The sequence below is a fragment of the Methylovulum miyakonense HT12 genome, assembly GCF_000384075.1.
GTDB lineage: Bacteria > Pseudomonadota > Gammaproteobacteria > Methylococcales > Methylomonadaceae > Methylovulum > Methylovulum miyakonense.
In genome coordinates this window covers 66,542-122,876 of record NZ_KB913025.1, presented here as the reverse complement: position 1 = coordinate 122,876, position 56,335 = coordinate 66,542, and the positions used below count along the sequence as shown (strand labels likewise).

General features: G+C 49.6%; 62 protein-coding genes and 1 pseudogene (2 of these 63 cut by a window edge). 40 read left to right on the top strand and 23 right to left on the bottom strand.

Annotated features, from left to right (window positions below; translation table 11 throughout):
• From METMI_RS0100645 to METMI_RS0100605, 7 genes are all read right to left on the bottom strand, one after another.
• Positions 1-170: the 5' portion of a type II toxin-antitoxin system RelB/DinJ family antitoxin gene (locus METMI_RS0100645; protein ID WP_019864224.1), read on the bottom strand. It extends 88 nt beyond the left edge of the window; the window shows 170 of its 258 coding nt (coding positions 1-170); it begins with the start codon at positions 168-170; its stop codon lies beyond the left edge, outside the window.
• A gap of 47 nt (positions 171-217) precedes the next feature.
• Positions 218-586 (bottom strand): hypothetical protein, encoded by a 369-nt coding sequence (locus METMI_RS0100640; protein WP_040572752.1) that lies wholly within the window; start codon positions 584-586, stop codon positions 218-220.
• Positions 587-791: 205 nt separating this feature from the next.
• Positions 792-1,922: a glutamine-hydrolyzing carbamoyl-phosphate synthase small subunit gene (gene carA, locus METMI_RS0100630; RefSeq protein ID WP_019864221.1), complete on the bottom strand. Its 1,131-nt coding sequence runs from the start codon at positions 1,920-1,922 to the stop codon at positions 792-794.
• A 147-nt stretch (positions 1,923-2,069) separates the two neighbouring features.
• The gene (locus METMI_RS0100625; protein ID WP_019864220.1) at positions 2,070-5,507 is read right to left on the bottom strand and encodes an AAA family ATPase; all 3,438 of its coding nucleotides are present in this window, start codon (positions 5,505-5,507) and stop codon (positions 2,070-2,072) included.
• 131 nt (positions 5,508-5,638) lie between these two features.
• Complete coding sequence (locus METMI_RS0100620; protein WP_019864219.1) at positions 5,639-5,941, bottom strand: HigA family addiction module antitoxin; 303 nt, start codon at positions 5,939-5,941, stop codon at positions 5,639-5,641.
• A gap of 12 nt (positions 5,942-5,953) precedes the next feature.
• Complete coding sequence (locus METMI_RS0100615; protein WP_019864218.1) at positions 5,954-6,232, bottom strand: type II toxin-antitoxin system RelE/ParE family toxin; 279 nt, start codon at positions 6,230-6,232, stop codon at positions 5,954-5,956.
• A 190-nt stretch (positions 6,233-6,422) separates the two neighbouring features.
• A complete protein-coding gene (locus METMI_RS0100605; protein WP_019864216.1) occupies positions 6,423-7,049 on the bottom strand; it encodes a glutathione S-transferase family protein in 627 nt (208 codons plus the stop codon).
• A 120-nt stretch (positions 7,050-7,169) separates the two neighbouring features.
• On the opposite strand from METMI_RS0100605, the gene METMI_RS0100600 reads away from it, so the two are divergent.
• Positions 7,170-7,577: a winged helix-turn-helix transcriptional regulator gene (locus METMI_RS0100600; protein ID WP_019864215.1), complete on the top strand. Its 408-nt coding sequence runs from the start codon at positions 7,170-7,172 to the stop codon at positions 7,575-7,577.
• Between the two features lie 207 nt (positions 7,578-7,784).
• Here METMI_RS0100600 and METMI_RS0100590 read toward each other — a convergent pair whose 3' ends face one another.
• Positions 7,785-9,992, bottom strand: coding sequence for a bifunctional SulP family inorganic anion transporter/carbonic anhydrase (locus METMI_RS0100590; protein ID WP_019864212.1), 2,208 nt, complete (start codon positions 9,990-9,992; stop codon positions 7,785-7,787).
• A 27-nt stretch (positions 9,993-10,019) separates the two neighbouring features.
• On the bottom strand, positions 10,020-11,606 hold the full coding sequence (locus tag METMI_RS22860) for a SulP family inorganic anion transporter (RefSeq protein ID WP_019864211.1): 1,587 nt from the start codon (positions 11,604-11,606) through the stop codon (positions 10,020-10,022).
• A gap of 127 nt (positions 11,607-11,733) precedes the next feature.
• On the opposite strand from METMI_RS22860, the gene METMI_RS0100580 reads away from it, so the two are divergent.
• Both METMI_RS0100580 and METMI_RS0100575 read left to right on the top strand, forming a co-directional pair.
• A complete protein-coding gene (locus tag METMI_RS0100580) occupies positions 11,734-12,405 on the top strand; it encodes a response regulator (RefSeq protein WP_019864210.1) in 672 nt (223 codons plus the stop codon).
• Positions 12,398-13,750: a sensor histidine kinase gene (locus tag METMI_RS0100575; RefSeq protein ID WP_019864209.1), complete on the top strand. Its 1,353-nt coding sequence runs from the start codon at positions 12,398-12,400 to the stop codon at positions 13,748-13,750. The genes METMI_RS0100580 and METMI_RS0100575 overlap by 8 nt, the downstream gene beginning before the upstream one ends.
• A gap of 189 nt (positions 13,751-13,939) precedes the next feature.
• Here METMI_RS0100575 and METMI_RS22855 read toward each other — a convergent pair whose 3' ends face one another.
• Positions 13,940-15,253, bottom strand: coding sequence for a L,D-transpeptidase family protein (locus METMI_RS22855; RefSeq protein ID WP_019864208.1), 1,314 nt, complete (start codon positions 15,251-15,253; stop codon positions 13,940-13,942).
• Positions 15,254-15,493: 240 nt separating this feature from the next.
• Between METMI_RS22855 and METMI_RS0100560 the strand changes: the two genes are divergently transcribed.
• From METMI_RS0100560 to METMI_RS0100550, 3 genes are all read left to right on the top strand, one after another.
• Positions 15,494-16,900 (top strand): APC family permease, encoded by a 1,407-nt coding sequence (locus METMI_RS0100560; protein ID WP_019864206.1) that lies wholly within the window; start codon positions 15,494-15,496, stop codon positions 16,898-16,900.
• 96 nt (positions 16,901-16,996) lie between these two features.
• On the top strand, positions 16,997-17,491 hold the full coding sequence (locus METMI_RS0100555; RefSeq protein WP_019864205.1) for a hypothetical protein: 495 nt from the start codon (positions 16,997-16,999) through the stop codon (positions 17,489-17,491).
• Entirely contained in the window at positions 17,484-18,683 is a 1,200-nt protein-coding gene (locus METMI_RS0100550; RefSeq protein ID WP_019864204.1) for a (Fe-S)-binding protein, read from the top strand. The genes METMI_RS0100555 and METMI_RS0100550 overlap by 8 nt, the downstream gene beginning before the upstream one ends.
• 299 nt (positions 18,684-18,982) lie before the next feature.
• Here the strand turns inward: METMI_RS0100550 and speD are convergent, their stop codons facing one another.
• The gene (speD, locus tag METMI_RS0100545; RefSeq protein WP_019864203.1) at positions 18,983-19,789 is read right to left on the bottom strand and encodes an adenosylmethionine decarboxylase; all 807 of its coding nucleotides are present in this window, start codon (positions 19,787-19,789) and stop codon (positions 18,983-18,985) included.
• Positions 19,790-19,794: 5 nt separating this feature from the next.
• Complete coding sequence (locus METMI_RS0100540) at positions 19,795-20,211, bottom strand: OsmC family protein (protein ID WP_029151403.1); 417 nt, start codon at positions 20,209-20,211, stop codon at positions 19,795-19,797.
• A 137-nt stretch (positions 20,212-20,348) separates the two neighbouring features.
• Here METMI_RS0100540 and crp point away from each other — a divergent pair, with 137 nt between their 5' ends.
• The 20 genes from crp to METMI_RS0100435 all read left to right on the top strand — a co-directional run bounded on the left by crp (position 20,349) and on the right by METMI_RS0100435 (position 33,630).
• On the top strand, positions 20,349-21,008 hold the full coding sequence (crp, locus tag METMI_RS0100535; RefSeq protein WP_019864200.1) for a cAMP-activated global transcriptional regulator CRP: 660 nt from the start codon (positions 20,349-20,351) through the stop codon (positions 21,006-21,008).
• Positions 21,009-21,170: 162 nt separating this feature from the next.
• The gene (lepA, locus tag METMI_RS0100530; protein WP_029151402.1) at positions 21,171-22,970 is read left to right on the top strand and encodes a translation elongation factor 4; all 1,800 of its coding nucleotides are present in this window, start codon (positions 21,171-21,173) and stop codon (positions 22,968-22,970) included.
• Positions 22,971-23,032: 62 nt separating this feature from the next.
• Complete coding sequence (lepB, locus tag METMI_RS0100525; RefSeq protein ID WP_019864198.1) at positions 23,033-23,812, top strand: signal peptidase I; 780 nt, start codon at positions 23,033-23,035, stop codon at positions 23,810-23,812.
• Between the two features lie 45 nt (positions 23,813-23,857).
• Positions 23,858-24,232: a DUF4845 domain-containing protein gene (locus tag METMI_RS0100520; protein ID WP_019864197.1), complete on the top strand. Its 375-nt coding sequence runs from the start codon at positions 23,858-23,860 to the stop codon at positions 24,230-24,232.
• Positions 24,232-24,915 (top strand): ribonuclease III, encoded by a 684-nt coding sequence (gene rnc / locus METMI_RS0100515; protein ID WP_019864196.1) that lies wholly within the window; start codon positions 24,232-24,234, stop codon positions 24,913-24,915. Before METMI_RS0100520 ends, rnc begins: the two co-directional genes overlap by 1 nt.
• On the top strand, positions 24,912-25,796 hold the full coding sequence (era, locus tag METMI_RS0100510; RefSeq protein ID WP_019864195.1) for a GTPase Era: 885 nt from the start codon (positions 24,912-24,914) through the stop codon (positions 25,794-25,796). The genes rnc and era overlap by 4 nt, the downstream gene beginning before the upstream one ends.
• On the top strand, positions 25,786-26,502 hold the full coding sequence (recO, locus tag METMI_RS0100505) for a DNA repair protein RecO (RefSeq protein WP_019864194.1): 717 nt from the start codon (positions 25,786-25,788) through the stop codon (positions 26,500-26,502). The genes era and recO overlap by 11 nt, the downstream gene beginning before the upstream one ends.
• Before the next feature lie 74 nt (positions 26,503-26,576).
• Complete coding sequence (locus tag METMI_RS0100500) at positions 26,577-27,026, top strand: SUF system Fe-S cluster assembly regulator (protein ID WP_019864193.1); 450 nt, start codon at positions 26,577-26,579, stop codon at positions 27,024-27,026.
• Between the two features lie 59 nt (positions 27,027-27,085).
• Entirely contained in the window at positions 27,086-28,534 is a 1,449-nt protein-coding gene (gene sufB, locus METMI_RS0100495; RefSeq protein ID WP_019864192.1) for a Fe-S cluster assembly protein SufB, read from the top strand.
• A complete protein-coding gene (locus METMI_RS0100490; RefSeq protein ID WP_019864191.1) occupies positions 28,534-28,791 on the top strand; it encodes a hypothetical protein in 258 nt (85 codons plus the stop codon). Before sufB ends, METMI_RS0100490 begins: the two co-directional genes overlap by 1 nt.
• Positions 28,781-28,993, top strand: a complete 213-nt coding sequence (locus METMI_RS0100485) for a type II toxin-antitoxin system HicB family antitoxin (protein ID WP_029151401.1) — start codon at positions 28,781-28,783, stop codon at positions 28,991-28,993. Before METMI_RS0100490 ends, METMI_RS0100485 begins: the two co-directional genes overlap by 11 nt.
• On the top strand, positions 28,986-29,183 hold the full coding sequence (locus METMI_RS0100480; RefSeq protein WP_019864188.1) for a type II toxin-antitoxin system HicB family antitoxin: 198 nt from the start codon (positions 28,986-28,988) through the stop codon (positions 29,181-29,183). Before METMI_RS0100485 ends, METMI_RS0100480 begins: the two co-directional genes overlap by 8 nt.
• Positions 29,184-29,193: 10 nt before the next feature.
• On the top strand, positions 29,194-29,343 hold the full coding sequence (locus tag METMI_RS26635) for a hypothetical protein (RefSeq protein ID WP_019864187.1): 150 nt from the start codon (positions 29,194-29,196) through the stop codon (positions 29,341-29,343).
• A 145-nt stretch (positions 29,344-29,488) separates the two neighbouring features.
• A complete protein-coding gene (locus METMI_RS25925) occupies positions 29,489-29,773 on the top strand; it encodes a type II toxin-antitoxin system death-on-curing family toxin (protein ID WP_083930124.1) in 285 nt (94 codons plus the stop codon).
• 44 nt (positions 29,774-29,817) lie between these two features.
• Positions 29,818-30,441, top strand: a complete 624-nt coding sequence (locus tag METMI_RS0100460; protein WP_019864185.1) for a hypothetical protein — start codon at positions 29,818-29,820, stop codon at positions 30,439-30,441.
• 223 nt (positions 30,442-30,664) lie between these two features.
• Positions 30,665-30,862, top strand: coding sequence for a hypothetical protein (locus METMI_RS0100455; protein WP_019864184.1), 198 nt, complete (start codon positions 30,665-30,667; stop codon positions 30,860-30,862).
• Positions 30,859-31,068, top strand: coding sequence for a DUF2281 domain-containing protein (locus tag METMI_RS0100450; RefSeq protein ID WP_156829729.1), 210 nt, complete (start codon positions 30,859-30,861; stop codon positions 31,066-31,068). Before METMI_RS0100455 ends, METMI_RS0100450 begins: the two co-directional genes overlap by 4 nt.
• A 48-nt stretch (positions 31,069-31,116) precedes the next feature.
• Positions 31,117-31,866 carry a Fe-S cluster assembly ATPase SufC gene (gene sufC, locus METMI_RS0100445; RefSeq protein WP_019864182.1) on the top strand — a complete coding sequence of 250 codons (750 nt, stop codon included), beginning with the start codon at positions 31,117-31,119 and terminating at the stop codon, positions 31,864-31,866.
• Complete coding sequence (gene sufD / locus METMI_RS0100440; RefSeq protein WP_019864181.1) at positions 31,863-33,164, top strand: Fe-S cluster assembly protein SufD; 1,302 nt, start codon at positions 31,863-31,865, stop codon at positions 33,162-33,164. The genes sufC and sufD overlap by 4 nt, the downstream gene beginning before the upstream one ends.
• Entirely contained in the window at positions 33,154-33,630 is a 477-nt protein-coding gene (locus tag METMI_RS0100435; RefSeq protein ID WP_019864180.1) for a DUF2721 domain-containing protein, read from the top strand. Before sufD ends, METMI_RS0100435 begins: the two co-directional genes overlap by 11 nt.
• A 49-nt stretch (positions 33,631-33,679) precedes the next feature.
• On the opposite strand, the gene METMI_RS0100430 is transcribed toward METMI_RS0100435, so the two are convergent.
• Complete coding sequence (locus tag METMI_RS0100430; protein ID WP_019864179.1) at positions 33,680-34,315, bottom strand: Uma2 family endonuclease; 636 nt, start codon at positions 34,313-34,315, stop codon at positions 33,680-33,682.
• 79 nt (positions 34,316-34,394) lie between these two features.
• Here METMI_RS0100430 and METMI_RS0100425 point away from each other — a divergent pair, with 79 nt between their 5' ends.
• The 9 genes and pseudogenes from METMI_RS0100425 (at position 34,395) to METMI_RS0100370 (ending at position 41,382) form a co-directional block, all read left to right on the top strand.
• Positions 34,395-35,618 carry a cysteine desulfurase gene (locus METMI_RS0100425; RefSeq protein ID WP_019864178.1) on the top strand — a complete coding sequence of 408 codons (1,224 nt, stop codon included), beginning with the start codon at positions 34,395-34,397 and terminating at the stop codon, positions 35,616-35,618.
• 7 nt (positions 35,619-35,625) lie between these two features.
• Positions 35,626-36,174 carry a DUF6155 family protein gene (locus METMI_RS0100420; RefSeq protein WP_019864177.1) on the top strand — a complete coding sequence of 183 codons (549 nt, stop codon included), beginning with the start codon at positions 35,626-35,628 and terminating at the stop codon, positions 36,172-36,174.
• Between the two features lie 94 nt (positions 36,175-36,268).
• Positions 36,269-37,393, top strand: coding sequence for a KAP family P-loop NTPase fold protein (locus tag METMI_RS22850; protein ID WP_019864176.1), 1,125 nt, complete (start codon positions 36,269-36,271; stop codon positions 37,391-37,393).
• Between the two features lie 42 nt (positions 37,394-37,435).
• Positions 37,436-37,813: pseudogene (locus METMI_RS27630) on the top strand (helix-turn-helix domain-containing protein); the annotation flags it as partial.
• Positions 37,729-38,463, top strand: coding sequence for an IS630 family transposase (locus METMI_RS26630; protein WP_232215279.1), 735 nt, complete (start codon positions 37,729-37,731; stop codon positions 38,461-38,463). The pseudogene METMI_RS27630 and the gene METMI_RS26630, both read left to right, overlap by 85 nt.
• A 254-nt stretch (positions 38,464-38,717) precedes the next feature.
• The gene (locus METMI_RS0100395; RefSeq protein ID WP_019864173.1) at positions 38,718-38,900 is read left to right on the top strand and encodes a hypothetical protein; all 183 of its coding nucleotides are present in this window, start codon (positions 38,718-38,720) and stop codon (positions 38,898-38,900) included.
• A 532-nt stretch (positions 38,901-39,432) separates the two neighbouring features.
• Entirely contained in the window at positions 39,433-40,044 is a 612-nt protein-coding gene (locus METMI_RS0100380) for a LemA family protein (protein WP_019864170.1), read from the top strand.
• Between the two features lie 13 nt (positions 40,045-40,057).
• Entirely contained in the window at positions 40,058-40,882 is an 825-nt protein-coding gene (locus tag METMI_RS0100375; protein ID WP_019864169.1) for a TPM domain-containing protein, read from the top strand.
• Positions 40,876-41,382 carry a TPM domain-containing protein gene (locus tag METMI_RS0100370; RefSeq protein WP_019864168.1) on the top strand — a complete coding sequence of 169 codons (507 nt, stop codon included), beginning with the start codon at positions 40,876-40,878 and terminating at the stop codon, positions 41,380-41,382. Before METMI_RS0100375 ends, METMI_RS0100370 begins: the two co-directional genes overlap by 7 nt.
• 18 nt (positions 41,383-41,400) lie before the next feature.
• Here METMI_RS0100370 and METMI_RS0100365 read toward each other — a convergent pair whose 3' ends face one another.
• The 7 genes from METMI_RS0100365 to METMI_RS22840 form a co-directional block, all read right to left on the bottom strand.
• A complete protein-coding gene (locus tag METMI_RS0100365; protein ID WP_019864167.1) occupies positions 41,401-42,819 on the bottom strand; it encodes a 3'-5' exonuclease family protein in 1,419 nt (472 codons plus the stop codon).
• A gap of 39 nt (positions 42,820-42,858) precedes the next feature.
• The gene (gene trxC, locus METMI_RS0100360; protein ID WP_019864166.1) at positions 42,859-43,290 is read right to left on the bottom strand and encodes a thioredoxin TrxC; all 432 of its coding nucleotides are present in this window, start codon (positions 43,288-43,290) and stop codon (positions 42,859-42,861) included.
• A 77-nt stretch (positions 43,291-43,367) separates the two neighbouring features.
• On the bottom strand, positions 43,368-43,871 hold the full coding sequence (locus METMI_RS0100355; protein ID WP_019864165.1) for a HugZ family pyridoxamine 5'-phosphate oxidase: 504 nt from the start codon (positions 43,869-43,871) through the stop codon (positions 43,368-43,370).
• A gap of 238 nt (positions 43,872-44,109) precedes the next feature.
• Positions 44,110-45,036 carry an energy transducer TonB gene (locus tag METMI_RS0100345; protein ID WP_019864163.1) on the bottom strand — a complete coding sequence of 309 codons (927 nt, stop codon included), beginning with the start codon at positions 45,034-45,036 and terminating at the stop codon, positions 44,110-44,112.
• Between the two features lie 12 nt (positions 45,037-45,048).
• Positions 45,049-47,097 (bottom strand): TonB-dependent receptor plug domain-containing protein, encoded by a 2,049-nt coding sequence (locus METMI_RS0100340; RefSeq protein WP_019864162.1) that lies wholly within the window; start codon positions 47,095-47,097, stop codon positions 45,049-45,051.
• Positions 47,098-47,183: 86 nt separating this feature from the next.
• A complete protein-coding gene (locus METMI_RS0100335) occupies positions 47,184-49,952 on the bottom strand; it encodes a bifunctional YncE family protein/alkaline phosphatase family protein (protein ID WP_019864161.1) in 2,769 nt (922 codons plus the stop codon).
• Positions 49,953-50,079: 127 nt separating this feature from the next.
• Complete coding sequence (locus METMI_RS22840; RefSeq protein WP_083930123.1) at positions 50,080-51,024, bottom strand: IS1595 family transposase; 945 nt, start codon at positions 51,022-51,024, stop codon at positions 50,080-50,082.
• A 382-nt stretch (positions 51,025-51,406) separates the two neighbouring features.
• Between METMI_RS22840 and METMI_RS0100325 the strand changes: the two genes are divergently transcribed.
• Positions 51,407-52,162, top strand: coding sequence for an IS5 family transposase (locus METMI_RS0100325; protein ID WP_019864159.1), 756 nt, complete (start codon positions 51,407-51,409; stop codon positions 52,160-52,162).
• A 55-nt stretch (positions 52,163-52,217) separates the two neighbouring features.
• On the opposite strand, the gene METMI_RS0100320 is transcribed toward METMI_RS0100325, so the two are convergent.
• From METMI_RS0100320 to METMI_RS0100310, 3 genes are all read right to left on the bottom strand, one after another.
• On the bottom strand, positions 52,218-52,433 hold the full coding sequence (locus METMI_RS0100320; RefSeq protein ID WP_019864158.1) for a DUF2905 domain-containing protein: 216 nt from the start codon (positions 52,431-52,433) through the stop codon (positions 52,218-52,220).
• Between the two features lie 89 nt (positions 52,434-52,522).
• Positions 52,523-53,185 carry a TlpA disulfide reductase family protein gene (locus METMI_RS0100315; protein ID WP_019864157.1) on the bottom strand — a complete coding sequence of 221 codons (663 nt, stop codon included), beginning with the start codon at positions 53,183-53,185 and terminating at the stop codon, positions 52,523-52,525.
• Positions 53,186-53,224: 39 nt separating this feature from the next.
• A complete protein-coding gene (locus METMI_RS0100310) occupies positions 53,225-53,509 on the bottom strand; it encodes a hypothetical protein (protein ID WP_019864156.1) in 285 nt (94 codons plus the stop codon).
• A 31-nt stretch (positions 53,510-53,540) separates the two neighbouring features.
• On the opposite strand from METMI_RS0100310, the gene METMI_RS0100305 reads away from it, so the two are divergent.
• The 4 genes from METMI_RS0100305 to METMI_RS0100290 all read left to right on the top strand — a co-directional run.
• Positions 53,541-53,720, top strand: a complete 180-nt coding sequence (locus METMI_RS0100305) for a hypothetical protein (RefSeq protein WP_019864155.1) — start codon at positions 53,541-53,543, stop codon at positions 53,718-53,720.
• A gap of 64 nt (positions 53,721-53,784) precedes the next feature.
• Positions 53,785-54,486 (top strand): carbonic anhydrase, encoded by a 702-nt coding sequence (locus METMI_RS0100300; protein WP_019864154.1) that lies wholly within the window; start codon positions 53,785-53,787, stop codon positions 54,484-54,486.
• Positions 54,487-54,504: 18 nt separating this feature from the next.
• Entirely contained in the window at positions 54,505-56,226 is a 1,722-nt protein-coding gene (locus tag METMI_RS0100295) for a uracil-xanthine permease family protein (RefSeq protein WP_019864152.1), read from the top strand.
• Between the two features lie 33 nt (positions 56,227-56,259).
• Positions 56,260-56,335: the start of an STAS domain-containing protein gene (locus tag METMI_RS0100290; RefSeq protein ID WP_019864151.1), read on the top strand. Its footprint extends 251 nt past the window's final position; the window shows 76 of its 327 coding nt (coding positions 1-76); it begins with the start codon at positions 56,260-56,262; its stop codon lies off the right edge, out of view.

The following is a 56,335-nucleotide window of genomic DNA, read 5'->3' as shown; positions in this document are numbered from 1 at the left end:
GTTTCTTTATTGGGTAAGTCAATGGAAAAAGGAATATTTTTGTTTTCAGCAACCTTAGTTAAAAACAACGTGATGGCATCATCCATTGATAAGCCCAAATTTGACAATACTAATCTAGCTTTAGCATCAATTTCAGTGTCAATTGATGTATGTAAAACAGTATGGGACATGGTGTTTTCCTGTTTTATTTCAAAAACCTAATTTAATTTCCACTTTGTCAGGCAGACTTAATTTGTGCCAGCAAGCCGTTAACAACCCTTTTGTTTGCATGCGATAAAAATATTTGTTTGAGTGCATTTTCAAAATTGTCGGATTTTTCTACTTCATATTCTCTGCTACGTAACTCAGTGCCATAATATACCTGCTCTAGAGGATTAACTATTGTCAAAGGGTAAAGACCTAAATCATGAAAGACATCAAAAACCAAAATACTGTTGTTTAAAGCTGGTGCCTTTACATAAAAATCAAGCTGAAAATTAGATCCACTTGAGACAGTTTGCTTTATTTTGCCAATTAACATCCCTTTTGTTTTATTGGTTAATTCCTCTGCGATTTTTTTAATACCGAAACAGGTGTTTCTACGCAATTATCTTCAATAACATCATCGAAAAAAGAGTTTGGGATTGCCATTTAGTCATCACTGGCAGAAGTGTTGCATCGCTCATAGTGTTTTCTGCCAATATTGAAATATCAACATCGTAACAATCACATAACCATTTAAGCTCACTAGAGAGCGGTTGTTTATTGATGTTCCAAAATAACAGATTCATCAGCTAGAGATTGATGTGAATCTAGGCTTTTACGCCATCCATCAACTCTATAAATTCATCAAACAACCCCTCAACATCATGTGGCCCCGGACTCGCTTCAGGATGTCCTTGGAAACTAAACGCCGGAACATCGGTACGCTTGATGCCTTGCAAGCTGCCGTCGAACAACGAACGGTGCGTGGCGATCAGGTTTTCCGGCAAGCTGGCTTCGTTGACCGCGAAACCGTGGTTTTGGCTGCTGATCATGACATGGCCGGTGGCGAGGTCTTGCACCGGGTGGTTTGCGCCGTGATGGCCGAATTTCATTTTTTCGGTTTTTGCACCGCTGGCCAAGGCCAGCAGTTGATGGCCCAAGCAAATGCCAAATACAGGGATTTTTTTCTCCAAAAGCTCAGCAATCGCTTCAATCGCGTAAGTGCAGGGTTCCGGGTCGCCCGGGCCATTGGATAAAAATACGCCATCTGGGTTCATTGCCAAAACAGTTGAAGCAGGCGTTTTGGCGGGGACGACCGTGACACGGCATCCACGGTTGACCAGCAAGCGCAGGATATTGCGTTTGATGCCAAAATCATAGGCGACAACATGCTTGCTGAGGTTTTCACCTGCCTGATGCCCGCCCTGCAAAGACCAGATGCTTTCTGTCCACGCGTAAGGATTTGCTGTCGTGACTTCTTTCGCCAAATCCAAGCCTTTCAGGCCTGAGAAACCAGCGATTGCGGTCGTGGCCGTCGCTATGTCAACTTCGTTACCTGCAACTATCGCCCCGCGTTGCGCGCCTTTGTCACGCAAGATGCGGGTCAGTTTGCGGGTGTCGATTTCGGCTATCGCCACCACGTTATGATCCAGCAAGTATTGCTGCAAAGACTTCCCGCTGCGCCAGTTGCTTGCCAGCAAGGGCAAATCCCGTATCACCAGGCCGCTGGCGAATACGCCGATAGATTCATCGTCTTCGCTGTTGGTGCCGACATTGCCGATATGCGGGTAGGTCAGCGTGACAATTTGCTGGGCATAGGACGGGTCGCTGAGGATTTCCTGATAACCGGTCATTGCGGTGTTGAACACCACTTCGCCGACCGAACAGCCATCCGCACCTATGGAGGCGCCACTGAAAACCGTACCATCTTCTAACACTAATAAAGCAGGCTTAACCAATTATGTTACCTCAAATATGCAAAACGGGACGGGCCCAGAAGGCCGCATCCCGTTATCAATAAATTAACCGACATACTATACAAAATTATGCCGTTTTGGTCATTAACAATTTTAGGCTTTGCTTAAGCCAGGGGCTTTTAAAGGAAATTAGGAGGCTTTTTTGAGCATCCCCAAACCGTTTGGCCTTTTCACCATTTGCACTTGGGCCTTGATGCGTTTTTTGACGGCGTCGACATGGGAAATCACGCCTACGGTTTTGCCATAAGCGCGTAAGTTTTCCAAAGTGCTTAAGACTAGCGTGAGCGAGTCGCCATCGAGGTTACCGAAACCTTCGTCAATAAACAGCGAATCCACCGATTTATTGTTATTGGCCAGTTCTGACAAACTTAAGGCCAAGGCCAAGCTGACGACAAAGCTTTCGCCACCGGATAAGGTTTTGGGTTGGCGGCGGGCGTTGCCTTGGAAAGTGTCTTCAATTTCCAAGGCCAATCCGGCGTGTTCTGGGTTGTAGCGCAAATAATAGCGTCCGCTGATTTTTTCCAAGATGCGGTTGGTATGCGCGAGCAATTTGTCCGCCACGCGGATTTGCACGCGGCGGCGGAAAGCCATGCCATGTTCGTTGTCCAGTAGGCTACGTTCGGCGAGGGCGGGTTGGGCTGCCTGTTCACGTTGCCTTAATGCCGCCGTCAGTTCGTCATAACGTTCTTGTTGCTGGTTTTGCTGTGCCAAACGTTTTTGTAGCCGCTGGATTTCCAGTTGCGCCATGTCCATTTTCCCTACCAGCCCGGTCAATTGGCGATAAATGTCATCTGGGTTGGGGGCGGTTTCGGCAATCATGAAGTCATTGTCCAGTTCGGCGGACAATTGCTCCAATTGTTGTGTTTTTGCGGCGATTTGTGCCTGCAATTCAGCCTGGTGCCGGGTGAATTCAGGTTCCCTGGCTAAAAATTGTAAGGCGTTGCGCAATTCGCCCAAACTGGCGAAAGGCGAGGTTTTCAGCTTGGCTTGCAAACCTTGCTGCAAGGCGGCCAATTGGTTTTCTTGTCCGGCCAGGAGCTGTTCCTTGTCGGCAATCAGCCGTTGTTTTTCTATCAGGGCCAAATGCACGCCGATTTGCTCCTCACCCTGTAATTGGCCGATCAGGCGGGTGATTTTTGCTTCACAACGGCTGGCTTCGGTTTGGCAGGTGGCGTATTGGCTTTCTTGTGCGGCGATGTCGTCAAGCAAACTTTTGTGGCGGACCGCGTAGCTTTGGTAATCTTGACGGCGGGCGTTGAGGCGGTCGAAAAACGCGTCTTCCTTGCCTTTGCCGGGCATGGTCTCACCTAAGGCGGCCAATTGTGCCTGCACTTTTTCTGCCAAGGCCTGTTCGTCTTGGTGGCATTGCGACAATGCCGCGTCAATTTCCAGGTATTCCTGGGATAAGCCTTGGCCATTGTTGTCCAGTTGTGCGGCGTTTTCTTGCAGTTGCACAACCGCCGCTTCATTTTTGGCAATCAAACCGTTGATTTTGGCAATGTTGGCGGTTTTTTTCTGGTATTGGTCGGCTAAGGCGATGATGTTTTTCAATTCTTCCTGTTCATTCTTCAACCAGTGCCCCATTGCCGGCAAGTCGTCGATGTCCAGATCTGCGCTGGCTTTGTTCAGACGGTTGCACAGCGAAAGCCAGGAGGCTTTGATGTTTTCCAGTTGCGCTTGCAGCGCGCGGTTTTTCTCGGCATTTTTTTGGGCGATGGCGATGCGTTTGTTGAGCTGGTCGGTTTGTGCCGACAAGCTGCGCAGTTTCATTTGCTGGTCGGTCAGGGCTTGCACCGAGTTGCCGATAACGGGAGGGTGTTTCAGGTACGGGTGCTCTTTGGCTCCGCATAAGGGGCAGGGCTTGCCGTCCACCAAATGGGCGCGTTCGGGCAGCAGTTTTTTCAGTAGGGCTTCACGGTTAAGCGCGGCATCCAAGGCCAGCTTGATGTTTTCTTCGCGTTTGATGGTGTCGCGCAGTTGCTCCAGCTGCAACGCCAACTCATCGGCATCCTCAACAACAACTGGTTTGCGTCCGAAAATCCCAAGAATGCCGCCACTTGGCTGGCTGAGTTTTTGGTAATTCAGCGCGAGGTCCAGCAATTGTTGGAATTGCCCGACACGCCCTTGCTGCTCGTTTTTCAGGCTTTCAATCGCGTCCGCCTGATGGCCTTGCAACAAGGCTTCCCGTGCTTGCCCTTCGTCGATAAGCTCTTGTTTGAGCTCGGCGATTTCGGTAATTGTCTTGCTTAGCGCCGTACCTGTGTTTTTTAATGAGGAGGCGGATTTTTTGGTTTCGTTGCTGAATTGTTTGTGTTTGTCGCCCAGTTCTTTGAGTTCGGCCCGCAACTTTTTTAGGCGCGCGGTTTCAGGGAAGCTTTCCAGCAAAGACGCATCGTTAGCGTGATCGTCCAGCCATGCCGCCGCCGTTGTTAAGGCGGCTTTTTTTTCGGCCAGCTGGGTTTCCAGGGTTTGCGACAATGCCCTGGTTTCTTGCTGTTCCAAGCGGGTCTGGTTGATTTCAAACTTGATCCGGTCAATTTCCTTAAGTTGCTCGGGAAACGGGCGTTTGGACGCTTGGGCGGGCATTTCGGGCTTGTCGCCCAATTGTTCCCGCAGGAATTGCAATTCGTTCTGTAACGTGTTCCAGGCTGCTTGATGCTGTTGCAGGGATTGTTGTTTGTCGTCCAGCGCGGCAAGGTCGTCCTGGTACGCCAGCGCTTGTTTGGCGGTGGCAATATTTTCAAGCGATTGCCCGTTGGTGTGCAATTGCGCCTGCAAGTCCTTCAGGCGTTTTTTCTGGTCGACCACTTGGGCTTGAAGGTGGGCGGTGTTTTTTAGCGCGGCTTGTTGCTGTTCGAGATGTTTTTGGGCGGCTTTGAGCTCTTGGATTTGCTCTAGGTAATCTTGCAAGTCCTGTTCCGAAGCTTCCACGGCTTCGGCTGGCAATAGTTTAAGACCCGCCAATTCTTGCTTGATGGCGTCAATGGACTGTTGCGCTTTTTCGGCGTTGCCCAGAATTTCGTTACGGTAATCCGTGTAAATGTCCGTGCCGATTAAGGTTTCCAAAATGCCCATGCGCTCGTTGTCCAGCGCGTTTAAAAAAGCCGCAAAATCGCCTTGGGCCAGCAGCATCGAGCGGGTGAAATTGCGGAAATTCATGCCCGTCAATTCGGTGATGGCCCGGCATACCTCGGCAGGCGTGCCCGCCAACACTTGCCCGTCGGACAAACGGGTCAATTTCATATCAATGGCCTGCACATCTTCCGCATCCGTGCCGCGTTGGGCTTGCCAAATGGATTGGTATTTTTCGTCGCCTAATTTGAATTCCACCTCGGCATACGCTTCGCTGGTGTGTTGGCTAATGACCGAAGCCGCCGGTTGGTCGAAGCGTGACGTTTCGCCGTAAAGCGCCAAAGTGATGGCGTCAAGGATGCTGGATTTGCCCGAACCGTTCGCGCCTGTGATCGCAAAAACCCCCGCATTGGCAAACGCGCCCTGCGTGAAACTGATCCGGCTATCACCGACTAAGGAATTGATATTTCTAAAATAAAGGGAAAGTATTTTCATGGTTTGATACTTTTGCCGGGCGGCCGCTTTGGAATTCTCGTAATTTTTCCATTATAACGCCGCGTCGGGGCTTTTTATCAAACTATCGCATGGGGAAAGGGGATTTGGGTTTTTGCCAGCGATAACAAAGATCAATGTCGGATGACCGCTCTTGGGATACGGGGAATTCCGGTTTGCCTGGCTTGCCAAAGGTCATAGGCGGCTTGTTGCTGCAACCATAAATCAGCCCGGCCGCCATTTTCTATCCCCAGCCAGCTCTCAATCCTTAAGGCCATTTCAGGTGAAAGTGAAGATTTGCCGTTTAGTACCCGTGATAGGTAGGTTCGGGTAATACCAAGCTGTTTTGCGGCTTCGGTAATGGTCAGTTGCAAGGCGGGCAAAACGTCTTCACGTAAAGTTTCACCCGGATGTGGTGGATTATACATTTGGCTCATGTTGGCTTGTCCTTAGTGGTAATCAAGATAATCGACGAGAACAACGTCTTCATCCTCAAATTTGAATGTTATTCGCCAATTGCCGTTAATGACAATTGAAAAATGCCCCGCAAGACTTCCGGTCAATGGATGTAAACGCCAGCCAGGCAAATTGACGTCATTGGCGGTTTTTGCGATGTCCAGACGCAACAAGATTCGAGTGAGTTTGGGCGCGTGTTCTGGTCTTATTCCGGCTTTGCTACCCGATTCGAAAAAGGCTTTTAAGCCTTTGTGCTGGAAAGATTTAATCATGGTGTGAGTGTATAGCCTGGCATCTGGCAATTCAATGCTATTTTTGATGGCTTATTTCGGAAAACAAACCTGTGCCGATGAAAAAGCAATTAAAGACGGTTGAAATATTTGGCAAGAATGTTCCAGTCGGAATTTGGCTTACCTCAAAAGGGGTGCAAACAAAGTTGCACCCCTATTTTTGCTGACTCGCTTAAGAAACTTTCGCAGGCGCAGAGCTTTGCCAAGCCGGGATTTGCTCAATGGCGTTATACCAACGGGCGGTTTCCACATAACCTTCCATCGGGTATTGCGCCATCACCGCCAAGTCCAGAAATGAACCGACAGAGAAATCCGCGAGCGTGAAGTGGTTACCGACCAGCCATTCACGGCCTGTCAAATGTTCTTCCAGGACTTTTGCAAAACGGTGGAAATTTTCCGTCCCTTTCACCAATTCTTGGGCATCCGGTTCACCCAGGTTCAACGCGCCTTTAATGATGTTCTCAAAAATAAACGTGCCGCACGCCCTGCCAAAATGGGAGGCTTGCCAGAATTGCCAGCGGTTGATATCGGCCATTACCTTAGCATCGGTTGACAGTAACGAATTATCTGGCACTTTTGAACACAGGTACTGCATAATGGCATTCGATTCCCAGAGGACAAAATCACCATCAACCAGCGTAGGGATCATGTGGTTTGGGTTTAATTTCAAAAATTCCGGGGTCATTTGCTGGCCTTTGCTTAAATCTACAACTTGCAGGTCACAATCCAAACCTAAGTGGTGCAAAACGGCGATGACACGGCGGGAGTTTGGGGAAATTGGGAAATAATACAGTTTCATGCGGTGTGCCTCCTGGGAAGAAAAGGATTTTTATCACTTGCTTATTGCAAGTTAGTGGATTTTTACATATAAACTTGTTTTTTACAAGTGCCTATTTATGCCTGATGTTTTAAGTGATTCATGAAAACAGAACCCCAAAGTTACCGCTCAAAATGCCCGCTTTCAATCGCCCTTGAATTCATCGGCGACAAATGGAGCCTCATCATTATCCGCGACATGTGTTTGGGCAAAAGCAAGTATTGCGATTTCCAGTCTTCACCCGAAGGCATCCCCACCAACATCCTCGCCAGCCGCTTGCGCGAACTGGAAGAAAACGGTTTGTTGGTGAAGCGGCCTTATCAGGATAAGCCCGTGCGTTATGAATATTTTTTAACGCCTAAAGGTGCGGATTTATTGCCGGTGCTCCAGCATCTGGTGATGTGGACACAAAAGCATGTTGATGGATGTGGCGAGCCGCCGGAAGGTTTTTTTACCGCTAAACCCGAGGATTTGTTGAAGCGTCAGGAACGGGGTAAAGAGTTGGCTTAGTTTTTGGTGTCCGCAAGATAGATGTCCACGAAACACACGAAAGGCACGAAAAGATCATCTAAACCTTATCCGCTTAGAAAACCATAGCTTCCGGTTTGGACCATGAAAAACACGGATGTTTGCCATTTCAAGCCTTTATACAGTTCGTGGTTAAAAAACTTCATAACTTTCGTGCTTTTTGTGTATTTCGTGGACAACAAATAACGCCTACCCCATCGCAGAATAAAATTGCACTTTCCCCGTTTCAATAAAGTACATCCCGCCGACGATGCCGATTTCGCCGCTTGCCAGCATGGCGTTTAATAAGGGGCTACGGTTCTTGATTTCTTCCACCGTCAGCAAGACGTTTTTGTCGGCCACTTGTTGCACCAGCCCGTAGTTCTCCGCGTTGGCCGTATTGCCCGTTTCCGCCTCAACGGCCTGGACGGCAGGTTGGATTTTGTCCAGCAGCACGGTGAGGTGGTCGAGCTGCACATGGTTGCATGCCCCCTTGATCGCGCCGCAATGCGAATGCCCCAGCACCACAATCAGCTTCGAGCCTGCGATTTTGCAGGCAAATTCCATACTGCCCAAAATGTCGTCATTGATGACATTGCCCGCCACCCGGGTGCTGAATATGTCCCCTAAACCTTGGTCGAAAATCAGCTCGACAGAAGTGCGCGAATCCATGCAGCTTAAAATGATGGCGATGGGGAATTGCCCTTGGCGGGTGTCGTTGACTTGTTCCAGCAAGTTACGGTTGGATTCCAGGTTATTGACGAAATGCTCATTGCCTTCCTTGAGGATTTCCAGCACCTTGGCCGGGGTCAAGGATTGTTGCGAATCATAGGTTTGGGGCCTGGCGTTGGTCACCGGTGGCAGGGAACCGTAGCCGCGCAGGTTTTGTAGGGTCAACCCAATGTGCTTGAGCGGGGCTTCTTGCCGGAAATTTTCAAGCATTTCATAGACATCATAATCAATGTATTTTGAACGGGTGGCATCAATGACGACTTGCGAGTGTGCGGGCAAGGTTTCCAAGGTTTGCCGGATATTCGCTTTGTTCAGAAACGAAACGTGTTCTGACAGGCGCAGGATGGTTTTGTTGCCGATATGCATTTTTTGGAAATAGAACGAACTTTTATGGTTTTCCAATAAGATGGACACCAAGGCGATGGTCAGGCCGATGGCCAGGCCCTGCAAAATATCGGTCAGCACCATGCCGAGAATGGTCGCGCAAAATGGGATGAAGTGGTAGGCCCCCGCTTGGTACATGGTTTTGAAAATGCGGGGTCGCGCCATTTTGTAAGAAACCACCAGCAAAATCGCCGCGAGGCAAGCGAGGGGGATTTTGTGCAAGGCTTCGGGAATCAGCACAACGGTCAGCAGCAATAACACGCCATGGATGAAACCTGAGGCGTTGGTTTTGGCCCCCGATTGCACGTTGAACGAACTGCGCACGATGACTTGGGTCATCGGCAAGCCACCCAGCAACGCGGCACCGATATTGCCTAAGCCTTGGACGATCAGTTCACGGTTGGCAGGGGTTGTCCTTTTGTAAGGGTCGAGCTTATCCACCGCTTCCACGGCAACCAAGGTCTCCAGACTGGCGACGATCGCCAGCGTGGCGGCAACCAAATAAACGTCAGGACGGGTAACCGCGCCAAAATCAGGGGCGTTGAGCTGGCTGATGAAATCCCCTAGGTTGTCCATAATGGGTAGGGTCACCAGATGGCCGTTGCTTAAAGCCAGGTCTGGCGCGTATTCCAGCAATAATTGGTTGATGGTGATGGCGGCGATAATGGTGCTTAAGACGCCTGGGAACCATTGGAAAAACCGATAGCGTTTAATAAAAGGTTGCTCCCAGATAACCAAGATGGCCAGCGATATAAACGCAATGAACATGGCGGTTGGCGAGGCGAATGCCAGCATGTGCTGCAATTCACTGAACGAAGAATAACTGTCGGTCTGCACAAAGCGGAAATCACCTTCAAAATCACGGTCATAACCGATGGCATGGGGGATTTGTTTAAGGAACAGGATGACGCCGATACCCGCCACCATGCCGTTAATGACCGAAGACGGGAAGTAATAGGAAATGGTGCCGGCTTTGACCAAACCCATGAAGATTTGCAAACAACCGGCGATGACGGCCGCCAATAAAAAGGCATGGAAGCCCAATTCCTGTATGGACGACAGCACGATCACGGCCAGCCCCGCCGCCGCGCCGCTAATGCCTAATGACGAGCCGCTTAAAGGGGCGACCAACAAACCGCTGACAATGCCCGTGATCAGGCCAGAAAATAGCGGGGCGCCCGAAGCTAAGGCTATGCCCAACGAAAGGGGCAGGGCGACCAAGAAAACGGCGATGCCCGCGGGGACATCATCTTTTAAATTGGCAAAAACATTGCTCTGGTTGGCCAAGTGTTTGTCAAGCATGGTGCAAAATCCTCTGGTTCTTTCGGGTCAATTTTTGATGACGATGGTTTGGTAATCACGCATTTTTTCTTTTCCATATAAATCGATTGCTTCCACGCTGATATTGTCGTCCGGTGCGGTGGTGAGGAATTCTTCCAATGTTTCCATAATATCATGGTCGATAAACCGTGCTTTGCTGGCATCTATGGTGACATTGCTGTTCTCCGGGATACGCAAGATCAGTTTCCTGAGCAGGGCCTTGTTGATAAAGGAGACGTCTTTGTTCAATACCAACGTGATTTTGTTACCTTCTTGTATCAACGTAATGGCGCTGTGGTAATCGGTTTTTATGACAAAGAACACGCCAATGACCAAGCCGATGGCCATGCCCATCAACAAGTCCGTACATAAGATTGCCGCGACAGTTATGATAAAAGGCAGGAATTGGTTCATGCCTTTTTGATAAAAATGTTTAAAAATCTCCGGGTTGGCGAGTTTATAACCGGTATGCAGCAAAATCGCCGCCAAACAGGCCAACGGGATGAAGTTCAGGTAGCGGGCCAGGAACAAGATGCTCAATAACAAAAACACGCCATGGCTGAACGAGGCGATGCGGGTTTTTCCGCCTGAATTGATGTTGGTGGCACTACGGACGATCACCGCCGTGATGGGCAGGCCGCCCAGAAAACCGCTGAGCAGGTTGCCCACGCCTTGCGCTTTGAGTTCGCGGTTGGTCGGTGCCAACCGTTTCAGCGGGTCGAGCTTATCGGTCGCTTCCAGGCTCAACAAGGTTTCCAGGCTAGCGATGATGGCGATGGTCACGGCGGTGACATACACCTTGGGGTTGGCCAAATGCGCCCAATAACCGGCATCCGGGAGCGTGAAATGGCTCAGGAAATCACTGGGTTTTGCCGAAACGGGCAAATTCACCAGCTGTTCGGTGGGGACGGCCCATTCGGGGGCAAAATGCAGGCCCAGCAGTTGGTAACCGACTCCCCAAGCCACTGCGACCAAGGCTCCAGGGATGTTTTTCAATACCGGCAGGCGTTTGATGGTCGGCATATTCCAAAGGATTAACAGCAACAACGCCACCGAGCTAATGACGGCCGCCCCTGGCGTGACCCCGTCAAATGCGGAAACAAACTCCTGCATGCTGGATTGGGCGGTTTCGTTCATATAACTTTCATCGCCCTCGTAGCTGTTGTGGTAACCCATGGCATGGGGCAATTGTTTGATAATCAAGATGAGGCCTATGGCCGCCAACATGCCTTCAATCACGGCGACCGGGAAAAACGCCCCGATAATGCCCGCCCTTAAATAGCCCAGCGCCAGCTGGATGATGCCCGCCAGCATACCGGCCACCAGCAAGGCCTGGAAGCTGCCCAGGGTTTCGATGGCGGTCAGGACGATAACGGTGAGGCCGGCCGCCGGCCCGGAGACGCAGAGCTGCGAACCGCTTAACCATGACACCACCAAGCCGCCCACCAAGCCTGCAATCAGTCCAGAAAATAATGGCGCACCGGAGGCCATGGCAATACCTAAGCACAACGGTAAGGCGACCAGGAACACCACGATGCCAGCCGGAATGTCGTCTTTTAAATGTTGTAAATAATACCGGGCGTGTTTGTGTATCATGTGTCCACTCCTCAAATGTATGGGAAATTCAGGCGCCTTTGTCCCTGCGGGGCTGTCCAGATGCCTTTTAGTGGATACCATCTTAATGCCGTAACCTTTCAAGTACCTTTCAAGTACCTTTCAAGCGATGAAAATTTTATTGATAGAAGATGATGCCGTGTTAGCCGATGGTTTGTTGCACACGCTGGGTGGTGGCGGTTATACGGTCAGTTGCGCGACCACGGCACTGGCGGCCGGACAACTGGTGGAAAGCCAGGATTTCGACCTGATTGTCATGGATTTGGGCTTGCCTGATTTGGATGGGTTGCAGTTATTGCGCCGCTTCCGGCACCGCAAGGTGACGTTGCCTATCATCATTTTGACGGCCCGGGACGGTGTCAATGACCGGATCGACGGTATTGAGCAGGGGGCGGATGATTACCTGACCAAGCCTTTCGAACTACGGGAATTGGAGGCGCGCATCCAAGCGTTGATCCGGCGTTGTTACGGTGGGTTTGATAGCCATATCCGCGTCGGGCGCTTGGTCTTGGATACGCACCAGCAAGCGATATTGGCGGACAAGCAGCCTTTTATCTTACCGGCGCGGGAATTTGGCGTGTTGGAAATCCTGATGATGCAGGCCGGAAAAGTCGTCACCAAAGACCGGATTGCCCAGCGTTTGTCTTATGATGGTGAAGGCATCAGCGACAACGCCATTGAGATCAGTATCCACCGCTTGCGTAAACATCTTGAGCCATACGGCGTGGTGATCCGTACGGTGCGTGGCTTGGGGTATTTGTTGGAGAGCGTCAATGCATAGGGCCAAGAGCCTGAAAAGCGAGATATTGCTCCGTTTGGTCATCCCGCTGCTTTTTTTTGTCATCGTCGATGCGGTGTTGTCGTATTTTGTCACCGTGCATTATGTCGACCAGGCTTATGACCGTTGGTTGCTGGATTCCGCCCGTTCATTGATCCAGGAAATCAAAGTCCGGCAGGGTAAAGTGGTGGTCGAATTGCCGCCGGAAGCCCTGGAAATTTTCAAATGGGATGAACAGGACAAAACCTATTTTAAGATCATCTCCACGGAACAGGAGATGCTGGCGGGCGACCGGCAAGTGCCGGAACCCTTGTCAACGGAAACCGATTGGTCGCTGCCGGTTTATGTTGAAGACACTTTGTATGGTGAGCCGGTGCGCATTGTGTCGATGCGGGTGGCTTTGAAAGGCACGTCCGAAAAAGTGTTTATCCATGTCGCTGAAACCTTGAACAAACGCCGCGCCATGATGACCGATATTTTGTTGGCGGATTTGATCCCGCAAATTATGTTTGTGGTGTTGACGGGGATTTACCTGTTGTCCGGCCTGAAACGCGGCTTGGCGCCTTTGCATACCTTGGCCAAACATATCGCCGGACGCTCTTCACGGGATTTGAGCCCTATCCCTGAAAGCCATGTGTTTTTGGAAGTGCGCACTTTGACTGACACCATCAACGATGTCCTGGAACGCTTGACGCAGGCGATCGCCACCCAGCAACGTTTCATCGCCAATGCCGCCCACCAGTTGCGGACACCGCTGGCGGGCCTGAAATTACAGGCGGAACGTGCTTTGCGCGAGCAAGACATCGCCGCCATGCAACCGGCCTTGATGCAAGTGCAAAGCAGTGCCGACCGTATGTCGCACTTGACCGCCCAACTTTTGGTGCTGGCCCGTTCAGAACCTATCGGTGGCGAATATGAATTATATCCGGTTGATTTGTGCGCATTGGCAAAAAAGACCTGTATGGAATGGGTTCCCAAGGCCTTGCAGCGTGATATGGACATCAGTTTTGAAAGCACGGAAGAGGCGATGTTTGTGCAAGGCGATGAAGTGCTGTTGCGCGAATTGCTGGTCAATTTATTGGAGAACGCGCTGGCTTACGGGAAAGGCCAGGTCACGGTCAGGTTGGCGCGGGAACCCGCCCCAAGCTTGGCGGTGATGGATGACGGGCCGGGCATACCGGAAGCGGAAACCGCCAAAGTGTTCGAGCGTTTTTACCGCATCCCCGGCAGCCCTGGTGATGGCTGTGGTTTGGGTTTGGCAATCGTCAAGGAAATCGCCGAACTGCATAACGCCCAGCTTAAGCTGGGCGGGGTAGGGGGGACGTGTGTCCGGTTGTTATTCCCATGATCCCCGTTAACCAACGGATGCCGGACACGCCATATTAAACCGGCCGGTTAACTTAAGGCCATTTTCTATTCAACACCATTCCGGCAGGGATGGTGCTGGCGTCCGAAACCAGTGGCGGCATTCCTGTCCGCCACTCCCTGGTGGTGGTGTGGCGGCAACCCTGGGATATTTTTGGGGAGCAGCCAAGGCTTAGGAACCGTGATAATAACCACCGGGCGAACCTTTGCGGTTTTGCGCCTGCTTGACATTGGCCGGTTTAACCGCGGTTTTGGTTTTAGCCTGTTTTACCGCCGGGGTTTTAGCGGCGGTTGTTTTGGTTTTGGCCTGTTTGGCGATAACGGCTTTTGTTGCAGTGGCCTTGCCTTTTGCCAGTTTGGCGGTGACAGGTTTGGTTTTTGCAATTTTGGCCGTTTTCCCAAGCTTGGCCACTGCCGGTTTAGCGGCGGCTGTGGGTTTGCCCTTGGCGGGCAAAAATTTGGCGGCTGCGGGCTTGGTCGCAGGCAATTGCACAGGCAAGGGGGCAACAATGCTATCTGGCGCGGATGGCGTGACCTCTTCCAGTGGCGGCAGGCGTTCATACAGCGCGACCGGATCACCGTCGAGCTTTTTCAGGGCTTCATTGAGGATGGTTTGGTCAAAGTCGGGTATTTCATTGTTATTGGCTTTTTGGATCAAGTCCAATGCCACGGCATAACGCTGGTCCAAGGTCATTTCTTCACCTTCCAGATCGGGATGGGCTTCGATATAGAGGACATTGTCCAGCCAGCCGACTTTGATCGGTTGCTTGACCAGGTATACCGGTGTCCCCACCGATACGGTCTTGTACAGTTCTTCAATGTCTTCCGGATACATGCGCACGCATCCGTGGGTGATCTGCATGCCGATGCCGTAGATTTTGTCGATGTCCGTGCCGTGGATCCGGTATTCGCCAGGAAGGTTCAGGTACAACGCGTAAGCACCGAGCGGGTTGTGCGGGCCGGGCGGCACTATTTCCGGCAACGGGTCGCCATTGGCGGCGTGTTCGCGCCTGATGGATTCAGGAGGGTGCCAAGACGGGTCTTTGACTTTGCGGGCGACGCTGGTTTTGCCTAACGGTGTTTTCCAATCCTGCCGGCCGACACCGTGGGCAAATGACATCACCACCCCGGGTTGGCCCGCGGGGTAATAATACATGCGGTATTCGGAAATGTTCAGGGTGATACCCTCATGCGGGGTATTCGGTAAAATACGCTTGTTGGACAAGCGGACAATTTCACCTTTTTTGACATGCCAGCGGTCCACATCCTGATTCAGCCTGACGATTTCGGTTTGGCCTAACAAAAAGCGTCTGGCGAAATCCAGCAGGGTTTCATCTTGTTCGGCGCGGGCTAACGCCACATCGTCATGATATTGCGTGATGACAGTGTCCCCTGGAGTGGGCGGCAAAGTGTAGGTGGTTGCATAAGTATTGCCGACGGCGACGCAAAATAATAGCGTAGAGGCAAAAAGTTTGCATGTTTTCATCAAGATAGTTTCTCAAGTGGGATGGTGAAGATAACATCAGCCGGGTAGCGGCTGGTGTTGCTGAAGGGTATTGAAAAAGAGTTAGCTGATTGAATCGGCTGCATTTTATCATGATATGCGGCTTTAAACCATGGCCGGCCTGGTTGGTATGGCGGGTTTTCGCCCGCTAGGCCGTTGCTAAACCAATATTCATTAGGGTATGCGTTATAATCGCTTATCTTCAATCTACAGGGATTTATTATGTCACTGCAAATTTTCCGTACTAAACACATTTCACACGAACAGGCTGAACATGGGCTGAAGCGTTGCCTGTCGGCGTGGGATCTGGCTTTTCTGGGAATTGGTGCGATTATCGGTACCGGCATTTTTGTGCTGACGGGCATCGCCGCCGCCACACAAGCCGGCCCTGCGGTGATCCTTTCATTTGTCATTGCGGGCTTTGCCTGTGCTTTTGCCGCCTTATCCTATGCGGAATTGGCGGCGGCCATCGGCGGCTGTGGCAGTGCCTACGGCTACAGTTATGCTGCGTTTGGTGAAATTGCCGCGTTTATCATCGGTTGGGATTTGTTGCTGGAATATGCGATTTCTGTCGCCGCGGTGGCTAATGGCTGGTCGGGTTATCTGAATAATGCCTTGACCAACATGGGCTTTGCTTTGCCGGACGCCTTGACCAAGGCGCCGCAATTGGGCGGGTTTATCAACTTGCCCGCCGCAGGGATTATTTTGCTGTTGATGGGCTTGTTGATTATGGGCGTAAAACACAGTGCCAAAGCCAATAATGCGATGGTGATCGTTAAGCTGGCCACTATTTTTATCTTTATTTGTGTCGCGGCCTTTAATGTCAATCCCGATAATTGGCAGCCGTTCATGCCGTTTGGCTGGTTCCAGACCTTGCCGGACGGCAAGACGACCGGGGTTCTGGCCGGCGCGTCCTTGGTCTTTTTCGCTTATGTCGGCTTTGATGCCGTGTCAACCGCCACGGAAGAGGCGCAAAACCCGCAACGGGATTTGCCATTTGGTTTGATTGGCTCGCTGGCTTTTTGCACCGTGGTGTACATCTTGGTTTCTGGCTTATTGACCGGTGTGGTCCCTTATAAGGAATTGAATGTCTCATCGCCAGTCGCCCACGCCCTGACCTTGCTGGGTTTTAATTGGGCTTCAGCGTTAATTTCTACGGGAGTCATCGCCGGGTTGACCACGGTGATGTTGGTGTTGTACTACGGCTTGACGCGGATCATTTATGCGATGTCACGGGATGGTTTGCTGTCGCCATTTTTTAGCCAGGTCAATGCAAAAACGCAAACCCCGGTGCGGGTGATTGTGCTCTGTGGCGTCGTTATCTCATTGATAGCGGGTTTTATCCCTTTGGGCGAATTGGCCGAATTGGTCAATATCGGCACCTTGGCGGCATTTGTGCTGGTTTGTTTAGGGGCCATTGTCTTGCGGGTCACCCAGCCCGATTTGCCGCGCCCATTCCGGACGCCTTTTAGCCCGTTGTTCCCGCTGATGGGCATGTTGTCTTGCGGCGCGTTAATGGCGTTTTTGCCGATGATAACGTGGTTACGTTTTGTGGTCTGGCTGGTGATAGGGCTGATCGTTTACTTTGTGTACTCAATACACCACAGCAAATTGGCAAAAGGGGCTTAAGGCAATCGCTGCCGGGTTTGTTATCATAGCCGGCTTTGCATTCCTTAAGCTGGCAAAAAATTACCCCGCCTCATCTTTATTGTTACAGGACTCATTATGCCGCATCGTATTGACCGCCAAGGTTTGCAAGCTGACCTTGGGTTGCCTTGGCTTATCGTGGTGATGGCCGCCGTTGTGTTGGCCGCCATAGTGCTGGTATGCCAGATATTGGGCGCAGATTTACAGCAGCAACCATTCCCGGAAGCCACCCGGGAATGGATCAGGACGGTGCTTTACGGCATCGGTATTGTGGCCTTCCCGTTCACCAATCTGTTGCGGCATGTCCAGTTAAGGCTCAACCAAACCATGCCCATCGGGAACGTGGCTTATGGGAAAGTGGCCAAAAAACGCTATTTGCAAACTGTGGTTGTTTCCGTGTCGTTGATACAAAGCCCAGGCCTTTATGGCCTCATCATGTTCTTGCTCGGCGACCCATTTAACACTTTAATTATTTTCACCCTGATGTCAGCCCTAGGATTGTATTTATACCGCCCGAAACTGGATGAATACGAACGGCTTATGGTTGCACTGGCAAACCAAGACCATGAATGACTTATTGACTGACGCGGATCTCTGCGTGAAATGTGGTTTATGTTTGCCATATTGCCCTACTTATACACATACCCAAAACGAAAACGAATCGCCACGCGGGCGCATTGCCTTGATCCAGGCTTGGGCCGGGCAGAAGCTGGAAGCTTCGGACAAGCTGGTGGGACACATTGACAATTGCCTGCTATGCCGTTCGTGTGAGCGTGCCTGTCCGGCAGCCGTGCCTTATGGCCGTTTGGTTGATAATTTCCGCAGCCAGGTTTCCCATCAACGGAAAAGCTCGTTACGGGTGTCGCTCATAAAAAAAGTGGCCCACAACCAAAGCGCCCGGCGTTTTGCGCAAAAAACCATGCGCCTTTATCAAACCAGCCCTTTGCAACAAACGGCCAGGTTGCTGGGGTTACCAAGGCTGCTGCGCCTTCAAGCGCTTGACCGCTTGTTGCCCGCTTGGCATGGGCCAATGGGCTTGGAAAACCTTTATACGGCAACTACGGATAAACAAGGTGATGTTGGCCTGTTCGTGGGCTGCATGGGGGAATGGCTGGATCAGGAAACAGTCCGGGCGGCTATTGCTGTTTTGAACGCCGTAGGTTTTGATGTGCATGTGCCCAAACAGCAGGTTTGTTGCGGTGCCTTGGCTTTGCATGACGGCGACCAAACTACCGCCGCACACCTGGCGGAAGCCAATGCCAGCGCTTTCGGCGGGCAAAAATTGGACGCGGTTATCAGCATCGCCAGCGGTTGCGGTGGCCAATTGCGGGAATGCCAGCAGCGTGGTTTCGCGGATAAGGTGATGGACATAAGCCATTTTTTAAGCCAATTTTCCAGCATGTTGTCTGGAAAATTAAAGCCATTGCCCGAAAAAGTCTGCATCCATACGCCCTGCTCCTTAAAAAATGTCCTGCGCACGGAACAAGGCGTTTCCAAGTTGCTGGGGCAAATCCCTGAAATAGCCCTCATACCCTTGCCGGACACGGTGCAATGTTGCGGTTCGGCCGGCAGCTATATGCTAGACCATCCCCAGATGGCGGAGGCATTGTTAAGTGATGTGTTGGAAAGCGCTTTGCAAAAGCGGCCGGAAACGCTAGTGAGCTCAAATATTGGTTGCGCCTTGCATATTGCGGCCGGATTGCGGGAGCGGGGGCTTAGGCTGGAGGTGCTGCATCCGGTGGTGTTGATTGCCCGGCAGTTGTAGCTCAAGTCGGCCGCTTCCCTTTTGGGGGGGTGAAAAACCTAAACCGGATTCGCTTTGTGCTTTACAAGCTGTTTTGTAGCCTAACGGCTTCCTGCAATCCTTGCCGGAATGACGGGTTATGGCTGGAAAGTGATTTCAACCGTGACGGGTATGGCAATAAATGGATGAGGGTTTTGTGTCAGGGGAGGGGGCTGGTTTGCAACAGCCCCGCTACCCTAAGCGGATATGGGTTGGTTCGGGTACGGGGCGTTTAAAATCTACCCCAGGAGAATGGCCGGCACTGGGTGGGGCTATTGGCCTTAGTCGGCGACTTTTATCTTCTTTTTACGGTAATTGTGCCCGTAGAAAATTTCAGTCACTTCTTTTTGCAATTTCTTTTGGATTTCCGCTTTTTCAGTTTTGCTCAAGTTGCTTTCTTTCTCAAACAGATAGTTTTCAAGTTCAGTTTCTTTGAGCATCATTTTGGTGTGGAAAATATTCTCTTGATAGACGTTGACGTCGATCATTTGATAACTTTCTTGGGTATCTTTAGCGATGTAATTTTGTATTGATGTGATATTGTGGTCTATGTAGTGTTTTTTACCGGAGATGTCGCGGGTGAAGCCCCGTACGCGGTAATCCATGGTCACGACGTCAGATTCAAAGCTGTGGATCAAATAATTTAGGGCTTTTAGGGGCGAGATGCGTCCGCAAGTTGACACGTCAATATCGGCTCGGAAAGTGCTGATGCCGTTGTCAGGATGGCTTTCCGGATAGGTGTGGACGGTGATATGGCTTTTGTCCAGATGCGCCAGCACGGTGTCGGGCAAGGGGCCTGGGGATTGGCTGTTCATGCTCATTGGAGGGGCCACATCGCCTTCGGAAATCAACATGGTCACGCTGGCCCCTTGCGGGTCGTAATCTTGATGGGCGATGTTAAGGATTTGGGCGCCGATGATTTCCGCAACATCCTTAAGGATTTGCGTCAAACGGGTCGCGTTATAGGCTTCGTCAATATATTCGATGTACGCCTGTTGTTGTTCGGCTGGTGCATAACAAATGTCATAGATATTAAAGCTAAGCGACTTCGTCAGGTTGTTAAAGCCGTGTAATTGCAATTTGTTCAAAATAATTAAACCTCGATAATCTCAAAATCATGGGTGATCTCAACTGCTTTGCTTAACATGATGGAAGCAGAACAGTATTTTTCCGCCGACAGTTTGACCGCACGTTCTACTGCCGCTGGTTTTAAATCGTGGCCCGTGACAATAAAGTGTAAATGGATCTTGCTAAATACGCTGGGTATGGCATCCACCCGTTCCGCAGTAACTTCAGTGACACAGTGGGTGATGTGGTTCCGGCCTTTTTGTAGGATCTGCACCACATCAAATGACGAGCAGCCACCTACGCCTAATAACAGCAATTCCATGGGGCGTACGCCCATATTGCGCCCACCATGGTCGGGTGGGCCATCAATCACGACTGCGTGGCCGCTTCCTGTTTCGCCAACAAACATGACGCCGTCTATCCATTTGATTGTTGCCCGCATGATTATTTTTCCCCTAGCGAAAAAAGACGCATAGGGTAGCATATAAATGTGCATTGATAACGTTGCAAAGTTGATTTTTTTGCTAAAATTCATAGTTGATAATTCGCTACACCACAAAAATAGGATCCACGATTCGTATGACACAGGAAACCACACAAAAATTATATGGTAAGGAAGCGTTAGAAGAATTCTTAAAGCTTTGCCATAAAAAACATTATCCTTCCAAGTCCGTGATTATGAAGCCTGGCGACAAGGGTGACCGGTTATATTTCATCATAGAGGGGTCTGTCAGCGTTTGCGCTGAAGATGCCGATGGCAAGCAGGAGCTGATGCTGGCTTATGTCAATAAAAATGAATTCCTAGGCGAGGTTGGGGTTTTTAAGGAGCCGGAAGTGCGCAAGGTCACCGTCAAGACCCGTTGCCCTTGTTATCTTGCGGAAGTTAGTTATGAGCGTTTTCGGGAAATGTTGAAGCATGAGCTGTTGCCTTACGCGCCGGATTTGCTGTACATGATCGGGGAACAATTGTCGGAGCGGCTGTTGACGACCAGCCGCAAATTCACCGATTTGGCGTTTATGGATGTTGAAGGCCGGATTGCGCGCACTTTGCTGGATTTATGCAAGGAGCCGGATGCGATTACGCATCCCGAAGGCATGCAACTGCATATTTCCCGGCAGGAAATTGGCCGTTTGGTCGGCTGTTCAAGGGAAATGGCCGGACGCATTTTAAAAGAGCTGGAAAACAAAAAATTATTGACGGCGCACGGTAAAACCATCGTGGTTTTTGGTACGCGTTAGCTTTTTTGGGCGCGGACATGGTTTTTAGAAAACGGAAAGTTGCTGTTTGCCCCCCTTTATCACGCCTGGATCTGTTACAATGGTTGGCATATTTAAGCGTACAGGGACTTACCGCAAGCTCTTCTTAAGCGTCTCCATAACCTCACACCCAGTAGATCATCAGTGGATTTAAAACATATCAGAAATTTCTCCATTATTGCGCATATCGATCACGGCAAATCGACTCTCGCAGACCGTTTTATTCAAATTTGTGGTGGCTTGACTGAGCGGGAAATGTCTGCGCAAGTGCTTGATTCAATGGATATTGAACGGGAGCGCGGGATTACCATTAAGGCTCAGAGCGTCACTTTGGATTTCAAGGCAAAAGATGGTGAAACATATCAGTTGAATTTTATCGACACCCCCGGCCATGTCGATTTTTCCTACGAGGTGTCAAGGTCACTTGCGGCGTGCGAAGGCGCGTTGCTGGTGGTGGATGCCGCCCAAGGCGTTGAAGCGCAGAGTGTCGCCAATTGTTATACGGCGATAGAGCAGGGCTTGGAAGTTGTGCCCGTCTTGAACAAAATTGATTTGCCCTCTGCCGAACCGGAGCGGGTGCAGACCGAAATTGAGGAGGTGATCGGGATTCCGGCCGACGAAGCGCTGATGATCAGCGCAAAAACAGGTTTGGGTGTCCATGATGTGCTGGAGCAGTTGGTGCTAAAAGTGCCACCACCAACGGGCAATATTGACGGGCCGCTACAGGCGTTGATTATCGATTCCTGGTTCGACAGTTATTTGGGTGTGGTGTCGTTGATCCGTATCATGCACGGGAGCATCCGCAAAAAACAAAAGATCACCATCATGTCTACCGGCAAATCGTTCTTGGCGGAAAAAGTCGGTGTGTTCACGCCTAAACGCCTAGAAAAAGATGTCTTGAACACGGGCGAAGTGGGCTTTTTGGTGGCGGGCATCAAAGATATTTTTGGTGCGCCCGTCGGCGACACCATCACCTGGACAGACAAGCCGGCGGCGGAGCAGCTCACCGGGTTCCAGCGCGTGCAACCCCGTGTGTTTGCAGGGCTTTATCCGGTCAGTTCCGACAATTACGAGGATTTGCGCGAAGCTTTGAACAAGCTCAACCTCAATGATGCCGCCTTGCAGTTTGAGCCGGAAACTTCACAGGCCTTAGGGTTTGGTTTCCGTTGCGGTTTTTTGGGCATGTTGCACATGGAAATTGTCCAAGAGCGCCTGGAACGTGAATACGACGTGGATTTGATTACCACCGCCCCTACGGTAATTTATGAGGTCATTACCCAAACAGGTGACATCCTGATGGTGGACAACCCAGCAAAACTGCCTGATGGCGGCATCGTCAAAGAAATCAGGGAGCCGATTATCCGTGCCAATATTCTCGTGCCGGAAAAATATCTAGGCGGTGTGATCAGTTTGTGCATTGAAAAACGTGGCGTGCAAAAGGATATGCAGTTTGCCGGTAGGCAAGTCTCATTGCATTATGAAATGCCGCTCAGTGAAGTGGTGCTGGATTTCTTTGACCGCCTGAAATCGGTCAGCCGTGGGTTCGCCTCGTTCGATTATGAGTTCTTACGGTTTCAGGAAGCGGATTTGATCAAGCTGGATGTGTTGATTAACAACGAAAAAGTTGATGCCTTGTCGGTGATTGTGCACCGCGATTTAAGCAATAATCGTGGCCGGGATTTGGTGGAAAAAATGAAGGATTTGATTCCACGGCAAATGTACGAGGTGGCAATCCAAGCGGCGATTGGCTCTAAGATCATCGCGCGTTCAACGGTCAAGGCGATGCGCAAGAACGTCATTGCAAAATGTTATGGTGGCGATATTAGCCGCAAGAAAAAACTGCTGGAAAAACAAAAGGCCGGCAAGAAGCGCATGAAGCAGGTTGGTAACATCGAAATCCCCCAAGAAGCGTTTCTGGCGGTTTTGCAGCTCAATAAGGAATAGCTTTCCTTCCCATTTTTTTAATTTCAGATAGACCACCCTTTAAATTACATACAGACAATATTATGGATTTTGATTTTTCCTTTTTTTTGTTAATCGGCACAGTTATTACCGGCGCACTCTGGGGGGGGTATCTGTTTTTGCTCAAATCCAAGGGCGAGGTGTTCGATGAGGCTAACGAGCCTGTGGTCATCGAGTATGCCCGTTCTTTTTTTCCGATCCTGCTGATCGTGTTGCTTTTGCGCTCATTTTTGGCGGAGCCTTTCCGTATCCCTTCAGGTTCCATGATGCCGACTTTGCTGGTGGGTGATTTTATTCTGGTGAATAAGTTTACTTATGGCATCCGTTTGCCGGTGATCAATAAAAAAATTGTGCCCTTAAACGAGCCCAAACGCGGCGACATCGTGGTGTTCCGTTTCCCTAAAGATCCCTCTGTCGATTATATCAAGCGCGTGATCGGCATCCCTGGCGACCATATTGCTTATGAGGACAAAAAATTATGGGTTAATGGCCAGCCCGCAGGGCAGGTTAGCTTAGGCCGCTATCAAGGTGTCGGGCAAGGCCAAGATATGACGGGTGCGGAGCAATTGCTCGAAAATTTGAATGGCGTTGAACATAGCATTTTGGTGCGGGAAGGGGCCATGTCAGCCGAAGGCGTTTATGTCGTGCCTGAAGGGCATTATTTCGTGATGGGCGATAACCGTGACAACAGCAATGATGGCCGCTATTGGGGCATGGTGCCGGAGGAAAACTTGGTTGGCAAAGCCTTTTTCATTTGGATGAGTTGGGACTGGGATACAAAAGGCATCATAGGTTTTGACCGGATTGGCACGTTGCTTCAATAAACGGGATCAAAAATTGAAATTTTTTAAATTGACTGGAGAAAAACCATGAAGATTTTGCATAAACGCCAACAAGGTTTAACGCTAATATCTTTGATTGTGCTGTTAGGCTTTATTGGTGGTGTGGCGTTATTGGTGCTTAAGATCTTGCCAATTTATTTGGACCACAATAAAGTTGTCAATGCCTTGAATCAAGTCAAAGAAATTGAAGGCATAGAAAACCAAAGCGAATATGACATTAGAAATAGTTTCGCTAAAAAATTCAATGTGAATTATGTCTACGACATCAAACCCCAGGATATCCACATTACTAAAAGTGGTGGGTACCTGAAAGTGTCTATCGAGTATGAGGTTATTGAACCGATTATCGGGAATTTGAGTATTTTGGCGGAGTTTAACGACTCTTTTGAGGTCGGTGGTTAGTGTTAAGAAAACCAGAGCTGTTAAGTAAAAAACTCGGGCTGACGTTTGTTAACCCCCAGCTTTTTGTGACGGCGATAACGCATCGTAGCGCGAGTTCCAAAAATAATGAACGTCTGGAATTCTTGGGCGATTCCATTTTAGGTTTTGTCATTGCCCAGAAACTGTATGACCGCTTTCCTGATGCCAGTGAAGGCACCTTAAGTCGCTTAAGGGCTAGTTTGGTTAATGAGGCCTCGCTTGCTGACCTGGCGAGGAAACACAAGCTTGGAGATTATCTGAACCTGGGGTCAGGCGAGTTAAAAAGCGGTGGTTTTAGGCGTGATTCCATTTTGTCAGACGCGTTGGAGGCCATTATGGGCGCGTTGTTTAAAGACCAAGGCATTGTCGCCTGCCAACAATGGATAGAAACCCTGTTCGCCGAAAAACTTGAAAATTTATCTGTGAATAGCGGGCAAAAAGACCCTAAAACCCAATTGCAGGAGCTGATGCAGGCAAAGAAGCTGGATTTGCCGGAATATAGCCTCGTCAGCATGTCCGGTTTGTCGCATGAACAAACCTTCACCGTCAAATGCACCATCCCTATCCTCGAAGAGGCGACCGTCGGTGCAGGCATCACCCGCAAAAAAGCCGAACAAGCCTCCGCCGAACAGATGCTCAAATTACTCAATAAGGTTAATCCATGAAGTGTGGTTACGTTGCCCTGATCGGGCGGCCCAATGTCGGCAAATCAACGCTGATGAATCATCTGCTGAAACAAAAAATCAGCATCACCTCGCGCAAGCCGCAAACCACGCGGCATAGCATCCTTGGCATCAACACCACCGAGGCCGGGCAGGCGATTTATGTCGATACCCCAGGGATGCACGACAACCAAAAACGCGCTTTGAACCGGCATTTGAACCGTACTGCCGAAACCACTTTGTTGGGCGTGGATGTGATTGTCTGGTTGCTCGATGGCTTGTATTGGCATGAATACGATGAGGTGATTTTCAAAAAATTGGAACAAGCGGGATTGCCAGTGATTCTTGCCGTCAACAAAGTCGATAAACTAGTCGAAAAAGATGCGGTGCTGACATTTTTCAATGAGGCCCAACAACGCTACCCGTTTGAGCATTTGGTGCCCATTTCGGCATTGAAACGGATTAATCTGGATTTGTTGGATGGCCTGATCATGGGCTTGTTACCGGAGCGGGAGATGATTTATCCCGAAGACCAGGTCACCGACCGCCCCGAACGGTTTTTGGTCTCAGAAATCATCCGTGAAAAATTGACCCGCCGCTTAGGTGCGGAGCTTCCCTATGTGATGACCGTGGAAATTGAGCGTTACGAAGAAAACCCTGAAATCACCAAAATCTACGCCATCATCTGGGTGGAAAAAGCCTCGCAAAAAAATATCGTCATTGGCAAGGATGGCGAAATGCTCAAGAATGTCGGTACCGATGCTCGGCACGACATTGAGCGGCTGATCGGCCAAAAAGTCTATCTCCAGCTCTGGGTGAAAGTGAAATCCGGTTGGTCGGACAACGAACGGGCTTTGCAAAGCCTTGGCTTTCATGACGCATAATGCCGTTAACTTGCAACCTGCGTTTATTCTGCAACACCAACCTTACCGTGAAACCAGCCTGCTCCTTGATGTCCTGACCCGTGACGAGGGTCGATTGCCGCTAGTTGCGAAAGGGGTCAGGAAACCCCAATCCAAAACGGTGGCTTTGCTCCAACCCTTTGTGCCATTGAACATCAGCGCGGTTGGCAAGGCCGAGCTAAAGGGCCTGAGCCATGCCGAAGCGATCCTGCCAGCGTTGCCATTACAAGGATTGGCCCTTTACTGCGGCTTTTATGTCAACGAGCTAGTCGGGCGGTTCCTGCACCCGCACGACCCGCACCCCGAAGTTTTTCACGCTTATCAACAGTGCTTGGCGCAACTCGCCGAAAACATCAATATCCAAGCCGCCTTGCGCATTTTTGAACTGGAATTGCTGGAACATAGCGGCTATGGTTTGGATTTTGGACACGATGCGGACACCCTGCAAGCTATTGATCCGCAGCAAACCTATCGGTTTAAAATAGGGGTAGGTCTGGTTGCCGATAAAAAGGGACAAATTTCCGGTACGACCCTACTAGCCTTGGCTGTGCGTGATTTTGAAAGTCCTAAAGTGCAGATCGAAGCCAAATTGCTGATGCGCACCGTAATTGACGCCTACCTGCAAAGTAAGCCTTTGAAAAGCCGTGCGGTTATCCAGCAAATTGTTAATAGCGATGTCTATGGTTAAACATGTCAATAACCCATTGCTTTACTCTGAATTTAAATAGGACTAAAATAGTCCTTAATTGAAAGGGGTCGATCATGATACGGGTAGGAAAACTGACTGATTATGCAACGGTGATCTTAAGCGTGATGGCAAAAGATAAAAACCGGGTGTTTGCCGCGATGGAAATGGCGGCAGTGACTGGCATCGCCTTGCCGACCGTCAGCAAGATATTGAAAATATTGGTGAACGCTAAGGTATTGATGTCCACACGCGGCTCCAAAGGCGGTTACACGCTAGCCAGCGAACCGGAAAATATTACCGTTGCGGCGATCATCAGCGCGTTGGAAGGCCCTATCGCCTTGACCGAATGCAGCATTTCCAAACAAGCTTGTGAGCAGGCTTCGGGCTGCGGCATACGCGCCAATTGGCATCTGATCAACCAAACGATACACAATGCTTTGGAATCCGTGACCTTAGCCGATTTAGTCAGGCCGCTGGCCGTACCTGAAGAAATCTATATCCCGGTCGCCAGTTTATACCAATAGCCTAGGGCGGGCGGCGATACCGTTGCCTGTGTTCCATATCCAAATACCTTAAGAATCTTATGTCAGCCACCAGCGAAGAAATCACCAATCTCATCAACCAAGATTACAAACAAGGTTTTGTCACGGTGTTGGAAACCGACACCTTCCCGCCAGGCTTGACCGAAGCCGTGATCCACCAGTTGTCCAAAGTCAAAAACGAACCGGAGTTCATGCTCGAATACCGCCTGAAAGCGTTCCGCCATTGGCAAACCATGAAATCGCCGGATTGGGCGCAAGTCAAAATCGAGCCGATAGATTATCAGGCGATCAGCTACTATTCCGCGCCCAAACGCAAAGAAGACGGCCCGAAAAGTTTGGATGAAATCGACCCAGAAGTATTGGCGGCTTACAAAAAGCTCGGCATTCCTTTGGATGAGCAAGAAAAATTGGCAGGTATCGCCGTCGATGCGGTGTTCGATAGCGTTTCTGTTGCCACCACTTTTAAAGGCAAACTAAAAGAAGCGGGCGTGATTTTCTGCCCGATTTCCGAAGCTCTGCGCGACCATCCTGATTTAATCAAAGAATACCTAGGCTCCGTCGTACCTGTCGGCGACAATTTCTTTGCCGCGCTCAACGCCGCCGTGTTCACTGACGGCTCGTTCGTGTACATCCCCAAAGGCGTGCGTTGCCCGATGGAGTTGTCCACCTACTTCCGCATCAACGCCGCTAACACCGGACAATTCGAGCGCACCCTGATTATCGCCGACGAAGGCAGCCATGTGTCTTACCTAGAAGGCTGCACCGCGCCGATGCGCGATGAAAACCAACTCCACGCCGCCGTGGTTGAACTGGTTGCACTGAAAGATGCCACCATCAAATATTCCACTGTGCAAAACTGGTATCCCGGCGACAAAGACGGCAAAGGCGGCATTTACAACTTCGTCACCAAACGCGCCGATTGCCGTGGCGACAATTCCAAAGTGTCATGGACGCAAGTCGAAACCGGTTCGGCAATCACTTGGAAATACCCCAGTTGCATCCTGACAGGTGACAACGCTATCGGCGAATTCTATTCCGTCGCCGTCACCAACAACTGGCAACAAGCGGACACCGGCACAAAAATGATCCACATCGGCAAAAACACCCGCAGCACGATTGTCTCCAAAGGCATCTCCGCAGGCCGCGCCCAAAACACCTATCGCGGTTTGGTAAAAGTGCTGAAATCCGCCGAAAACGCCCGTAATTACACCCAATGTGACTCCTTGCTGGTCGGTGACCGTTGCGGCGCACATACCTTTCCGTATGTAGAAGTCAAACAACCGTCAGCGCAAGTTGAACACGAAGCGACGACCTCCAAAATCAGTGAAGACCAGTTGTTTTTCTGCCAACAACGTGGGCTTTCGGCGGAAGATGCCGTTTCGATGATTGTGAATGGCTTTTGTAAGGAAGTGTTTAAGGAATTGCCGATGGAATTTGCGGTGGAAGCACAGGCTTTGTTGGGCTTGAGTTTGGAAGGGTCGGTGGGCTAGTGGGTAAGTACGATAAGATTTTGCAGAAAATCGTCCATGGACGATCCGATGCCAATATCTTATTCTCAGAATTGCGGCAATTGCTGGTACGCTTAGAATTCCAAGAGCGGATTCGCGGCGACCATCATATTTTCACCAAAGAAGGTGTTGCCGAAATTTTGAATATCCAGCCGCTGGGTGCAATGGCAAAAGCCTATCAAGTCAAACAAGTCCGTCAAATTATTGTTCGCTATCGTTTGGGGTTAGATGATGACTAAATACGAAATGATTATTTACTGGAGCGAAGAAGACCAAGCTTATATCGCCGAAGTGCCGGAGTTGGCAGGTTGTATGGCGGATGGCACAACGTATCAGGAAGCAGTTAAAAATGCGGAGCAAGTGATTGCCGAATGGCTAGAAACGGCTGTGGAATTGGGGCGTTATGTGCCTGATCCGAAAGGTCGATTGTTGTATGCGTAAACAATTTACTGCGATTATTCATGAAGAAGACGATGTTTATGTGTCGCTATGTCCTGAATTGGACATTGCCAGCCAAGGCATAAACATTGAAGAAGCTAAAGACAATTTGAAAGAAGCGGTGGAATTGTTTTTTGAATGTGCTTCGATGGCAGAAATTAAGCACCGCACAGTAAAATTTACGATTGTATAGGGAATTTATTATGCAAATAATCGAAAAAATTCAGCAACATGTTGAGCTGTTACCTATCGACTTACAAACTGAAGTTTTTGAATATATTTTGAAATTGGAACAAAAACACGAACAATCCGGGCAAGTAACGGAAGAAGCGGCATTAGCTATCCATGCTTAGTTAATGGATCAATATGCCAAGGCTTTTGAAAAAATAGCCCAATAAGCGGCAGGCATGTTCTTTATTTATAAAGCCTTGGCATTAAAAATCCACCAGCAACAAATCGAACGCTTTGGTGGTTTACCGCTGTTAAAGGGATGAAGCCCTGCTGGAATCTGCTTTAGGCGCAGCGGAACAAACTTGGCATTACACGCAAGATAGTTATCAAGCCGCAGCGCAATATTGTTACTCCATTGCCCGTAACCATCCGTTTGTTGACGGTAACAAACGGGTTGCAGCTGCTTGTATGATGGTGTTTTTAGTGGCTAATCAAAAGCAACCGTTGATAACCAATACTGAACTTTATGATTGGGTGATTCAGGTTTTCACCAATGAATTGACTAGGGAAGCGTTGGCGGATTTATTGGCGCAGAATTGTAAATCCAATTAAATTCGAAGAAAAAACATCTAATTCAGTTTGTAGAATAATAAGCCATGAAATTAAATGAGAGCTTAAAAGATCGCCTTGCAATTGTATTGATAATTCTATTTTTGCCAATTCTAATTCCATTATTATATTTAACTCCTTGGATTAAAAAAATATGGCCTCTTTTTAAGTCGCTAGTTTTTTTTGTTTGGTGGGCAATTCAAGGCTTGTCTATTAGTGCTTTTGGATTAATTTTTTTACAATCTTTTCTTAAAGAACAAGATATTGAACTACTCGGCTTCACATTGATGCTTTTTTTATCAATGGGTTATGCAATCATAAAATTAGTTAGATATATAAAGTTCAATAAAAGATGGGCAACCAAAAAGAAAGAATTACCATTAATTTTATTAGATAAGTTGAGAAGCGGCATTTCATTGGCTGAGTTATATTCATCTACAATTTACAGTGACGAATTTAGGAATTCTTATGAATATAGTTACCCACACTTAGTGGTTGAAGTTCTAGTAGATGAGCTAAGCAGATTGGATGATTTAAAACTAGACCTTAACATTAGCGAAGAATGGCAGAATAAGTCATTTGATCAAGAATGGTATGACAAGGTTTCTAATGAGCTAAGAAAAATTGGAAAAATAAACGAAGAAATTAAAGATTCAAAAAATAAACGTTAAGCCCCTGTGGGCAATGCTTTTTTGCCCACCGATTTTTATCGGCAAATGGTGGGCAAACGATAAAGCCGTTTACCTACCCTACTAGACTGAATAAACGCACCGCTATTCCGAGACACTCAGAGGTCAAAGATATTATTGGTCAATAAATTCTGTAAAGACTTGGGTGTGAAGCCAGTTAAAGAATTAGCTTGCTGCCAATGTTACCTTTTTTAGCGGGATATTTGTGAAAACGAGCAAAAGCCTATTTGAAAATACTCCATCATCCAAACTATGGCAGGATAGGGATGATAAGGCTGATGTTGAAACTTTTGTATCTCTATTAAAAAAACCACCGGATGTGGATATGACCGATGAAGAAATAGATGAGTTGTTTAAACGCGACAAGGATATGGGCAGAGATATTGATTTAGAGGATAAATGATGAACCTTACCCAATTGTTGCACGATATTGAACAACTGCCGCCAGAGTCACAGCGACAAATCGAGAATTTTATCGAATTTCTCATAGATCTCCATAAAGCGAAAATAGAAACTAAATTATCAGATGAAGGGTTTGTTGGCATGTGGAGTGATCGCCAAGACTTGCAGGACAATTCTAATAATCGACAATCAGAATGGTCAAGATAAAACCAATAACGACCAAAACACTATCAAACCAGCAAAAACGGAAACCCCATGCTCAGTATTAAAGACCTAACCGTCAACGTAAACGATAAAAAAATCCTCAAAGGCATCAATCTTGAGGTCAAGGCGGGCAAAATCCACGCCATTATGGGGCCGAACGGTTCCGGCAAAAGCACCTTGTCGCATATTTTGTCCGGCAAGTCCGGTTACGAAGTCACAGGTGGTTCGGTGACTTATCAAGGCAAGGATTTGCTGGAGATGCCGCCGGAAATCCGTGCCCGTGAAGGGGTGTTTTTGGCGTTCCAATATCCGGTGGAAATCCCTGGCGTGAGCAATGTGTATTTGCTGAAAGCCGCGCTGAATGCGGTACGCAAGCACAACGGTTTGGATGAAGTCGATGCGATGGATTTTTTGACTTTGGTCAAAGCCAAAGTGAAAGCCTTGGAAATGGATGAAAAATTCTTGTACCGCGCCGTCAACGAAGGTTTTTCAGGCGGCGAGAAAAAGCGCAATGAAATCCTGCAAATGGCGATGTTGGAACCGAAATTGTGCATCCTTGATGAAACCGATTCCGGCCTCGACATCGACGCGCTGAAAATCGTCGCCGATGGCGTGAATTCGCTACGTTCGCCAGACCGTTCGTTCATCATGGTCACGCATTACCAACGTTTGCTCGATTACATCAAACCGGATTTTGTCCACGTCTTGGCACACGGGCAAATCATCAAATCCGGCGGCCCTGAACTGGCTTTGGAGCTGGAAGAAAAAGGTTATGGCTGGTTGGAAGAGGCGGCGGCATGAGTACAGCGTTAAACGATTACACCGCCAGCTACTCAGCTTTGGCCTTGCCTGGGCAAGATTTGCCGTGGTTGCAACAACTCCGTGCCGATGCTTACACCCAATTCGCAAGTGACGGTTTCCCGTCGCCACGTGAAGAAGAATGGCGTTATACCAACGTGTCCGCGCTGGAGAAAAAGGCGTTTACTCCACTGTTGGCGGCGGCACGAGCGGTTGATGCCGATTTTATTAAATCTTACCAATTGGCGGATGCTTATTCGCTAGTCTTGGTCGATGGGTATTTTTCTGCTGAACTGTCGCTACTGGCCGATTTGCCGGATACCGTGCAAATCCTCAGCATGGCGGATGCCTTGCAAACCTGCCCCGAACAAGTCGCTGTCTATTTTGGCAAAGCGGTGACGAGCAACGAACACGGCTTTATCGCCTTCAACAATGCGTGGTTCACCGATGGCGTGTTTGTCCACATCCCTGCTCTGTGCGTGTTAGACAAGCCCATCCAATGCCTGCACATCGTCACCCAAGACGGCGGTTTGGCGACCACGCGCAACCTGTTGGTGCTGGCTGAAAACGCCGCCGCGCAATGGTTGGAAACTTTTGTCGGTGCAGATGTTGGTTACTTGTCGGCGGCAGTGACAGAAGCGTTTGTTGGTCAAAACTCCGAATTGACCGTCTACAAAGTGCAATGCGAATCGGCTAAAGCCTATCATTTCGGCGGTTTGTACATCCAACAAGCCCGCGACGCCCGTTGTACGCACCATAATTTTGCCTTCGGCGGCTTGCTGGCACGTTCCGACATCCATACCGATTTGGATCAGGCGGCGGAATGCGAGCTGAACGGTTTGTACTTGGGCGTAAAACGCCAACATCTCGACAACCACACGCGCATCAACCACCTAAAACCGTACGGCATCAGCCGTGAAACCTACAAAGGTGTGTTGGACGGCCGCGCCCGTGGCGTGTTCCAAGGCCGCGTTATCGTTGCCGAAGACGCGCAACTTACCGATTCGCAAATGAATAACCGCAACCTGCTGTTATCAGCGGATGCCGAAGCCGACACCAAACCGCAGCTAGAAATCTACGCTGATGATGTCAAATGCGGACATGGTGTGACCGTTGGGCAGTTGGAAGAAAAATCGGTGTTTTATCTGCAATCGCGCGGAGTGGATGAGGAAACGGCTAGGAATATGCTGACTTTTGCGTTTGCTAATGAAATGGTGGATAAGGTCAATCTGCCGCTATTAAAAACGCTGCTGGTGCAGTTAGTGTTACAACATTTCCCCCAAAATAGCTATGTTGACTAAATTAGAGTTATTTCAAGCTTTTGTTGCCCCTGCGATTTTTATTTCTGCGGCGGGTTTGTTTGTGTTATCGCTAAATGCCCGTTTAATGGCAATGGTATCGCGCCTGCGAGTCTTTCATAGAGAAAAGCATTTAGCGGCAACGGCAGGCAAAAGACAGGAAGCCATCGCATTTCAATCGCAAATTGAATCGGTAGAGAAACGGGCGAAAAAAATCAAACAAGCCTTTTTTTACTTGCTGCTTGGCACTATCGGGGTAATGATGACTTGTCTATTATTAGGCTTAGGCCTATACGCGCCTGAAGCGTTAGTCTTTGCCGTGATTTTATTTGTGTTGTCGGTTTTGTCGATGATGATCGGCTTGGCGTTTTATATTGCGGAAGTCAGTATTGCTTTAAGCTCAGTCAAGGAAGAAGAAAAATTGTATGGTTTGATTGATTCGTTAGACGTTGCTGATGAGCAGTCATAACAACGTGGTATCCAATTAAAGGCAATGTAAAACAATTGTTTATGATAGGTTATAAAATTTCGGCAACTTGAATGCTGAGGTCTGGCAATTGCGATAATGTGACCGAATCACCAGATCGCAAGGTGGTTTTTTCCGCATACGCTTCGCCGCTGGGTTTGCGGTAAACTTCTAGGCACAGATCATTAAGATTCAATAGCCAATATTCAGGGACACTGTGTAGCGCATACAAACGCAGTTTTTCGTTTTGGTCGAAACGCAAGGACGAATCGGCGACTTCGATCAGTAAAAGGACATCGTCGGCGATAGGGTGACGTGAGGTATAAAAATCTTCATGCGGTTTTAGCAACATGAAATCCGGTTCGGGTTCTGATAAATCACCGAGTTGTAGAGGGTTTTGGACGCTAGGGACGACATCATCAGGAATGAGTTTGGTTAATAGCTTGACTAGGCGGTTAATGTGTCCTGAATGATTAAAACCTATCGGTGCCATATCTAAAATTTCTCCGTTAATCAGTTCCACGCGGCTACCAGGCGGAAAAATATTGGCCTCGCCCATTCTGTGCCATTCATCCAGATGGGTCAGGTGCTTAAGCGGACGGTTAAAGTCCGGCGAAGAGGCAGGCACAGTTTGATTGCGCCATTGTTCGCTATTCGCCAGTGGTTTAGTAGGATTGACAGTGACCATAAACACGCCAGAATTAGAAATAGTTAACGTAAATATAATAGCTTGGCTTTAGACAAGCAACATAAACCCACAGTGACCCATGACAAACTTCCCAGTACAACAAATCCGCGCCGACTTTCCCATTCTTGCCGAAAAAATCCGTAATAAGCCGCTGGTTTATCTCGACAACGCCGCCAGTTGCCAAAAACCCAACGCGGTCATTGATGCTATCAGCAATTTTTACCGCCACGATTACGCCAACATCCATCGGGGTGTGCATACGCTGAGCGTCCGCGCCACCGACAAATTTGAAGCGGCGCGTGAGAAGGTTAAAACCTTCATCAACGCCGCCAGCAGCAAAGAAATCATTTTCGTGCGCGGGGCGACCGAAGCTGTCAATTTGGTCGCGCAAACTTACGGCAAAGCCAACATCCAAGCGGGCGATGAAATCATCATCACCGCGATGGAACACCATTCCAACATCGTGCCGTGGCAAATGCTCTGCGAACAAACTGGCGCGGTGCTGAAAGTTGCGCCGATGAATGTGCAAGGCGAATTGCTTTACCCCGAATTTGAAGCCTTGTTAAACGACAAAACCCGCTTGGTTGCCGTCGTCCACATGTCCAACGCACTGGGTACGATCAACCCAGTCAAAAAAATGATAGACCTGGCTCATTCAAAAGGCATCCCCGTCATGCTCGACGGCGCCCAAGCCATCCCGCATATGGCGGTGGATGTGCAAGCCTTGGATTGCGATTTTTATGTGTTCTCAGGCCACAAACTTTACGGGCCATCGGGCATCGGCGTGTTATACGGCAAACAAGCCCTGCTCGAAGCCATGCCCCCGTACCAAGGTGGCGGCGACATGATCCGTACCGTCACCTTTGAAAAAAGCACCTACGCAGGCTTGCCGCATAAATTTGAAGCAGGCACGCCGAACATTGCCGATGTGGTCGGTTTGGGCGCGGCGATTGACTACCTAAACAACTTTGGCATGGATGCCATCGCCGACTACGAAGCCGAACTGTTGGCCTACGCCACCGAGCAGGCCGAACAGATCAAAGGCTTAACAATTATCGGTACGGCGGCGGAAAAAGGCGGGATTTTGTCGTTCACGCTGGATCATATCCACCCGCATGATATTGGAACGATGCTGGACAGCTTAGGCATAGCGATTAGGGCAGGGCATCACTGCGCGATGCCAGTGATGGATTTTTACGGTGTACCGGCCACGGCTAGGGCTTCGTTTGCGATGTATAATACGATGGAAGAGGTTGATGTGTTGATGGGTGGGATTAAGGGCTTGATTGAGGCGTTTGGGTGATAGTCTAATGGCAGAGAAATTTTCGTTAACTCAGTTAAAACAACAATTAAAAGTTAAAACCCAAGTCGAATTGGTAGAAGAAATTGCTGGCCTCTGCAAGCGATTTCCTCAGGTGAAGGAATATTATCAAGCCGCTTCTTCCGGCTATGATGATGTGGAAATCCTCCAAAAATATAAGGCTATCGTGCAAGCTGAATTTGTGCCGGGATTTAAGAAAAAATATCCAGAAGGTCGCTTGTCGATTGCCCGCAAAGCCATCACCGATTACAAAAAAGTCTCCTCTTCTGCTTTGGGGCTTGCCGACCTCATGCTTACCTATGTTGAGTCCGGAGTTATTTTCACCAACGAATATGGTGACATTGATGAGCCGTTTTACAATAGTATGGAAAGCATGTACCAAAGCACCTTGAAACATCTGCTTAAGGCACAAATCTTTGCGGATTTTGAGGATAGATTGTTGGCAGTGCTTAAAGATACGCGGGACATGGGCTGGGGATTTCATGACAGTTTATGTTATTTGTATGAGCAGCTTGTTGGGCATCAGCCTGAATTTTGACGGTTTAGTCGCGTATCCAAGGATAATTGCTTGAGGGTTGTTGGTGAAATGTATTTTTAGATAACTGATATGAATTAACAGCTTAATGTAAATAATGAATCAGCAGACAAACCCGCAATACCCTTTAGCTGTTTCCAATTCCATAGAAGTTGAAGAGGCTTTTAAAGGCGACCTACTTGGTAGAAAAAATCTTGCCATCCGTTTGACCAGTTATCTGGATCGCCTAAAAGCAGGTGCTGTTTTGGCTATTGATGCCAAATGGGGTGATGGTAAAACGTGGTTTGGCAAAAATTGGGCAAAGCAGCTTCAAGAAGCAGATCATCGAGTGATATTTATTGATGCTTTTGAGCAAGACTATGTCGATGATCCTTTTGTATTAATTGCCGCAGAAATCGCCCAAGCTTTGGATAATGCCCAAGAAGATGCTCATGATTTTCGTGAAAAGACAGCGGGTGTAATGAAAGCGATTTTGCCCGTAGGAACGAAAGTATTGCTTAATGCTATTGGACGTATTGCTTTAGGGTCTGCTGATATTTCGGGAGATTTTAAAGATGCTGTTGAATCAGCTAATGATTCGGCTGCCGATATGGCGGAAAAATGGATTGAAGATAAGCTAAAAAATTACGCTGAAGAAAAAGAATCATTGAAGCATTTTAAAGATGCGCTGAAACAAATGGCAGAAGCCCAGCCAAAACCGATAGTTATTATTATCGACGAATTAGATAGATGTCGGCCTTCTTTCGCAGTTAAATTGATTGAACGAATCAAACACTTTTTTGATGTGCCAAACGTTGTTTTTGTGTTGTTGATTAATAGAAAACAACTAGAAGAAGCAATAAAAGGCGTGTATGGGCAGGGTACAGAAGCATCAGAATATTTGGGAAAATTTGTAAATTTCTTTTTTAAGTTACCAAAAACACACTTGCGTTCTGATTTAACAGAAAAATATATTACGAATTTTGTTACCGAAGTGCTTAATCGCTACCGATTTGAAAGTAGTGAGGAGAAACGAGACTTTATATATAATTTTTGTACTTTGGCAGCGCATTTCAATTTGTCTTTGAGGGACATAGAACGATGTATTGCTTTGTATGCGTTTACCCACCCCATAGATAGTGATGAAAATAAATATGTTTTACCTTATATAATCACTTTGAAAATTGCTAAACAAGATTTGTTTCTACGATTGCTTAAAGGTGATATAAGTAATTTGACATAAGTTTTATGGTATAAAATATAAGCTTTTTGAGCCACCGCCCCCATGCCACGTTTAAAATTTGTCCGGCCACTCAGCGACACAGACAAGCAAGAGTTGGATGCGCTTTACAAGACCCACCCAAACTTTAAGGTGCGAAGACGCGCCCACGCCTTGTTGCTGAGCGGCAGCGGGCATACGATAAACCAGCTACAAGCCATTTTCCAGGTTGACCGTGACCCTATCAGCCAGTGGATCAACCGCTTCAACGCGCAAGGTGTCGGCGGGCTTGGGGATTTACCGCGCTCCGGGCGTCCACCGATTTACACGCCCGAAGAAATCGCACTGTTCCGGGCCCAATTGGACGAAGAACCGCGCCAAATCAAGCAGGCCCAAGCCCTTCTGGAGGCCCGGACCCGGAAAAAGTCGGCGACCGGGACGTTAAGGCGCATTTTAAAAAAACCGGTTATTCATGGCGGCGGTGCAGGCGCTCCGTAAAAAGCAGGCGTTGTGCCGAGGGCTTTGCCAAGGCCAAGGACATCCAAACCGCCCTGAAAAAATGGGACGATGAAGACAAAATCAGCCTGTTCTATTTTGACGAATCCGGCTTCAGCACCGCGTCCTCCGTGCCTTACGCCTGGCAACCCAAAGGCCGGACGTTGGAAATCCCCTGTTTCCATAGCCAGCGCCTCAATGTCCTGGGGTTTGTTTCCCGGGACAGCCGGTCTTTTTTCCACACCGTTGAAGGGCGCGTCAAAACAGAACAGGTGGCCGGGGCCTTCGACCTGTTTGCCGCACACTATGGCGACGGCTACGCCGTCCATAAAAAACCGTGCGTCGTCATTATTGACAACGCTTCCATGCACACCAGCCGTGCCTTTTTGGCACGCCGCGACGACTGGATGGCGCAAGGTGTCGTGTTGCATTATCTGCCGCCCTATAGCCCTGAGCTTAACCTGATCGAAATCGTCTGGCGCAAGATCAAGTATGAATGGCTGCCCCTATCGTGCTATGCCAGTTACGGGACATTGAAACAGGCCGTATTGGACATCCTTTCAAAATTCGGCGATGAATACCGGGTTACTTTTGTGTAATTACTTATCGGCACATCATGAAGCAAAGGCATTTATCGCGCCGCTTTTAGAAAAAAACAATAAGTTTATTAATACTATGTCTGAATGGCATACAGCCCAGACAAGCAAATTCATCGACATAGGTTCGAATTTTAGAATAATTATGGATAGAGTAAGTAGAACTCAAATTCAGCTGTCAGATTATTTCACGTTTATTGCCAATAAAGTTGATTTACCATTAGAGCTATAGCTGCTAACTAAAATAGAGAAAGTCAGTGTCAACCGCCATAACCGAAGTGAAAACCCTGTTAGATCGTCTACCAGAAAACAGCCATTTGGAAGACATCCAATACTATTTGTATGTGATGGAAAAAATCCAGCGAGGTTTGCAGCGGGCGAACGATGAAGGCACTGTTTCGCAAGCCGGGGTAGGGCAACGGTTTGGTGAATGGTTGTAGGGCATTGTCGCCGAATGTGTGAAATTGCCGATGGTCACGCAAGGATGGACTTTAGGTGACGTAACGGCAAATTTGTGTGAAGCTATCGGCTTGCATTTGGATGACGAAAACTTGGCAACTTTACAACCATAAGGTAAAAAACTGTTATGACCATCATCACCTTTGACACCCTAGAGTTGGTCAGCAAGCTCAAATTGGCAGGCATTTCCCAAGAGTAGGCCGAAGCGGTTGTCCGGCTTATCACCAAAGATGACCTCGAGCTTAGCCTGGCTCCTGTCAAAACAGATTTGGCCGTGTTGAAATGGATGTTAGGGGTGCTGCTGGCGGGGGTCATTTCTTTAGTGTTGAAAACCTTTTTTAGTGGCCTAATTTTAAAAAACTTACCTTCAACTGGAAATGGCCGGTAAACCTGTGATATGGGCGGGGCGTGCTTGGCCTATCTGCCGTGCTATCTTTTAGCACAAGCCTTACGTAATGCCGTCAGGCATTTGATTCTAATAAAAGCAACTTAAATATATTGAGGGCGCACATCATGTTCAACAAACAGTTCATCCTTTTATTTCTCTTATTCAATTTGACGGGTTGCGGTTATAACGATTTGCAATACAGCGATGAAGTCATCACTTCAAAATGGGCGGAGGTGTTAAACCAATACCAACGCCGTGCTGATTTGGTCCCGAACTTGGTCAATGTGGTCAAAGGTTACGCGGCACACGAAAAAGAAGTGCTGCTGGGGGTCACCGAGGCTAGGGCGAAGGTTGGTGCTATCCAAGCCACCCCCGAACTGGTCAATGACGAAGCCGCCTTTAAAAAATTCGTTGCCGCGCAAGGCCAGATGACCAGCGCAATCTCCCGCTTATTGTTGGTTGCGGAAAAATACCCCGAATTGAAAGCCGATGGTGTGTTCCGCGATTTGCAGGCGCAGCTGGAAGGCACTGAGAACCGCATCACCGTTGCCCGGAACCGCTATATTGAAGCCGTCAAAGATTACAATGTGTTAGTCCGCAGCTTCCCGTCCAACCTTACCGCCATGGTTTTTGGCTTAAAAACCAAGCCGAATTTTACGGTGGAAAATGAGCAAGCCATTGCCCAGCCACCGAAAGTGGATTTTGGGGCGCCGACAGCGCCTGTGGCCCAACCATAATCCTTTGCTGATTATGGCAAACACGCTCCGCTACGGATTATGCGCCTTTCTGCTGCTGTTTTTTACGGCAGGGATTGCAGACGTTGATGTGCCTGACCTGTCCCGTCGGGTGACGGATTTGACCGGGACACTCAATGCCCAGCAAATCAACGGGATGGAACAAACGCTAGCGGCTTTCGAGGCTAGGAAAGGCAGCCAGATCGCCGTGTTGATGGTCGCCACGACCCAACCGGAAGCGATCGAACAATTTAGTATCCGTGTTGCCGATGCTTGGAAAATAGGCCGGCAGTCGATTGATGACGGTGTCATTTTTATCATCGCCAAAGATGACCGGAAAATGCGCTTGGAAATAGGTTACGGCCTGGAGGGTGTGATCCCCGATGCGGTCGCCAAACGTGTCATCGCCGAAACGATTACGCCCTATTTCAAAAAAAATGACTACGCTGGCGGCATTAATGCGGGGATTGGCCAGTTAATCCAATTGATTGACGGTGAAACATTGCCCGCCCCGGAAGCCGCCAGCCCTATCAACAATGAAAACGCCTTTATGGTTTTCCTGTTTGTCGGTGCGGCGTTGGGGTTTATCCTGTCAGCCGCGTTGGGGCGGGTCATGGGCGGATTGGTGGCTGGTGTAGGCAGCGGTTTTGCGGCCGTTTTGCTATTGGGCCTGTCTTTTTCAATCGGCCTATTTATCGCCATCATGGTTTTTTTCTTTGTCGGTTTTAGCCGTCCGGGTTATAGGGGCGGTGGTTTTGGTGGCGGAGGCGGCGGGAGCGGAGGCTCGTGGGGCGGTGGTGGCGGTGGTTTTGGCGGAGGAGGGGCATCAGGCTCATGGTAAATATTAAACGCTGCTTAGTGCATACTTTTATGCCACCTTGGCGGTGGCGATGGACATTTCCCAAAGCCAGCCTTGATGCCATTGGGCAGGCGGTAAAGGCATCAGAAACCCAACATAGCGGGGAGCTGCGTTTCGCCATCGAAACCACGCTGCCTCCAATCCGTGTTTGCCAAGGCTTGAGCGCACGGCAACGCGCCACCGAACTGTTTGCCCGTTTGCATGTTTGGGATACCGAAGAGAACACCGGGGTGCTGATTTATTTGCAGCTTGCCGATAGGGAAGTCCATATCCTCGCAGACCGTGGCATCAACAAATTAGTGGCGCAGGCCGAATGGGACGCAGTGGCGCAAGCCATGGAGGCTTGTTTTCGCCAGGGGGATTTTTTGCGCGGATCCCTTGAGGGCGTTGAAGGCATAACGGCAATCTTGGCGAGGCATTTTCCTGCCAACACCAACAACCCTGATGAATTGCCGAACCAACCGGTCATCATCCGGGGCTGAAACGGCTTGTTTGGGCGCTTAGCCACAAAAATCAGCCCCGCCATTACTTTCAGGGCGGGCATCCAGGTAGAGCAAGTGCTTGGATGCCTTCAAAGCTTTGCTGAGGATCATATAAGTATCCCGGTCAAATGCGGGGCGGCCGGAACCAAGCAAATCGTACAGATCCCCTGCATTTTTTGCCGTACCCAAATAGCACCAATGGTCAATGACGTGGATTTCGTCACCTTCCTGTATACCCACGGCACCTGCATAAGGCCACGTTTTGAGTTTAAGCTTGTCCATTGCCATCAGCAGGCGGGCGGCGTGGTTGGGGGCTGGTTCCTGACCGATGCAAGCGCCCTTGCATTTTTTCAACTGGTAGGCAAAACACGGGCGTCCTTTCGCCGTTTTTTCAATCCCCAGCACACTCAAGCACAACTGGTTTTGGTCGGCGATGCTACGCAAGGCTTTTTGGGCATCGCGTTGGCTGTGGTAAAGGCCATGCAGGCCGGTTTGGGCACCGAAATCAACCTCCTCGACCCAGGCCAATACCGGCCGCAAATGTCCGTCTTGTTGTTGCAGTTGCCATGCGCACAAGCTGTTTTTGTGCCGCAAACGGCGGTTGTGGATCGGTTGCAACTGTTTGATCAGCTTGGCTTCCATCAGTAACGCCCCCCATTCACCGGCGGTGGTTACCCAGTCGATGCGCCGTAGCTGCTGCGATAGGCCCATTTCCCTGTGATTGCGGTGGTCGGCTGAAAAGTGTGACAGCACCCGTTGCCTGATATTCGTGCTTTTGCCGATATACAGGGGCAGGTCGTTCTCGCCATAAAACAAGTACACGCCAGGCGAATCGGGTAGCCCGTCAATCCGCAGATGGTCAAGGTTAGGCGGCAGGCTCGAACGCGCAACGAGTTTTTGGATGATAGTGGCGAGTAGCGCCGCATCTTGGGTCGCGTGGATGTGCCGCCAAAACTGGTGGATCGCTTGGGCATCAGGCAAGGCCCTATGCCGGCCGGTGATGCTTAAGCCATGGCGTGCAATCAGGCTATCAAGGTTGTGATGCTTATGCTCCGGGAACAAAGCCCTGGACAGTTTGACGGTGCACAACACGGCGGGTTTGAACACGCGTCCGGAACGTTTGAAGGCATTTTTCAAAAAGCCGTAATCAAAACGGGCGTTCTGGGCAATGAACAGATACCCGCTTAGCAGCTTGTCCAATTTTTCCGCGATTTCTTCAAAGCGCGGTGCGTCGGTGACCATGGCATTGCTGATTCCCGTCAGCTTTTCAATGAAGGCGGGAATACGGGTTTCGGGTTGGATCAGTTGGCTCCATTCGCGTACGCCATCTTCATCAACCAGCACAATGCCAATTTCCGTGATCGAATCCACTGAGGCGTTGCCGCCAGTGGTCTCCAAATCAACAAACGCGAGCCGTGGATATTGTGGGTTTGGCATAAGCCTCTGGTCATTTATTGTCACTATGGCGCGGCATTTTTAAAGGTGGCCGTTCACCCAGCGCACAATCTCGCCCGCCTGCATCGCCCCTGACTGGCGGGCACTTTCACGCCCGGCTTTAAACATGATCAGGGTAGGGATGCTGCGGATATGGTATTGGGCGGCAATGTCCTGTTCTTGTTCGGTATTCAATTTGGCGAACCGGACTTTAGGCTCAAGATTTGCCGCCGCCTGCGCATAAGCGGGGGCCATCATTTTGCATGGCCCGCACCAGTCCGCCCAGAAATCGACCACGACAGGAATATCATTGCGGGTGATATGCTGCTGAAAATGGCCGGACGTTAATTCCAGCGGATGTCCCGTAAATAAAGCGTGTTTACATTTGCCGCAACGGGGCTGTTGCGCCAGGCGCCCTGAAGGGATACGGTTGACGGTATGGCAGACGGGACAAACAATATGCAGTGCGTCCATTTTATGATCCTTGCCCTAAGTTGGTTGTGTTCTGATTGATATAAGGCTACCGCAGTTAAAAATCAACACAGTCCCGCTCAGGTTTTTGGCGGCACCGCAGTTAAGGTGTTGTCATTGACATTGATGGTGTAAGCCCGGCCGAAACCGGCCACATAGCGGCCATTTTCTGGCACCAAAGCAAACAGGTGAAAATCAGGCAATGAACGCAATACACTGACCACTTCACCAAACTGATCCTGCAATGCTTGTAACTGGGTCGTGTACATAGGGCCATCGCGCGTTATTTCCTGGACACGGCAGTTGAACACCGCACGTTCCCGCGCAAAAAGGTTACGGGACTCGGCCTCTGCCCTGATAAACAGGACCGAAGCGTATGGGTTGTTGAGCATGTTGCGGGTATGACCGGCCAGTTCACTGACAAAAATATAAAAATCCCCTGATGGGCCGCGTACAAAGGGCGCGTAGCTGGCGTCAGGGACGCCGATTGGGGAGGCGGTTGATAGCAAGAGCGTTTGCTGGTTTGCCATAAGCCCCTGCAAATCAGCGGCTATGGCGGCAAGGTTTTCAGTTGTGTTGGGCATGGGCGTTCCTCGTGTGTCAAGCGGCTACCAGCTTTGGAAAAATTCATTGCGAGGTAGTCACAGCAAATGCGTTGTGGCACGATACCCCATTATCGGCGCATGGCCTAATCGCTTTGAAAAGGCATTCGTATGTTAATCCCCAGCCAAATTTGACCGGTAACCAAAAAATGGCCTATCCAGGGTTGGGTTGCAGGGTCAAAGTGGGCTTTGCCGTGCAAATTTTCAAGCTGTTGTTGGCTTAATGCAATTCGAAGCGGAACGAATAGGAGAACCATTGGCTTCCAAGCCCTTCTTTGGGTTCGAACCGCCAATTTTGAATGGCCTGGAGCGCCGCCAAATCAAGATCCCTATGTCCTGAACTAGTGGTTATGCCAGGGTCAATGACATGGCCTTTATCGGTAATTTTAAATTTCAAGGTGACTTTTCCTGTACGTTCCTCCCAGCGTGCTTCTTCCGGATAATCGGGTTGCCTTGATTTCAATAAAGGGGGTAATAAAGAAGGGCTGGCCGGAAGATTATCCGTTATGTTTGGATGGATAGGCCGGGGCGTTGAAGGGGGCTGGTTATTTTCTGTAGCGGCACGACCATTGGTTTTAGTTTTTGTTAAGGGTTGTTGAAAGCGTTGGCTTGGGGCGGTGGCTCCGGTATTTGGCAAATAGGACAAATCGCTGGCCGCCGCATTTTTTTGCATGTCTATGCCTTGGCCCAGCCAGCGCTTTAATGATGTTTCCGGTGCCGTAGCGGGTGGTTTGGCAATGCTTTTAAGCGTTTTTTGCCGTCCTGCTTTCGGTGTGTCCGTACCTTTCCGTACCAATACGGTTGATTGTGGCCGTTTGGGGGCCGTATTTTTGGGGGTTGGCCGTTTTTCTGAAATAGGCAACCGGTGTTGGCTTTGCTGTTGCGCAATCGCCAATTGGGGGGGCATTCGGGATGACGGCGGGGTTAGCGCAACAGTTATTGAGTTTATAGCCGTTGCGCCGTTTAAGGAGGGAGGCTGGCCCGCGAAGGGCGGGGTATTCCAGATGGCCAATGCCGCGCCGTGCAACACAATGGAGACGACAAAAGCAGGGGATAAAAAAGGCTGTCTGGTTTCGTAAACCGTTGGTTGGCTAGAGGGATAGGTGGTTTGGCCAAAGGGCTTTTGCCAGTATGCTACCGGGGCCATCAGCTTTCCTGGTTAAAATTTGATTGAATAACTGGCAACGACACTGCGTCCTGCGGCATACAGCCCGGAACCATGGGACTTGTATTGTTGGTCAAATATATTCTCAAAAGTCAGCGACAAGGTTTCGTTTTTAGTCCGTTTGAAACCGGATTTTAGGCTAAAAACCACATACCCAGGGGTGCCGCCTTGGGGGATCCGCAAATCAGTTTTATCGCCGTTGGAAAGCTCATCCTGTTCTTTTGCGAACAAAGTGTCCAATTCCACCCATGCTTTTGGGTTATGGGTATAACGCATCTGCAATGTGCCGTTGAGCGGGGGAATCCGCCGCAAAGGAATATTTTTATCATCCCGTCCTTCCGTCCATGTCATGGACGCACCCACGCGCCAGTGTTGGTCAAACTGGTGGTTGACGCCGCCTTCAACCCCTTCAATGGTCGCATTGTTGACGTTCCGGCGTTGTTTTACGGCTTTGCCAAGGGAGTCAAATGTGTCCACCCGATCAATGAGGTTTTCATAATCGGCATAAAAATAGTGCAAATCGGCAAATGTGGAAGCATTTAAAAACTTCATGCCGACTTCATAGTTAAGCGATTCTTCAGGTTTCAAGCTGGTATTGGGGATTTCTGTGCTGAAATCGACCCTACCGAAAAAATCTTCCATATTGGGCGCGCGGTACCCTTGGGAAATACCCGCCAAGAAATTGATTTCCTTGGTGATGCCATAAAGCCCTTGCAGGCTTCCGGTCAGTTGGTTGGTTGCCAATGCCAGTGTTTTCTTGCCTTCTGTCGGGTGGTCCAGTTCCCCTTCGGCGGAAAATTGGCTGTAACGGCCGCCTGCTATGATATTGGCACGCTCGGTCAGTTTGATTTCGTCTTGGGCATAAACGCCGAGGTTGTCGTACGTTGCTCCGTTAGGCACACCGGGTTTGATGCTTTTGACCACCATTGTCGCCAGATCCGTGCTGGTTTTTTCGGTGTTGTAATCATCATGATAGGACTCGACACCGTAAGTGACCCGATGGGTGTTGCCCAGCAAGGCATTGGTAAACTGGATTGATGTGCCAATCGTGCCGACATCAGTCAGTTCATTGGTTTGTATCGGTAGTTTGGCGATAATGTCCTCGCCTTCTTTTTGGAGGTTGTAAGAGACGTTAAATTTGAAGTCGTCAAACCAATCTAAAGTGCTGTCGCGGAATTCGATAGTGCTGAATGTGCGTTCTTGGGGTTCGTAATTAAATTTGACTTTACCGTCCAGTGTCACTTCACTGGTTTTAGGGACATCCAATTGCCGGGTAAATTGCAGGTTAAGCAGCAACTCCCGGCCAGGTTTAAATTGCTTGTTAAATTTTACATCGGCATCGTATTCGCGATAGCCACTAGGGACTTGATCCCCCATGTCATTGCCTCCTTGCAGGTCGTCATAGCTTTTCGCCGAGCCGCTGGCAACCCAACCAAAATCGTTCCAATTGCCTTCGCCTTGCAAGCGTGTGGCATAGCCCCCCACTTCACCGGCATAGGATGTTCCTGCCGTCGCACTATCGTAAGTTGCGCTGACCAAACCATTGGCAGCAAAGGGGTCGAGAAAATCAGTCCTTTTTTTAGTGATGATGTTAATGACGCCGCCCATCGCGTCGCTGCCGTACATAACCGAACTGGGGCCCCGGACGACTTCGATGCGTTCGATGAGGTTCGGGTCAATGGTGTTTAAATATTGGTGCGGGCCAAAGCGGTAAAATGAATTGTTCAGGCGTATCCCATCAACTAATATCAATACCTGTTTACCACTCAAGCCCCGCATAAAAGGGGCGCCACCGCCAAGATTGGTTTTTTGGATAAAGACACCCTCGGCATTGCGGAACAAGTCTGGCGTCGAGGTGACATTGGCTTCTTCTATTTGCTTGTCATTGATGATGGTTATGGCTTGAGGCGTGTTGAAGACATCGCGTTCAACCCGGGTCGATGTGACGACCACTTCTGGAGTTTTTCCTTCCGCTTGCAGTAACGGTGACAGGGCCGACAAAACACTGGCGGCCATGCTGATGGCTGGTTTTTTGGGGGGCATAAAAATTCTGATGAGTGATAGTTTTATCCAAAAAAGGCGCTAGCAAAGGTTGCTAGCGCCTCCGTTTACCGATCTTTCAATATCGTTTAACGGCTAGCCACCGAGCTTTTGCAAATGCCTTGAGAGGCGGCTTGATGCTTTTCTAACAGCGCCTGACGGTTGCCCCTCAGGTCTTCACCACCACGGACGCTTGGGTAAGGTACGGAATCGCCTTTCAAACCAGCCCATAACGCACGGTTGAAGCGCTCTTCATCGAGCTTATCTTCCGTTGCGAAGTTTTGGCCGGCCATTTTCTCATTCCAATAACTTGCAGTACGCAAAGGTTGGCTTTCACAGGCGGTTTTACCAAAACCAACTGCAGCCACTTGTTTGGCAGGTAGGGGCAAACTGGTGGTGTAAAGGATCTCAGGGACTTCAGCTTTATAGGCCCAATCCTTTTTATTCACGTCAAAGACATCCATGAACTCGGCCAAACCGTCGTTGATGCCTAATGGTTTCAAGCCCATAATTTCTGTCATGGTATGGATCAAGTTGACAGTCGTATATTTGGTCGAAACCAAAGCGCCTTTTTTCACATAAGGCCCCGCGATAAAAGCCACGCTGCGATGGGGGTCGACATGGTCACCACCCCCTTGGGCATCATCTTCAACGATAACCACTAAGGTGTTGTTCTTGAACGGGCTGTTGGCGATTTTTTCAATGACTAAGCCAATGGCATAATCGTTATCGGCCATTTGGGACTCAACCGTATTCACGCCAAATTTGGCCGTAGAAAAGTTGCCGAAATGGTCATGTGAAAAACGGACAAGTGACAAATTAGGCAATTGGCCGTTAGCGGCATATTGGTCAAATTCACGTTCCCATTCTTTGAACAGGTAGAAATCCGCATTGGATTGGTCATAGCCACGGAAATAAATGTCTGTGAACGGCGCCAACGATTTATTGGTGGCGACCGCCTGGGGTACGCCTGCCGCAAAAGGATGGGCAAGCGTTGCTTCGGTCATGGTGCTTGAATTGCCCAAGTTGCCTACGTAGAAACCGTAGTTGCGTATAGTTTTGCCGGCACGCAATGCGGCATCCCATAAATAGCCAGTGCCCGCCTCGCCTTCGATTGGATCGGGGGCGGCGACATCAGCCGTGCCAGCCAGCAAATCAGGGTCATTAGGCATAGAAGGGTTAGATGCCATACGCTCTTCGATGGTCGCTTGGGCAACATTGATATTACGGTTGGCCCCTTCCCAATCGTAACTTAAGCCGCGGCCTGCATAATTGACAGGTTGGGTCTTTTCGGTGAAGTCGGTGGTTCTGGCAGCTGTCGTCCAGTTCCAGCCCACCCCTGAGGTTTCCCCGCTGTCATAAAAATTATCCAGCAAGAAGTTTTCCATCGCCAATTTTTTATGGTTGGGGGCGTAGGGGGACAAAATAGCCAGGGAAGGGTCGCCGTTGCCAATGGCAAGGTCGCCAAACACTTGGTCATAGGTACGGTTTTCTTTAACGATATAAATCACATGTTGGATTTTTTTGTGGAGAAACCCCGCCACTTTTTTTAGTTCCCTTTGGGGTTTGACTACTGGAAAATTACTGTTTATGGCGACCCTCAACGTCAAACCAGCCAAATCAGTTGGGTTTGGCAGGGGCAACGTCAGCAAGCCCGCTTTTTCTAATTGCCAGACGTATTGGTTGGCTGCATTGCAGGGGGCTTGTGAACCCGGCGCAATAGACAAGGTATCGCGGCAACCGTCCGGATTAGGGCCGGCGTTGCTTTTGGCGTTGATGACAAACAAGCTACGGCCATTTGAGGCTACCGCGCTTGGATACCATCCTGTAGGGATTAATCCGGCGACTTGGCTGCGGCGTGACTTTTTATCGCTCAATTGGATCACGGCCACGGAGTTGGTGCCGCCATTCGTGACATACAAGGTTGTTTCGTCTGGGGATAGCGCAAGGTTATTGGGGTTGGCGCCTTTTAAGCCAACTCTATTGGCGAATATATACCTTGGTGCGATAGTCGGGATGGTTTCGATGATGCCATCGGTGGCGGTGTCCAGAACTAGAACAGCGTCATTGTTATCGCTGGCGACAAATAACTTTGACATTGCTTTGTTCAAAGCCATTTTGTTGGGTTGGCCGGCGGTTTTGATGCGTTTCAAAATGCCAAGCTTTTCAGTATTGATGTCAACGGCAATAATTTCCCGGTCCCGTTGCACAGTGACATACGCTTTATTGTCACCTTTAAATTTGATTGCGAATGGGTAAGTGCCACCAGGAACGCCGCTTAACGTTGGATCAACCTTACCTGGACGTAAATCCAATTGGTCAACGACCACACGGTTAGCCAAATTGATGAGGCTGATGGAATCATTTTCATAATTGGCGACTAACAAATGGGTTCCGCTGGCGCTGACTGATAACCCGGCAGCCATCGGGGAAACGAAGAGCCCTTCACCTTTGTTGTTATGGCCTAGCGCGATAGGCGTACCGTTTTCTGCCCAACCTGTCCCTGAATTGCCATAAACGTGGACGTTGTCATCCACACCCCCGCTGACGTAGAACTCTTGGCCATTTGGGTTCCAAGCGATGCCGTTGAAAGTGTTAGGTATTTGTATGGCCTGTTTTTTAACAGGGGCGCCGCTGGTGATGTCGTACACAAAAATGTATTCATTTGATTCTTCTGCAACCCGGCCTGCCAGGTTATTCATCCGGTTAAAACCGCTAGTCAAAACCAGCAGGGTCTTACCATTTGGGCTGCTTGCCATATCCACCGCGTGGTCGGCCAAATATTCAGGGCGACTAGGTAAATCAGGGTTTAGGGTTTGAAAAACTGCGCCACGGGCGGCGGTTGGCGTAATCTTCATACCGGTTGGTATGAATTCTGATTTTGCAAAAGCGGTGCCGAAACCTGTGGTAGCGAGCAATATGCCTGCACATATCAGCCGATACTTAAAATTACTTTCCTGGGTATCCCCTTGACTGGAGTAAACACTATATGTTGTGGTGAGTTGGTTTTCGTCCACGGACATTTTTCTTGATAGTTTCGTAAGTCACGGCATCGGTCAACACTGCTTGTTGGAGTAATCGATAAAAAAGTTTTCCGCGGTGCCGTGAAGTTCGTCGATTGAATCGAAATGTATATTCATCGAGATAATACTCAAGATGCTCATGAGCAACCGCCCCCTGCAAAGTACCACCTAGCCATCGTTTCATCAGGCTGGCAACCAGATTACAAGCAGGCAACAGATTGTCCCCAACCTCAGCATCAGTTCGAACCACTTTGTGAATGTACCCACGATTGCCAATTTGGTTATAGCCAGCCCATCCATCCGTTCGAATCACGCTCCCTGGTTCAACCGTATCCTGAATGGCTTTTTCTAAAGATTCTGCCGAAGCATCTTCTATTCGTTTCAGTCGTATGCGCCCCAATTTTTTTCCGTCAAGTTGCGCAACCATAAGAATCAATACCTTACCACTGGCGCCACGTCCGCGTTTTCCGTCGTGTTTTACACCACCCACAAAGGTTTCGTCGATCTCAACGTTCCCAGATAAACGATCACGGCCTTGCCTAACCATGGCGCGACGCAATTTGTGAAGCCATGTCCACGCAGTTTCATAGCTACCAATACCAAGCATACGTTGCAGTCCTTTGGCGCTCGCACCATATTTCTGCCCTGTGACCCACCAGATTACCCGAAACCAAACCATCAACGGCTTCTTTGTCCGTTCAAAAATTGTTCCTGCCGTCACTGATGCTTTGTAATCGCACGATCTACACCAATGAAGCCCGTGATCAATTAACCAAGCTTTTCGATGACCGCAACGCGGACAAACAAAACCATCAGGCCATCTCAACTCACACAAATAATGCCAGCACGCTTCTTCGGTGGAGAAGCGTTCCTCAAATTCAGCCAACGTCTTCGGGTAGTCGTCCATGGATGACAACACTACCGATAGTAGTCACTCCAGTCAAGGGGATACCCAGGATTACTTTTTTTCATCTTGTTACCCATAATTGTAGTTAGAGGACAAAGGTTTGCTATGTGTTTTGCGCATAACAAAAACATTGTAGGCAATCAAGATTTCGGGAAATTGACGGGTTTGTGATGTTTTGATGACATAACTTGTCCGTTAGTACGGTGCGGTTTATCTCCGCATCCGTTGTTGGCCCCATACCAGGAGAAGGCGAAAAAACGCTTGGAAGCGGTTTCGCCTGTCCGTATGGGGGAAGGGTGGCCATTAGCGGCAAATAATGGCTTCCGGTCTTAGGTTCTGTTGACGTTTGTCGAATAGGTTAAGATTATCCGATTTGGATGGCATGAACCGAATAGAGCTGAGTGATGACGAGTGGGGCCGCTTATTGGCGTTCTTAAAACAATTGCCGTGCATCCATGTCGGCTGTCCCGAGCAATGCAAGCGGTTCGTTGGGGCTTGCCTGTGGATATTACGTTCGGGGGCGCAGTGGCGGGTTTTGCCGCCAACGTACGGCAAATGGAACACCATCTTCAAACGTTTCTCGCGCTGGTGCGCGAATGGGGCTTGGGAGAAACTCCTCGGATATTTTTCCGAAGCCGCTGATTTACAGGATGTTTCCATGGATGGGTCGGTAATCAGGGCACATGCCTGTGCGGCAGGGGCGGCAAACAGCTCCGCCAAGGAAGAGGCGTTGGGGCGTTCCAAAGGTGGCTTTGGCTGCAAGATCCATGCGGTCTGTGATGCCTTGGGGCTACCGGTCAGATTCATCCTGACGGGCAGCCAAGGGGCGGAGTGCAGGCAGGCTATCCCCTTGTTGGAAAACCTCAGTGCCCGCGCCGTTTTGGCGGACAAGGCCTACGACACCAATGCCTTACGGGAGTGGTTGGAAATACGGGGGATAAAAGCCGTCATCCCGCCCAAATCGAACAGGAAAGAAGAAATTGACTGCGATTATTGCCATTATAAGGAGCGGCACGTCATCGAATGTATGTTCGGCAAGCTCAAGCACTACCGCAGGATTGCCACCAGATATGAGAAAAAAGCCATTAATTACAGGGGGATGTTGTCATTTGCCTCCGTGCTCTTATGGCTACGATGAAACGTCAACAGAACCTAGGTCATCAGGGATCAATGTTTCGGCGCAGGCCGCCGGATTATTTTTTAAAAAATAGATTGATGATGGCGGTCAACACCAGGCTTACGACAATCATTGACGTGAGGGGGATAAAGACGAAGCTGTTTTCGTTTTGTATCCTAATATCACCGGGCAACCTGCCGAACCAGTTAACAAGCCAGGGAGCATACCTTAAGGCCAGGCCCAGCAACAGGATTGCCGCCCCTAATGTGATTAATGTGTTGCTGATGCCCATTTTTTTCCTCAAGGTTCATGGAAACAAGGCTGTGCAGCCCTTCTTGCCGGTTTATTGGGCCACAGGCATCTGCCCATCAAAAAGCCGGGTTATTCCCTTAATAATGCCTGCACATCGGCTTCCAGTCCGGGGTAATGGCCAAATTTGCTGGCTCTCAATATCCCGCGTTTGTCCACTAAAAGCTGGGATGGCGTACCCTGTAAACCGAACAATTCAAAAGTTGCCGCACGGAACGCCAGTGCATGCAAGTATTGCCTTACGTGTTCACGGGTTTGCTGCTGGACGATGGCCGGTTGTTGTTGGAAACTGGCAAAACGGTGGTCAAGAAAATCAGTGATCTCGCTATCGCTTGCTTCACCCTGCTGTTGCTGCAGGTGGTCCATCGCCACGGGAAAAGGGATGCGGTAGGGCAGACCGCCATCAACAAGTTGCCCGTATTCTGCCAAGAGTTGCCGCGTCGCACCGATGGCTTCGCCTTTTTGCAGTAAACGCCGTAAATTCTCCAGCGTATTTTTATCAAAATCTTCAAATGCCGTCGCTATGCCAAGCACTGTCAGTCCCTGGGGGTGGTGGCGTTGGTGCAAGCCTATCGCTTGCGGCAATGAATAAATGAAGCAGCCCGGGCAATTGACCTGAAAAACTTCGAGCAGCACGACATTGCCGGATAATTCATCAAAATTGACTGGCTTCCCCTGTACCCATTCGACATCGGGCAGTGGCGGTGCGGGTTGGCCTATTTGGGCTTTGGGCATGGTTTTTTTCCAATAATTATGGGGTGTTTGCCCCTCCCACTAAGGATGCGGGCTTTTTTGCGCCTCATAAAGCGCCGGGGTGACCCCGGCCTGTGCCAGATAGTCACGTATATGCTTGACCTCCGGTTTGCTGAACACGCCCCCGTGATGGGGGTGGTGCAAAAAGCCTTCGACATTGTTCAGGACCACCCGGAAACGGGCGCCATGGCCGGTTTCGACGCTAGCCCCCAAGTGATGGAGCAGGGATTCGACATCGCGCCAATGGATATTGCCGCTGATAGGATCATGGAAAATAGCGGACAGCAAATTTGAATGTCGGCTCATGTGAGTATCCTCCCTAGGCGTTTAGGACGTTATGTCCAAAGGATACGCCTGTAACGCCTTGCTGCGCAACAGCTTGCTGTGCCAGATCCTGCTTATTGGGGCTTGGATTTGGGATACGGGCGGAAGCCTGCTAAAGTTAAGGCAAGATCGCCGGACATTAACGAAAGTGATCCTGCAACAAGCCCTTTATTTAGCCTTGCCTTTGACATAGAATGATTCCGATCCTTAAAACGGCCTTTATGTAACTAACGAAACATTCAAACTGACCCTACAACATGGAAGCGTTTATCCACCCGACTTTAGCCAAACTGTGTGATGGCATCAAAAACTTCCAGCAGCGTGCCTATCAGCTGGATCCCCTTAAAATGGCAAACCTGATCAAGCACGGGCAACAACCTAAGGTGTTGCTGGTCGCCTGTAGCGATTCCCGTGTAGACCCCGCGTTGTTAATGGACGCCGCCCCAGGCGACTTGTTCGTGTTGCGTAACGTCGCCAACCTGGTGCCGGCTTATTGCATGGAAGGGAAGCATGATGGCGCACGTTCGGCAATTGAATATGCGGTCCGCGATTTGCAGGTTGAGCACATCATTGTCTTGGGCCATGCCCATTGCGGTGGCATCAAATGCTTGCTTAGCAGCCTCACCGGCAAAAAAAACCAGCGTGATTTTTTGGCGGATTGGGTGTCGATAGCGATGGACAGCTGTTACCGTTACGTCATCGGCCAACTGGACGAACCCGAAGGCGGCCAAGGCTGCTCGGTGCGGGAAGTGGACATGGAGAGCTTATGCGAGCACCAACATCTGGTTGAGCGTGCCGCGATCCGTGGCTCACTGGATAATTTGTTGACTTATCCGTGGATAAAAGAACGCATTGACGCGGGCAACTTGCAAGTGCATGGCTGGTGGTTCGATTTGGAAAATGGTGATTTATGGGCGACCAGTGCCGACAATTCGGCCTTTTTGCCCGTCCTAGACTAGGCCGTTTCCCTCGCCAGCATGCGTAAACCCGAAAACATCCTTTATGGGACGGGCGACAAGCCCCCCTTGCAGATACTGCTAGTCCTTGCCCTGCAACAAATGTCGTTTTTGGGCGTGTATCTGGTCATATCGCCGTTGTTTGCGCGGGAATTGGGGCTTGATCCGCCGCAATCTTTGCAGCTGGTTTCGGCCACCTTATTGGCTTCGGGGCTAGGCGTGTTGTTGCAGACCGCCAAGATATCTGGCATCGGTTCCGGGTATTTCTGCCCATTGCAGGCCACTTCCTCGACATTTGCGGGCCTGATTTTGGTGAAAACCCACAGCGGCTTAAGCGCCGTGTTCGGCATGGTCGGTGTGGTGGGATTGGCACAAATGGCTTTTGCCTGGCTGTTCCAACGGCTTAGGGGCGTCCTGACCGTGCAAGTGGCGGGGCTCGCCGTCTTGCTGATCGGCCTGGGCTTGGGTTATTACGGGATCAAGTTAGTGCTGGAAGCCGATGCCGGCTTGGAACTCCAGCAACAAGGGCTATTATGTGCGCTGACCCTAGGCACGATGATCGTCTTTAATGTCTGGTCGTCCGGCTTCCTACGTTTGTTTTCGGCATTTTTGGGCTTGTTGGCAGGGTTTATTGGCAGTTACGCCCTGGGAGCCATCCCGGACAGCGATTGGGCCGTTTTCCATGATGCGCCCCTGTTCTATTTGCCTAGGCCTATGAATATCGGTTGGAGCCTAGACCACCATGCCATCCTGCCGGCAATTATCACGGGCTTATTCCTCGCCTTGCACGGTTTTGGTGCCTTGGTCGCCGCCCAGCGCTTCAATGATGCCGATTGGAAACGCCCTGATTTGCAATTGGTCAAGCAAGGCATTCTCGCCGAAGGGCTTACCAATGTCTGTAATTCCTTCCTGAATGGCCTTCCTTTGACCTCCAGCGGCGGTGCGGTCAGCCTGGCGGCTTCCACGGGCTGCACCAGCCGCTATTTGGCTTATTGGCTGGCGGCGCTCATGGCGGGCATCGCCTTTATGCCCAAAGCGATAGTGTTTTGGCAAATATTGCCTTTGCCGGTGATGGGCTCGGCGTTGATTTTTTTGGCCTCGTTCACCGCCTTGTCAGGGCTGCAAGTGATCGCGTCCAGGTTGCTGGACAACCGGAAAACCTTGGCTTTGGGTATCGGTTTGATTTTGGGGGTCAGCTACGAGCCGGTGTTACGCCCGTTTCACCAGGCTTCCGCCGAAGCCCTGAAAACCCTGTTGTTTTCAGGGGTCAGCCTAGGGGTTTTTGTGGCGGTCGTGCTTTCGGCGCTGTTCCAAATCAGGAACCACACGCGTGAACAACGCACCTTTGATGCCCAGCACAGTTCCTTGGACGAAGTCATCGTGTTTCTGGAACAACAAGGCCGGATTTGGGGGGCGCGCCCCGAGATTGTCCGCCGCGCCGAACATGCCACATGGCAGGCTTTTGAAATCCTGACCGAACATGGCCTGCTGGACAGGCAAGACGGCGATAGCGACAAAATCCGCTTACAAACCATATTTAACGAGTATACTTTCACGGTCATTTTAGGCTACAGCGGCAAGGTCTTACCGTTAATGACCCACCCGCCTAGCCATGAAGAAATGCTCAATGACGAAGGCGCCGTGTTGCAAATGGCAGGATACTTGCTTCATCGTTTGGCTGACCAGGTCAGGGCCCGCCACGATGGCGAACGTTGCGAATTACGTTTGATATTTAACGATTGATTTTATAAAAATACACAAGGGGAACAGGTCATTATGTTAACGATTTCATCGGCGCGCCGGGGCGGGTGCCTAGTTATTGTTTTGGCGGGACGGATAGATGCCGCTAGCG

Bases quoted from the DNA above. Each gene is read 5' to 3' on its own strand.
- METMI_RS0100625 (WP_019864220.1), bottom strand. From the start codon at position 5,507: ATGAAAATACTTTCCCTTTATTTTAGAAATATCAATTCCTTAGTCGGT.
- METMI_RS0100620 (WP_019864219.1), bottom strand. From the start codon at position 5,941: ATGAGCCAAATGTATAATCCACCACATCCGGGTGAAACTTTACGTGAA.
- METMI_RS0100615 (WP_019864218.1), bottom strand. From the start codon at position 6,232: ATGATTAAATCTTTCCAGCACAAAGGCTTAAAAGCCTTTTTCGAATCG.
- METMI_RS0100605 (WP_019864216.1), bottom strand. From the start codon at position 7,049: ATGAAACTGTATTATTTCCCAATTTCCCCAAACTCCCGCCGTGTCATC.
- METMI_RS0100600 (WP_019864215.1), top strand. From the start codon at position 7,170: ATGAAAACAGAACCCCAAAGTTACCGCTCAAAATGCCCGCTTTCAATC.
- METMI_RS0100590 (WP_019864212.1), bottom strand. From the start codon at position 9,992: ATGCTTGACAAACACTTGGCCAACCAGAGCAATGTTTTTGCCAATTTA.
- METMI_RS22860 (WP_019864211.1), bottom strand. From the start codon at position 11,606: ATGATACACAAACACGCCCGGTATTATTTACAACATTTAAAAGACGAC.
- METMI_RS0100580 (WP_019864210.1), top strand. From the start codon at position 11,734: ATGAAAATTTTATTGATAGAAGATGATGCCGTGTTAGCCGATGGTTTG.
- METMI_RS0100575 (WP_019864209.1), top strand. From the start codon at position 12,398: ATGCATAGGGCCAAGAGCCTGAAAAGCGAGATATTGCTCCGTTTGGTC.
- METMI_RS22855 (WP_019864208.1), bottom strand. From the start codon at position 15,253: ATGAAAACATGCAAACTTTTTGCCTCTACGCTATTATTTTGCGTCGCC.
- METMI_RS0100560 (WP_019864206.1), top strand. From the start codon at position 15,494: ATGTCACTGCAAATTTTCCGTACTAAACACATTTCACACGAACAGGCT.
- METMI_RS0100555 (WP_019864205.1), top strand. From the start codon at position 16,997: ATGCCGCATCGTATTGACCGCCAAGGTTTGCAAGCTGACCTTGGGTTG.
- METMI_RS0100550 (WP_019864204.1), top strand. From the start codon at position 17,484: ATGAATGACTTATTGACTGACGCGGATCTCTGCGTGAAATGTGGTTTA.
- METMI_RS0100540 (WP_029151403.1), bottom strand. From the start codon at position 20,211: ATGCGGGCAACAATCAAATGGATAGACGGCGTCATGTTTGTTGGCGAA.
- crp (WP_019864200.1), top strand. From the start codon at position 20,349: ATGACACAGGAAACCACACAAAAATTATATGGTAAGGAAGCGTTAGAA.
- lepB (WP_019864198.1), top strand. From the start codon at position 23,033: ATGGATTTTGATTTTTCCTTTTTTTTGTTAATCGGCACAGTTATTACC.
- METMI_RS0100520 (WP_019864197.1), top strand. From the start codon at position 23,858: ATGAAGATTTTGCATAAACGCCAACAAGGTTTAACGCTAATATCTTTG.
- era (WP_019864195.1), top strand. From the start codon at position 24,912: ATGAAGTGTGGTTACGTTGCCCTGATCGGGCGGCCCAATGTCGGCAAA.
- recO (WP_019864194.1), top strand. From the start codon at position 25,786: ATGACGCATAATGCCGTTAACTTGCAACCTGCGTTTATTCTGCAACAC.
- METMI_RS0100500 (WP_019864193.1), top strand. From the start codon at position 26,577: ATGATACGGGTAGGAAAACTGACTGATTATGCAACGGTGATCTTAAGC.
- sufB (WP_019864192.1), top strand. From the start codon at position 27,086: ATGTCAGCCACCAGCGAAGAAATCACCAATCTCATCAACCAAGATTAC.
- METMI_RS0100485 (WP_029151401.1), top strand. From the start codon at position 28,781: ATGATGACTAAATACGAAATGATTATTTACTGGAGCGAAGAAGACCAA.
- METMI_RS0100480 (WP_019864188.1), top strand. From the start codon at position 28,986: ATGCGTAAACAATTTACTGCGATTATTCATGAAGAAGACGATGTTTAT.
- METMI_RS26635 (WP_019864187.1), top strand. From the start codon at position 29,194: ATGCAAATAATCGAAAAAATTCAGCAACATGTTGAGCTGTTACCTATC.
- METMI_RS0100460 (WP_019864185.1), top strand. From the start codon at position 29,818: ATGAAATTAAATGAGAGCTTAAAAGATCGCCTTGCAATTGTATTGATA.
- METMI_RS0100450 (WP_156829729.1), top strand. From the start codon at position 30,859: ATGATGAACCTTACCCAATTGTTGCACGATATTGAACAACTGCCGCCA.
- sufC (WP_019864182.1), top strand. From the start codon at position 31,117: ATGCTCAGTATTAAAGACCTAACCGTCAACGTAAACGATAAAAAAATC.
- sufD (WP_019864181.1), top strand. From the start codon at position 31,863: ATGAGTACAGCGTTAAACGATTACACCGCCAGCTACTCAGCTTTGGCC.
- METMI_RS0100435 (WP_019864180.1), top strand. From the start codon at position 33,154: ATGTTGACTAAATTAGAGTTATTTCAAGCTTTTGTTGCCCCTGCGATT.
- METMI_RS0100430 (WP_019864179.1), bottom strand. From the start codon at position 34,315: ATGGTCACTGTCAATCCTACTAAACCACTGGCGAATAGCGAACAATGG.
- METMI_RS0100425 (WP_019864178.1), top strand. From the start codon at position 34,395: ATGACAAACTTCCCAGTACAACAAATCCGCGCCGACTTTCCCATTCTT.
- METMI_RS0100420 (WP_019864177.1), top strand. From the start codon at position 35,626: ATGGCAGAGAAATTTTCGTTAACTCAGTTAAAACAACAATTAAAAGTT.
- METMI_RS22850 (WP_019864176.1), top strand. From the start codon at position 36,269: ATGAATCAGCAGACAAACCCGCAATACCCTTTAGCTGTTTCCAATTCC.
- METMI_RS0100380 (WP_019864170.1), top strand. From the start codon at position 39,433: ATGTTCAACAAACAGTTCATCCTTTTATTTCTCTTATTCAATTTGACG.
- METMI_RS0100375 (WP_019864169.1), top strand. From the start codon at position 40,058: ATGGCAAACACGCTCCGCTACGGATTATGCGCCTTTCTGCTGCTGTTT.
- METMI_RS0100370 (WP_019864168.1), top strand. From the start codon at position 40,876: ATGGTAAATATTAAACGCTGCTTAGTGCATACTTTTATGCCACCTTGG.
- METMI_RS0100365 (WP_019864167.1), bottom strand. From the start codon at position 42,819: ATGCCAAACCCACAATATCCACGGCTCGCGTTTGTTGATTTGGAGACC.
- trxC (WP_019864166.1), bottom strand. From the start codon at position 43,290: ATGGACGCACTGCATATTGTTTGTCCCGTCTGCCATACCGTCAACCGT.
- METMI_RS0100355 (WP_019864165.1), bottom strand. From the start codon at position 43,871: ATGCCCAACACAACTGAAAACCTTGCCGCCATAGCCGCTGATTTGCAG.
- METMI_RS0100345 (WP_019864163.1), bottom strand. From the start codon at position 45,036: ATGGCCCCGGTAGCATACTGGCAAAAGCCCTTTGGCCAAACCACCTAT.
- METMI_RS0100340 (WP_019864162.1), bottom strand. From the start codon at position 47,097: ATGCCCCCCAAAAAACCAGCCATCAGCATGGCCGCCAGTGTTTTGTCG.
- METMI_RS0100335 (WP_019864161.1), bottom strand. From the start codon at position 49,952: ATGAAGATTACGCCAACCGCCGCCCGTGGCGCAGTTTTTCAAACCCTA.
- METMI_RS22840 (WP_083930123.1), bottom strand. From the start codon at position 51,024: ATGGACGACTACCCGAAGACGTTGGCTGAATTTGAGGAACGCTTCTCC.
- METMI_RS0100325 (WP_019864159.1), top strand. From the start codon at position 51,407: ATGAACCGAATAGAGCTGAGTGATGACGAGTGGGGCCGCTTATTGGCG.
- METMI_RS0100320 (WP_019864158.1), bottom strand. From the start codon at position 52,433: ATGGGCATCAGCAACACATTAATCACATTAGGGGCGGCAATCCTGTTG.
- METMI_RS0100315 (WP_019864157.1), bottom strand. From the start codon at position 53,185: ATGCCCAAAGCCCAAATAGGCCAACCCGCACCGCCACTGCCCGATGTC.
- METMI_RS0100310 (WP_019864156.1), bottom strand. From the start codon at position 53,509: ATGAGCCGACATTCAAATTTGCTGTCCGCTATTTTCCATGATCCTATC.
- METMI_RS0100305 (WP_019864155.1), top strand. From the start codon at position 53,541: ATGTCCAAAGGATACGCCTGTAACGCCTTGCTGCGCAACAGCTTGCTG.
- METMI_RS0100300 (WP_019864154.1), top strand. From the start codon at position 53,785: ATGGAAGCGTTTATCCACCCGACTTTAGCCAAACTGTGTGATGGCATC.
- METMI_RS0100295 (WP_019864152.1), top strand. From the start codon at position 54,505: ATGCGTAAACCCGAAAACATCCTTTATGGGACGGGCGACAAGCCCCCC.